Source organism: Methylobacterium bullatum, from assembly GCF_014845095.1.
In the GTDB taxonomy this organism is placed as follows: domain Bacteria; phylum Pseudomonadota; class Alphaproteobacteria; order Rhizobiales; family Beijerinckiaceae; genus Methylobacterium; species Methylobacterium bullatum.
Window position 1 is genome coordinate 1 of the sequence record NZ_NKUG01000044.1, and the last position, 48,137, is coordinate 48,137.

The following is a 48,137-nucleotide window of genomic DNA, read 5'->3' on the forward strand; positions in this document are numbered from 1 at the left end:
TGTTTCCATCAACCTAAGCCCCCTATTATACAACCCCCCTTTATTTGGCGGAAGCCTACGATGGTTTAAAGAGACAGGAGTGAATGGGGCGGGATCGGTTGGGTGGGGCTTTATTTGGCTGTGGCGGCTGGGGTTAGCTTTGTGGCTGTGGCGTTGATGGAGGAAACGGGAACGCAGACCATCTAGCGAGGCCTAAGGCTCTATTAAATAAAAATTTCGAACAGGCACAACTTGATTGAGCAATTTTGCTTTATTTATTAAAGCTAAAGTATCACATACAGCAGCTATGTATTATATTAAGTTTTTAATTTATATGCGCCTAGCATGTTAAGAGACCCCAGCTCGACCCTCATCAGCAACCCAAGCACTAACTTTTCGGAGAAAAGCCCAAACATCGTCGCCTTTCGGCGTCATATATTTATCATCTGCAGGGTTTGATCCCATGGCACGAAAAATATTGGCTAGCCACTTGGACTTGTCGCGTGCCACCCCTGTCGATCCGAGCCAGCTTTCGACTTCACCCGCCCTCACTGTGAACAGCCCGTATCGATCCATTGTATCAAGGAACTCGCTCGCAGCCTTCATCTCTTCTCCATCTAGTAAATTGATACCTCCAAGGCGCTTGTAGTTTCTTCCGTCGGCTTCAAGAAATTTTCTTACTTGTCGGCGCTCGGCCAGTTTGCCTTCATACAAACCGCTCGGCAAACCCGCGGCTTCCAAGTATTTCACGGCAACTTGGCCGTCCTCCTTGATCCAATCAATATCGAGTAGCATCGCGGTTGGTATGCCGATTTTACGCAGCGGACGCGCAAGTTCAGCGGCTGATTGTTTGCTATGGGCATTGAGAAATATTGCATGCTTAACAGCGCCATTACTATATCTTTCTAGTCTATTATTTATCTCGTCGTAAAATGCGCTATCACTCGCACCCTCTACAATTATCGCACTTTGATAGAACAACGCCGACAAAACGCCAACTGACCTAAAAAGTGGATCGTTCATCATTTCGCTTAACTTGCTAGCGGGCAATAGCCGTACATTTGATAACCCGCCGTGGTAAGTTAATCGCACAACATCGACTTCCTCTCCCGAGGCGAGACAGCCCATAAGAAAATCTGGACTATGAGTTGCGATAAATACTTGCTTATCTAACGAAATGTTAGCCGCAATCTCTCTTCCTAATGCGTATTGGAGACTTTTATGAAGGAACGCTTCGGGTTCATCGATAAATAATACTTCTGGATCACCGGCTAATATTTCAGCCATTATACCAATGAATGCCTTAGTGCCATCACTCGCTGCCGAGACAGGAAGCGCGCGACCATAAAAAGCAACTGATTCGTCATTCAACGATCGCTCGATATCTGTATTTAAGGGCGCATCAACAGAGAGAGCGTAACTGAACGTTGACATGCCAGTCGGGTCTACCAGCAGATGGTAATTAAAAGCGGAATAAATGATAGATGATAACTTTTGTCGGAGGCTGTTATTAACAAATAGGGAGCCTAACGTAGACGCTTGCTGATCTTGTAACCGTTCGGCGCTAGCAGGGTTAATCAGAGAGAGCCGATTTTGACCATCCAAATTTAATGCATATGGAGCTAGAAGTACTTGAGCAATGGGCTCGTAATTGCCTGTTTGAGTGTACGCGGCTATAGCATGCATAAAAGTTGCCTCGTGCACTTGGCGACGCACGTTCCCGCGGCCATATGTAACGAGTGGCGAATTGAGTTCCTCGCCAATCTTCTTTTTTAATCGCAGCGAAACACGCTTTTGCTCAATCTCTTCTTGACTAGTTGAAAGAGCTATATTCTCGAAAATAGAACCACTTCCATTGGCGCGGCCAGTCGCAATAAACTGATACAGCTCACGCAATGCCAGACTTTTGCCGCCATTATTTGGGCCTATAAATACAGTTATTTTACCAGGTTTGATTTCAAGTGAAGGCTTATTGGGGGATTCTCCGGCCTTAAATCGTAAATTATGAAGTCGCATTCCAACCTCAAGTTATATTTTAAAACGTTGTTTCGCCATTTATACTTATCTCGACAAACCGGCCGAGCTTCAAACATGCCTCCCGAGGGATAATTACTTCAGCAACTATGTCGATCTCACCCCCGCTCAATCGTCAACCGCTGCACCCCCTTACCCCCCAAAACCGGCCGCTTCGAACTCAAGATCCGGGAATTCACCCCAGTCCAGCCGATCTCACCCGAGATCCGCCCGTACTCGATCTTGGGGCAGCGGTTCATTACCACGGTGAGGCCCGCCGCCTCGGCGCGGGCGGCGGCTGCATCGTCGCGGACGCCGAGCTGCATCCAGACGATCTTAGGCAGCACCGGCAGGGCGAGGGCCTCGTCCACGAGGCCACCGGCCGCGTCGGAGTTCCGAAAAATTTCGACCATGTCGACCGGGCCGGGGAGGTCGGCGAGGCGGGCGGCGACGGGTTTTCCGAGCAGCATCTGCCCGGCGAGGCCGGGATTGACCGGGATCACGTCGTAGCCCCGCGAGAGCAGGTATTTCAGCACGATCCAGCTCGGCCGGGCCGGGTTCGCGGACGCGCCCACGAGGGCGATGGTCTTCGTCTCCGTGAGGAGCCGGCGGATCAGCGCATCGGGATAGCGGTCGTGGCGCGACGGATCATGGCGGACGGCGACGGTGTCGGTCATCGGGACTCTTGCGTGACGGGCTCATAGACTTGTCCGCCATCGCGCCCCGTGCTGCAAGGCGAGCCATGACGACTGCCATGAGCCTGCCTGAGACCATCGCCTTTCTGGAGCGGGACTTCCCGCAGATGAACCATGACGGGCCGGCCTTCCACCTCGAATCGGTGGGTCCGCTCTCCGCGCGGATGCGGCTCGACCATCACGAGCGCTTCCTGCGCCCCGGCGGCACCATCTCCGGCCCGGCCATGATGGCGCTGGCCGATTACGCCCTCTACGCGGCGATCCTCGCCAATATCGGCCCGGTGGGCCTGGCCGTGACGACGAACCTCTCCTTCAACTTCCTGCGCAAACCCGGCCCCACCGGGCTCGTCGCCGAGGCCACGCTCCTCAAGCTCGGCAAGCGCCTCGCTGTAGGCGAGGCCCGCCTCTTCGCCACCGGCTCGGACGACCTCGTCTGCCACGCCACGGGGACGTATTCGATCCCGCCGGAGCGGTGAGTACGTGACCCTCCCCCCTCTGTGGGGGAGGGTGGTCGCGGAGCGACCGGGAGAGGGGGCGACCTCTCCGGATAGGGCGCTCCCCTCACCCGACCCACTCCGTGGGCCACCCTCTCCCGCAGAGGGGAGAGGGGGAGTCGGTGCCACGCTCGGCAAGGCTTTGCGCCGCGCCCGCCCGCATCTCCTTGTCGTACTTCCCATATTTCTGCTCGTCATCGCCCTCGGCTTCGGCGCGGCGGCCTGGCGGGCGGCGCGCGACAACGCCGCGATCGCGGCGCTCGCCGCCGGCCGGGACGTCCCGGTCTCCCTCGACGCCCCGGCTCAGCTCCTGCTGGCGCGGGTTCAGCATCTCGCCCGTCGCGGCGTGACCGAGGAGATCGAGCCGCTGATCGAATCCCTCGACCGCCGGGGCGAGACCGAACTTTCCGCGCGCGCCCGTTATGCGCTCGGCAATGCCCGCCTGCGCCAGGCCTTCGACCATCTGGAACGGAGCAACCTCGATCCGGCCGGACCGCTCATCACCTTGGCCCGTCAGGATTATCGGCGCGCGCTCCAGGGCCGGCCGGACCTGTGGGACGCCAAGTTCAACCTCGACGTGGCCTCGCGCCTGCTCCGCGACTTCCCCGAATTCGACCGCAAGACCGGCGACGAGCTGAAGGCCGAACCGAAGAAGATCTGGACCGAGATCCCCGGCCAGCCGCGGGGCGAGCCGTGAGCGCGCCCGGCTTGGTCCGGCGAAACCTGCGCGACCGGCGGTTCCAGCTCCTGGCCGGCGCACTGGCTCTCGTAGCGCTGACTTTCGTCGCTCGCCCCCTGCCGCTGACCCGCAACGGCGTCGAGATCCTCGCGGTCCTCGACATCACCGGCAGCATGAACGTCCGCGACTACGTCGGGGCGGACGGCAAACCGGCAAGTCGTCTGGAGACGGCGAAGGCGGCCTTGCGCGAACTCGTCACCTCGCTGCCCTGCGGGTCGCGGGTGGCACTGGGCCTGTTCACCGAGCGCCGGCCGTTCCTCCTGTTCACCCCCATCGAAGTCTGCGCCGATTTCGCCCCCCTCGACGGGGCGCTGAGCGCCCTGGATTGGCGCATGGCCTGGGAAGGCGACAGCCGCATCTCCGCCGGGCTGTTCCGCTCGGTGGAGATGGCCGCCAGTCTCGGCACCGACCTCGTCTTCATCACCGATGGCCAGGAAGCGCCGCCCCTGCCGAGCACAGGTGGCCCCGCCTTCGACGGCAAGCCGGGCGCCGTGCGTGGCCTCATCGTCGGAGCGGGGGCCTACGCCCTGTCGCCGATCCCGCGCTACAACGATCGCGGCCGCGAGACCGGGTTCTACGGCTCGGGCGACGTCCAGCAGGAGAACCGGTTCGGACCGCCCCCCGCCGATGCCGAGAGCCGCGAGGGCTACAACCCGCGCAACGCCCCCTTCGGCGCCGCGGCGGCCTCCGGCACCGAGCATCTCTCCTCGGTGCGCGAGCCCTACCTCAAGACTCTCGCTCAGGCGACGGGCCTGACCTACGCCCATCTCGACGGCCCTGCCGGGCTCGGCCCCGCGCTGGTCCGCGCGGCGACCCCGCGCCCGCTCCCCGGCAGCCTCGACCTGCGCCCCGTCTTCGGCGGGATCGCTCTCGCGCTGATCCTCGCCGTCTTCGCCGCCCCTCTGTTCGGGGTCGGCCGTTTTGTCCTGGTAAAGAAGGTCTGATCGATGCGTTTTGCCCTGCCGTCCGCGTTCCTCGCCCCCCTGGCAGCCACCGCCTTCCTCGCAACCACGGCCCTCGCGCACGGCCCGACGCCGCAGAAGGTGGATCAGTCCATCGCCATCGCGGCAAAGCCCGATGCCGTCTGGGCCGTGGTCGGCGACTTCGCCGGCATCTCGAACTGGCATCCGGACGTGGCGAAAAGCGTCGGCACCGGCGGCAACGCCTCGGGCGGTCGTCGCACGCTGACCCTGAAGAACGGCGGCACCCTCGACGAAGGCTTGGACGAGTGGGACGCGGCCAAGCGCAGCTATTCCTACCGCCTCGGCGATGCCGACCTGAAGGCGCTGCCGGTCTCGTCCTACTCGGCCACGATCACCGTCACGCCGGAGGGCGAGGGCTCGAAGGTCGAGTGGCTCGGCCGCTTCTATCGCGGCGACACCGGCAACGAGCCACCGGAGGAGCTCAGCGACGCCGCCGGTAAGGATGCGATGAACCTCTATTTCAGCAACGGGCTCAAGGGTCTGAAGGCGCGCCTGGAGGGCAAGACGGCGCGATGACTCCTTTGCGCCCGATGCTCCTTGCCGGTCTCGCCCTGACGCTCTCCACCCCTCGGGTGGAGGCCGGGCCCGTCTATGTGGCGAGCCAGGGAGCCGGGACGCTGAGCCGCATCGAGGCCGGGGCAACCACGGTCGCGGCCACCATCGCGGTGGGGCAGGGGATCGCGCAGGTGGCGGCCGGAGCGAACGGCCGCCTCTACCTGAGTCAGCCGGACCACGCGGGGATCGACGTGGTCGACGGGCGAACCCGTGTGGTCCTGCAACGCCTGCCGTTTCCGGGACAGGCCTTCGGCATCGCCGCCTCGGCGGACGGGCTGAGCCTCTTCGTCGGCGACTGGGCCGGGGGACGGGTGGTCCGCCTCTCCGCATCGACGGGCGCCGTCGAGGGCGACTGCCCCGTGGGCAAGGACCCGGCCGGCCTCGTCCTCGACCGCAAGGGACGGCTTTACGTCGCCGACCGCGAGAGCCGGCAGGTCAGTGTCATCGACGCCGCGCGCATGGAGCGGGTGGCGACGGTGCCGGTGGGCGAGGGGCCGTTCGCCCTCGGGCTGAGCCCCGCCGAAGACAGGCTCTACGTGGCCAATGTCCGCAGCGGCGACCTCAGCGTCGTCGACACGGGCAGCCTGACGGTGACGGCCACGGTGAGGATCGGCAGGATGCCCTACGGCGTCGCGACTAGCGAGGACGGCAGCCTCGTCCTCGTCACCAACCAGCAGGCCGGCACCGTCGCGGTGCTCGACTCGGGCAGCCTCGGCCTCAAGGCGACGATCCCGGTCGGGCGCTACCCCGAAGGGATCGCGGTCGATGGGGCCTTCGCCTATGTGGCGAACTGGTTCTCGGATTCGGTCTCGGTCATCGACCTGAAATCGCTGACGGAAACCGCCCGCATCCCCGTGGCGGAAGGGCCACGCAGCCTCGCCGTCGGCTCGAACTCGGAGGCGGTGCGATGAAACGGATCAGCCACGCGATCCTGTGCCTCCCCCTCGCCCTGGCGGCCTGCGACAAGGGCGACGAGGCCGGCAGCGAGGCCGCGAGCACCGGCGATCAGGCCCTCGTCGCCACGAAATCCGACGCCGACGTTCCGACCTGGCTCTCGCATACGGACCCGACCGAGCCGGCCCGGTGGCTCGCGAGCCGCGAGATCGGCAGGCCCGCCGCGGAGGTGGGTTCGCAGACCGAGCATCTCCGCCACAGCCTCGCCCGTGCCAAGGAGGTCTTCATTGAGGATCCGCGCATGATGGCCAACCGCATCGTCCAGCTCGGCGAGATGCTGGCCGAGGCGGGAAAGCCCGAACCCTATGCCGATCTTCTCGACGGGCTGGAGGAGGTCGCCGCCGCGACCCATCGCAAGCAGCTCTTCGGCGAGATGTGCCAGCACTATTACAACACCCGCCAGCAGGGAGCCGACCGGGCCACCGCCCTCACGAGGCTGAAGGAGCGCTATTCGCTCCAGGGCGAGGGACGCGTCTCGCCGTGACCGCCGTTCTCGTGGTGGACGATCATCCCGTGGTCCTGCGCGGCTTCCGGCGCCTCATGGAGGATGCCGGCGTCGAGACCATCCACGAAGCCACCGATATCATGTCCGCCTACCGGATCTTCCACCGCCTGCGCCCGCCGATGGTGGTGGCCGACCTCAGCCTGCAGGGGGAGGGGCTGTCCGGCCTGTCGCTGATCCGGCGGATCCACACCCTCGCGCGGGAGACGCGCATCCTCGCCTTCAGCATGCACAACGACCCGGTGATCGTTTCGCGCGCCCTGGAGAGCGGCGCCATCGGCTACGTCTTCAAGGATGTTCGGACAGCGGAATTCCTCAAGGCCTTCGAAGCGGTACGCGCCGGGCGAAGCTACCTCGATCACGACCTCGCGGTAGAGATCGCAGTTCTGCAGGCCGGAGCCCGCCGCTCGCCCCTGGCGGATCTGAGCAACCGAGAGCGTGAGATCCTTTCCCTCCTCAGCCGTGGGACCTCGTATCAGAGCATCGCCGACACATTGTCGATCAAGTACCGCACTGTCCTCAACACCTGTTCCGCCATGCGTCAGAAGCTCGGCGTCCGGACCTTGGCCGATCTCATTCGCTTTGCCGTGGACCAGGAAAAACGGGTGCGCTGAACCGCGTTCTCGACACCCGACGCATCGACCATCCTTCGCCGTTTGCGAAGGATCGGTCGGCGACATCCGAATTGCGAACCACTCCAATTCGAGATCAATGTCCGCGCGGTGAGACGGGAGACCCATTCTGCCCGGCTCCAGCGGAGCATTCCCCGCAGATGCAGGCGGCGTCCATCCTCGCAGATGAACAGACGGTTCTCGTGACCGGGATGCTGCTCGTCGTTTGCATGGGCCTGTGGGCGACCGGCATCGTTGCAGAGGTGGTCACGGCGATGCTGTTCTTTGCCGCCGCGATGCTTCTGAAGCTCGCGCCTGCATCGACTGTCTTTTCCGGCTTCTCCTCGTCGGCCTTCTGGCTCGTACTGAGCGGGATGGTGGTCGGCCTCGCGATCACCCGGACCGGCCTCGGCACCCGCCTAGCGCGCAGCCTCGCCGGCCGGCTATCGGGCTCCTACACGGGCTTCATCGGCGCCGTCGTCACCCTGTCCTTTGCCCTTGCCTTCGTGATGCCCTCGAACCTCGGGCGCATTGCGCTGATGATCCCGGTGGTGTTGGCGCTCTGTGACGCGTTCGGCCTGGAGCCCGGCCGCCCCGGCCGGAGCGGGGCGGTTCTCGCGGTAGCCCTGGCGACGCCGCTCTTGTCCGCGGCGATCCTGCCCGCCAACGTCCCCAACCTCGTCATGGCTGGCACCGCAGAGACGCAATACGGCCTGCACCTCGCCTATCTGCCCTACCTTCTGCTCCACGCCCCCGTCCTCGCCGGCGTGAAGGGCATGATCCTCGTGGCGGCCATCGTGCGCTTGTTCCCGGACCAAATGAGCGCCGCCGCCGTGGATACGGACGAGCCCGCACCGGCATTCTCGCCGGAGGAGCGGCGACTCACGATCATTCTTGGTCTGACCTTGGCCTTCTGGGTGACGGACAGCCTCCACCATATCGCCCCGGCCTGGGTCGGGTTGACGGCGGCGGTGATCTGCCTCCTTCCCCGCATCGGCGTGTTGCCTGCGGAAGCCTTCGGCGCGGTGAACCTGCGGACCTGCTTCTATGTGGCCGCGCTCCTGGGACTGGTGGCGGTGGTCAACGAGACGGGTCTGGGCTCCAGGCTCGGCCATGCTCTGCTCGCGGTCGCGCCCCTGGAACCCGGAGCGCCGGCCCAGAATTTCGGCGTGCTGACGGCCATCGCGTCTCTCTTCGCAATCGTCGTCACGGCCAACGGCGCACCGGCCCTCTACACGGCCTTGGCCGGCGAGATGTCGCGCGCGAGCGGACTGGACCTCGCCAACGTGGTGATGATCCAGGTCGTGGGATACTCGACTCTGTTCCTGCCCTACCAAGCCCCACCCATCGTGATGGCAATGGATCTGGGGCGGGTACCGCTCCGGTCGGCGACGATCCTGACCCTCGTGGTCGGCCTCGCCTCACTCTTCGTCATCGCTCCGCTGGACTACCTCTGGTGGAACATTCTGGGCCGGTTTTCATGAGCGCGAGCCGAATGACGATCGGTTGAGTGTGTCACACCGCAATGCACATCGATACGGCTTGCGCATTGGCGCGTGGGCCGTACCCCTTTAGAGACGGTCCAATCTGAGCAGCATCCCTGCTGGCATTGGCTCTACAGCGCCGAGGACTTTCGCAGAATGGCACCTACTGTCAGACCCACGGTCGCTCCGCCGCTCTCGCCTCATCTCCAGATCTACCGCTGGACCTGGACCATGGCGATGTCGGTGTTCCACCGCATCACCGGCACCGCCCTCTATGGCGGCACCGCCCTGGTGGCGATCTGGCTCGTGGCGCTCGCCTCCGGTCCGGCGGCCTATGGCTGGGTAGCGTGGTTCTTCGGCTCAATCATCGGGAAGCTGGTCCTATTCGTCTACACCTGGATCCTGATGCATCACATGCTGGGTGGCCTGCGCCATTTCATCTGGGATTTCGGCTACGGCTTCGACCGCGAGCAGCGCATGGGCCTCGCCCGCGCCACTCTGATCGGCTCCGTGATCCTGACCGTCCTGATTTGGGCGCTCGCCCTCACTTTACGCTGAGGAGCGATCGCCATGACAGACAACCGTCAGAACACGAACGTGACCATGCGGACCCCGCGCGCCCGGGTGAAGGGCCTCGGTGCCTCCGGCCACGGGGCCGGTCACTTCTGGCAGCAGCGCCTCACCGCCGCCGCCAACGCCCCGCTGATGCTCGCCTTCGTGGTAATCGTCGCGATGATGGCCAACCGGCCATACCCGGAGGCGGTCGCGCTGATGTCGCACCCGCTCGTCGCGCTCGTCCTGATCCTCGCCGTGATCTCGGTCACGCTCCACATGAGGATCGGCATGCAGGTCATCATCGAGGATTACGTCCACGCCAAGGGACTGAAGCTCGCCAGCCTGTTCGCCAACAATGCCTACGCGGTCGTCGTCGCCGTTGCCTGCCTCTACGCAATCTTGCGCGTGAGCCTCGGCAAGCTCGTCTGACCCGCCCCAGAACCCGAAGGATCTGCCCATGGCCACCAACGGAACCAACGGCAACGGCGCGCCGGCCTATTCCATCATCGACCATACGTTCGACGTTGTGATCGTCGGCGCCGGCGGCGCCGGTCTGCGCGCCACCGTGGGCTGCTCGCAGGCCGGACTGCGTACGGCCTGCATCTCGAAGGTGTTCCCGACGCGCTCGCACACCGTGGCGGCGCAGGGCGGCATCTCGGCCTCCCTCGGCAATATGGGGCCCGATGATTGGCGCTGGCACATGTACGACACCGTGAAGGGGTCGGACTGGCTCGGCGACCAAGACGCTATCGAGTACCTCGTGCGCAACGCACCCGCAGCGGTGTACGAGCTCGAACACTGGGGCGTGCCGTTCTCGCGCACCGAGGAAGGCAAGATCTATCAGCGCCCCTTCGGCGGCATGACCACCGATTACGGCAAGGGCACCGCCCAGCGCACCTGCGCGGCGGCTGACCGCACCGGCCACGCCATGCTCCACACGCTCTATGGCCAAGCGGTGAAGAACCATACCAACTTCTTCATAGAATACTTCGCCCTCGACCTCATCATGGACGAGGAGGGCCGCTGTCTGGGCGTCATCGCCATCGATCAGGCCTCGGGTGAGATCCACCGTTTCCGCGCCCAGATGACGATCCTGGCCACCGGCGGCTACGGCCGCTCTTATTTCTCGGCGACCTCTGCCCATACCTGCACGGGCGACGGTAACGCCATGGTGCTGCGCGCCGGTCTGCCGCTGCAGGACATGGAATTCGTGCAGTTCCATCCCACCGGCATCTACGGCGCCGGCTGCCTCATCACCGAGGGCGCCCGCGGCGAGGGCGGCTACCTTACCAATTCCGAGGGCGAGCGCTTCATGGAGCGCTATGCTCCCAGCGCCAAGGATCTGGCCTCGCGCGACGTGGTCTCGCGCTCGATGACCATGGAGATCCGCGCCGGCCGCGGCGTTGGCAAGACGAGCGACCACATCTACCTGCACCTCGACCACCTCGATCCGGCGATTCTGCATCAGCGCCTGCCGGGCATCTCGGAATCGGCGAAGATCTTCGCGGGCGTCGACGTCACCAAGGAGCCGATCCCGGTCCTGCCGACGGTCCATTACAACATGGGCGGCATCCCCACGAACTATCATGGTGAGGTGCTGACCCTGAAGAACGGCAATCCCGATACGGTGGTGCCGGGTCTGATGGCTTTGGGCGAAGCGGCTTGCGTCTCCGTGCACGGCGCCAACCGCCTCGGCTCGAACTCGCTCATCGACCTCGTGGTGTTCGGCCGGGCCGCCGGCCTGCGCTGTGCCGAGATCGTCGAGCCCGGCGCCCGCCAGATGGACCTGCCGAAGGATTCCGCCGACAAGGCGCTCGCCCGCCTCGACCGCTTCCGTTACGCGAATGGCGGCACGCCGACGGCGGAACTGCGCGCCGAGATGCAGAAGACCATGCAGAACAACTGCGCGGTCTTCCGCACCGGCGAAGTGCTGGAAGAAGGCAAGGCTCTGATTCACAAGGTCTGGCAGGGAGAAGCCGATATCAAGATCACCGACCGCTCGCTGATCTGGAACACCGATCTGCTCGAGACCCTGGAATTCGACAACCTGATCGGTCAGGCCGTCGTCACCATGGAATCGGCGGCCAACCGCAAGGAAAGCCGCGGGGCGCACGCCCGCGAGGACTTCCCCGATCGCGACGACAAGGAGTGGATGAAGCACACCCTTTCGTGGCTCGACGACAAGTCCCAGCAGGTGAATATCGATTACCGCCCCGTTCATACGTATACAATGTCAAACGAAATTCAGTACATCGAGCCAAAGGCTCGTGTTTACTAGGGAAAAGACTGAAATTTCTCCCGACGATGGTACTCACGAGACGGATTTAGGCACCCCGAACCATGGCCCAATTCAACCTTCCCAAAAACTCCCAGATCACCGAAGGCAAGACTTGGCCACGGCCGACGGGGGGCAACAATCTTCAGGAATTCCGGATCTACCGCTGGAACCCGGATGACGGCGCAAATCCGAGGGTCGACGTCTATCAGGTCGACCGGGACGATTGCGGGCCGATGGTCCTCGACGCCCTCCTTTGGATCAAGGCCAAGGTCGATTCGACCCTGGTGTTCCGCCGCTCCTGCCGCGAAGGCATCTGCGGCTCTTGCGCCATGAACATCGAGGGCCAGAATGCGCTCGCCTGCACCATGGGTATCGACGAATGCCAGGAGCATGCGAAGGGCAAGAAGACCGGCGCGGTGCGGATCTACCCGCTGCCGCACATGCCGGTCCTCAAGGATCTCGTCCCCGACCTCACAAACTTCTTCGCCCAGCACGCCTCGGTCGAACCGTGGCTCCAGACCGAGACGCCTGCGCCCGAAGGCGAATGGAAGCAGACCCCGGAGGATCGGGCCCAGCTCGACGGCCTCTACGAGTGCATTCTGTGCGCCTGCTGCACGACGTCCTGCCCGAGCTACTGGTGGAACGGCGACCGCTTCCTCGGCCCCGCGGCCCTGTTGCAGGCCTACCGCTGGCTCATCGACAGCCGTGACGAGAATACCGGCGAACGCCTCGATGCCCTTCACGATCCGTTCCGGCTCTACCGCTGCCACACGATCATGAACTGCGCCAATGCCTGCCCGAAAAGCCTGAACCCGGCAAAGGCCATCGCCGAGATCAAGAAGATGATGGTGTCGCGCGAGGTCTGATGCGCGACCTCATGACAGCGGATCGATACCAAAGCCGAGATGCCCCGCATCTCGGCTTTGGCGTCTTTCGTCCCTATGGCCGATTACTTTGTGATCTTAACCGAGACCGGATCGCTGGACGGGAAGGTCTCTTCTAGCGCCTCGTCCAGTCGCTGGCTCATTTCGTCCTGATGATTTTCGGGATTCGTCTTGTCATTGCTGGGCGCCGGATCCACACGGCGCTTCTCGTCGGTGTCCGACGTGGATGTTGGCTTGGGGTCTGACATGGGTGCCTCCTCTGGCTCGCCTGACCGCCGCCAGGGGCGGCGGAATCACCTTGACCAACGCGAGGAGACGATGCCCGATCCCTTCCGTCGCCGCCGTCATAGCGGCTTGCCGCTCGGTCGGTGCCGTTTACCGGACGTGAGGCGATAGCCCCTAGCGTCGCTGTCGCGGCATGGGCATGACGGGCCCCGAGGCCGGCCGAGGTTCCGGGCAGGCCATGCATATCGTGATCCTCGCAGAGTTCGCCGTGGCGAGCGGCGGTGCCGAGAAGGTCGCGGTGGAATCCGCGCATGGCCTCGCCAGAGCGGGGATGGACGTCACCTTCATCCACGCGATCGAGGGACCGGCGGATCCGCTCCTCGATCATCCGAAAATTCGGCGGGTCTGCCTCGGTAACACCGACATCTGGAACCGCCCGGCCCTGGAGGCGGCACTGTCCGGCATCTGGAGCGGGAATTCCGCCGCTCGTCTGCGCGCTGTGCTCAGCGCCCTCCCGCAACCGGCGGATATCGTCCACCTGCATCAATGGACCCGTAGCCTGTCTCCGAGCGTGTTCCCCGTCCTGCTCGACAGCGGCATCCCGCTGGTGGTGACCCTGCACGATTACTTCCTGGCCTGCCCCAACGGCGTCTATTACCGCTTCGATCAGGATCGCCCTTGCACGCTGACGCCGCTCTCCGCCTCCTGCGTCGCGGCTCCTTGCGACCCGAAAAGCCGATTTCACAAGGCGATCCGGGTCGGGCGGAGCATTGCCCAGAACCGCGCCTTGCATGACCACCATCTCCACGTGATTCATGTCTGCGATGCCAGTATCCGCCGCATGGGTGGGCTTCTCGGCTCCCTGGCCGTCACCCATCATCGTATCGACAATCCCGTGCGCGTGGAGACGGGAGTGCGGGCCGATCCGGCGGCAGGGAAAGCCATCGCCTATGTGGGCCGCTTGACCCGCGAGAAAGGCGCAGATCTCGTCGCCGAGGCGGCGCGGGATGCCGGTATGCCGGCGCTCTTCATCGGCACCGGCCCGCTGGAGGCGGAATTGCGGGCGCAGCCACATGTGGAAATGCTCGGATGGCGATCACCGAACGAGGTATCGGCCATCCTCGTTCGGCGGGCGAGGGCACTGGCCGCGCCGTCTCGGTGGTTCGAGACCGGCCCTCTGACTGTCTACGAGGCCCTGGCTGTCGGGCTGCCGGTAGTCGCGTCGGATAGGTCCGGGGCCGCGGAGAAAGTGATCGACGGCGTCACCGGCTATGTGGTCGCGCCGGAGCGGGCAGCCCTCGCGACCGCGTTCCGGAATCTCGACGTGATCGAGGCGCAAACGCTCGGGCGCGCCGCTCACGCCCATTACTGGGACACTCCCATGTCCATCGACGCCCATGCGGATGCGCTCAGCGAACTTTATCGAAGGATCGCGCGAAACGTATCGCCCATACCGACCGACGTTTTCCGAAAACCAGGATAGCTGCCGTCGCCCAAGCCCCGCGCGGTGGTGCTTTGCGGCCGGACTCCGTCGCGCGGAATCATCCTGCTTGCCCGCATCCACAACACAGCCGCCGGCGTGCCATTACTACGCGCCTTTCGTTTGACGGCCCTCGCTGTGCTTGCCGAGACTGCACGTTCAAATCCTATCGTCTTCTCGTTTGATTGCGAACGAGGGCCCGGATTGCGCAGCTACAGACGGGCACTTGCTCGAAACCCGTCTTGACTCTTCCGAAAGCTACCGCTTCAACATTGACTGCAGCAAGGCGGCCATAAGCGGTCAATCAGTCAACGTCAGTAAAGGAATTGATAATATTGCTTATCGAGCGACCTCGGAGAGGCTACTCAGCCTTGACCTGCGTGCCAATGTAAATTGAACTTTGGCAACCGCGGTGGCTTCAATGTCCCGGTGGGGGAAGAGGCAAAGTAGTTGAAGAGGTCGAAATGACGAAATATCAGCGCCCTGCTATATACGTGGGGCAAATTTTCGTGGTTGAGTTGGCCGACAACATTGGCTTTGGCTATGGTTATGTGACGCTGACGCAACCAAGTTTTGGTCACCTCATAAACATATTCAGAACCATAGGCGACACGCGTGAATTGCCATCAGGTCTTCGTCGGGGAGGTTTAATCCTGACTGACCGTCTAGTCAGCGATAGCCCTTTCATGAAATCACGCAACAATCCTGTTCCTTGGGTTTTGCTCGACGTATCGTACCCTGAGCCCGACGCTCCCCAAAATACCCTGTTTCGCGTCGGAAATAAGATTTTTGATATGCAAACCGACCTAGAAATAAAGGACATTACAATCAATGCTGATAGTCTGCCGACCATTACTTTCCCTATGGACGACCGTCTCACATATGAATTAACCGCTCTGCTCTCTGGCAAGCAGTGGCGTCTGAACGAAGAAAAAGACGTCTACGAGATATTTTGACGCGTAAACAACGATCTCTTTGAGCCGCAACAGACTTTAGCAGTTTGTCTATCGCGAATAATTCCAAGGCAGAAGCTCGATAACCTGGGCCTGCTTATGGCCGTTGACGATGGCGGGGAGCGTAGCAGTCATATAGGCGAACGGATCGACGGAATTGAGCTTGCAGGTCTCGATGAGCGAGGCGATGATCGACCAGTTCTCCGCTCCGGCATCGTGTCCAGCGAATATATTGCGCCGCAACATATCGATGGTGCGGCGCGCCATTCCGTGTCGCTCCCGTTGATTCAGTGAGGAACGACATGAACGCGCCGACCTATGAGATACCGGCCGAATTGCGCGACTTCGCGGAAAAGAGCGTCGATCAGGCCCGCACCGCTGTGACCAACCTGCTCGGCACGGTGGTGAAATCCGCCGAACAGTTCCAGACCTCGTCGACGACGGCGCATGGGGCGATCCAATCCGTGATCGCCAAGGGCCTCGACCAGGTTCAGACCAATGCGAGCACGACCTTCGACTTCGCCCAGAAGCTGGTGCGCACCCGCGATCTGAAAGAGGCATTCGAGTTGCAGAGCGAGTTCCTGCGCAGCCAGATTTCGACGCTTCAATCTCAGGTCAAGGATCTCGGCGCTCTGGCTCAGTCCGCCGCCAAAAGCGGCTGATCCTAGCCCCTCCGCGCGGACTGGCCCGGTGCCGGTTCGCGCAAATGGCATGGACGCGGTAACGTGCCTGGAACACGGGCGCACGCCGAGGCCGGGCCATGCGCGGTCGATTGTGCACGAAGGGGACGCGAATCATGGCCACACGCCGACAAGCACGCTCGATCGGTCGCGGGGGAAGCAAAGCCGGACAATCGGCGCGACTTTCAAACGCTGAGACGGCTACCACGACCGCCGACGACTCGGTGCCGGTTTCGCAGACCCTGGCTGTGGACGATGGGACGGTCTCAGTATCCACGCTCGACGTCGCTGCCACCGAGCCTGAGGCCTTGCCCGTGAGCGAGACCTTGCGGGCGCCTGAGACCTTGATGGAGACCGTGTCACCGGATGCGCTGTTGACCGGACAGGGTGTGGCGGACGTCATTCACGCCGCTCCGGAAACCGCCCCCGCGGGCTACGCCCCGTCTCAGGACAGTCCACCTGCCACCGATGTGGTGACCGCAGCCACTGAGCAGGAGGCGACGAGCCACACTCCTACCGGCAACAGCCCGCAAGGCGAGAGCGAGGCGGCCGAGGATTCCCTTCTGCCCGCCGAGATCGAAAGCGCCATCGCCTCGGCCCAGGACCTCGCCTCGCCGCCGACGAACACCGTCGCCGTCACCGCCTCGGCGTTTACCGAGATCACGGCCGCCAACGACACGCTGACGACCTATGTCCGCAACGAGAGCATCGCCACGTTCGCGCATTGGCGAGCCCTGTCGACGGCGAAGAATCCCGCCGATGCCCTGCGCCTTCAAGTTACGGAGATGCAGCGGGCAGCCGATGCCTCGTTGAGCTGCATCGCGAGTCTCGCACGCCGGGCAGGGCGCATCGCCGCAACGCTCCGCCGTCCGTGACACCCCTCGCGCTGACGCCCCGGCGCGTCTAGATATCCCGGATTCTGCAGCGGCTCCGCCGCCTGCCATCCGGGAGATCGCGATGTTTCATCGGCCGCTGCTCGCCTGCCTCGTCACGGCGACCATCGCCGTCTCGCCTAGTGCCCAGGCGCAGATGATGAAGACACCGGAGGCGCATGCACCGGCCAAGGCCGTGCCGAGTTCGAAGGGCGAGGTCGATCTCTCCTTCGCGCCGGTGGTGAAGCGGGCGGCACCCTCGGTGGTGAACGTCTACGCCTCGCATGTGGAGCAGCGCGGCACATCCCGCAGCGCCATGGACGAATTCATGCGCCGGTTCTTCGGTGAGCAGGGCTCGGGCCGCGGCCAGGGCATGCCGGGCGAGCGGGCGCAGAAGTCGCTCGGCTCCGGCGTCATCGTCGATGAGTCCGGCCTCGTCATCACCAACAACCACGTCATCGACAACATGAACGAAGTTCGTATCTCGCTCTCAGATCGGCGGGAGTTCGAAGCGAGCATCGTCCTGCGCGATCCGCGCACCGATCTCGCCGTGATCAAGATCAAGAGCCCCGTCGGCGGGCTCGTACCGATGCCCATGGGCGATTCGGAAGCTCTCGAGGTCGGCGACTTCGTCATGGCCATCGGCAACCCGTTCGGGGTCGGCCAGACGGTGACGCAGGGCATCGTCTCGGCCCTGGCGCGCACCCAGGTCGGTTCATCCGACTATCAGTTCTTCATCCAGACCGATGCCGCGATCAATCCGGGAAATTCCGGCGGTGCACTCGTCGATCTCAAGGGTCGGCTCGTCGGCATCAACACGGCGATCTATTCGCAATCGGGGGGAAGTCACGGCATCGGCTTCGCCATTCCCACCAGCATGGTCCGCGCCGTGGTCGAGACGGCCAAGGGTGGTGCCACCACCGTGCGTCGCCCCTGGCTCGGGGCGCGGGTGCAGAACGTCACGCCCGACATCGCCGAGAGCATGGGCCTCGACCATCCGACCGGGGTCCTGGTTGCGAGCCTGCAGCCGAAGAGCCCGGCCGAAGAGGCCGGCCTGAAACGCGGCGACCTGATCCTCACGGTGGACGACAAGGTCGTCGACGATCCGGAAGCCTTCGGCTACCGCTTCGCCCTCAAAGGCATCAGCGGCACCGCTAAGTTCGGCATCCTACGCGGCACCACCCGCTCCACCGTCTCGGTCAAGCTCGCCTCGGCCCCCGAGACGCGGCCGCGCGACGCGGTGAAGGTGCGCACGCGCTCGCCCTTCTTCGGGGCCACCCTAGTCAATACCTCGCCGGCCGTGGCCGAGGAGTTGCAGAAGGACTTCGCCAGCGAAGGCGTCGCGGTCTCGTCCATCGACGAAGGGTCCATGGCAGCCCGCGCCGGCCTCCAGATCGGCGACGTGATCGTCGCCATCAATGGCGTCCCGGTGACCACCACCAAGGACCTCGAGCGCCTGACCCGGTCAAGCTCGGGCATGTGGGAGATCGCGATCAATCGGGGCGGCGCCGTGCTGACGTCGGTGTTTGGTGGGTAGAGTCTGACGTCGGTTCACGCGGCCGGCATCCGGGGCCACCCGTCCGGATACGCTTGCGGGAGAGCCAGGCGGCTCAGGTCCCGGCTTGGCTCATGCCGAACTCAGGGCGGACGGAGACGACAATAATGCTGTCGCATGGCCACGACTGACCTTCGACCAAACCCTGTTCATCCTGTTCTCATGGGGAGCCAAGAGGCCGCCCAGATGCATCATCCACGGGGCGGGCGGGACACTCTTCGACCACGGCAAGGAGCACCCGCTGCACCGGGGTAGATCCGCCGAAACGCGGGGACGGAGCCATTTGCGGATTGCGGGATGACGCAGGCCACGTCTTCTATGCGTCGATGTCCGATCTCTTCGCTTCCGCCGGCCTGCAGAACGACGCGCCGCGCCCGCTTGCCGACCGACTGCGCCCGCGCTCCCTCGCCGAGGTGGTAGGACAGGAGCACCTGACCGGGCCGGACGGCTCCCTGACCCGGCTCCTCAGCGGAAAATCCTTCGGCTCGCTCGTGTTCTGGGGGCCACCGGGCACCGGCAAGACCACGGTGGCGCGTCTCCTGGCCCACGAGACCGATCTCAAGTTCGAGCAGATCTCGGCGATCTTCTCCGGTATCGCCGACCTGAAGAAGGTCTTCGAAGCGGCGCGCCAGCGCAGGACGATGGGGCAGGGGACGCTGCTTTTCGTGGACGAGATCCACCGCTTCAACCGGGCGCAGCTCGACGCTTTCCTCCCCGTCATGGAAGATGGAACCGTGACGCTCGTCGGCGCCACCACCGAAAACCCGTCCTTCGAGCTCAATGCCGCGCTGCTCTCGCGCGCCCGCGTCCTGCTGTTCCGCTCCCTCGACGATGCGGCCATCGCCAAGCTCCTGGTTCGCGCCGAGGCGTTGACCGAACGGCCGCTGCCTCTCGACGAAGAAGCGCGCGGCGTCCTCGTCCGCATGGCAGATGGCGATGGGCGCGCCTGCCTGACCCTGGCGGAAGAGGTCTGGCGCTCGGCCAAGCGCGACGAGATCTTCGATGCCGCGACCCTGCAGGACATCGTCCAGCGCCGGGCGCCGATCTACGACAAGAGCCAGGAAGGCCACTACAACCTCATCAGTGCCCTGCATAAGACGGTGCGCGGTTCCGACCCCGATGCGGCGCTCTATTATCTCTGCCGCATGCTCGACGGCGGGGAGGACCGACTGTTCATCGCCCGTCGCCTCGTGCGCATGGCGGTGGAGGATATCGGGCTCGCCGACCCGCAGGCCCTGGTCGTTGCCACCGCCGCCAAGGATGCGTTCGACTTCCTCGGCTCGCCGGAGGGTGAGCTCGCACTGGCACAGGTCACCGTCTATCTCGCCTGCGCGCCGAAATCGAACGCGGTCTACAATGCCTACAAGGCCGCGACGCGGGTGGCCAAGGAGCACGGCTCGCTGCCGCCGCCCCGGACCATCCTCAACGGCTCGACCAAGCTCATGCGCAAGATCGGCTACGGCGAGGGCTACCGCTACGATCACGACGAGCCGGATGCGTTCTCGGGCCAGGATTACTGGCCCGAAGCGCTCGGCCGGCAGCGTTTCTACGAGCCCACCGACCGGGGCATGGAAACCCGCTACGGCGACCGCCTCGACCATTGGGACGCCTTGAGGAAGCAACGCCGCGCCGAGGAGCGCTGATCTCTTCGTCCGCTCCTAAATCCCGTGATAGGGCGGCGCTCAGTCATGCAGAAGGCCACCCACGACCATGCGCGCCTATCGTAGCCTCGCCACCCGCTTTGCCCGCATCGGCGCCGTCGAGGACGCCGCAGGCATCCTCGGTTGGGACGCCCAGACGCTGATGCCCAAGGGCGCGGCGGAAGGCCGGGCCGAGCAGCTCGCCCAGTTGCGGGTCATTGCCCACGAGATCCTCACCGCCGCCGAGACCGGTGACCTGATCGCACAGGCCTCGGACGACGAGGCCGGCCTTGGTGCCTGGGAGCGGGCCAACCTGCGTGAGATGCGCCGCGCCTATCTTCATGCCTCGGCCGTGCCGGGCGATCTCGTCGCCGTGAGTTCCAAGGCGTCGTCCCGCTCCGAGATGGTCTGGCGGGAAGCGCGGGCGACATCCGACTTCGCGATGCTGGCGCCTCATCTCGCCGAGACCCTGCGCCTGCAACGGGAGGTCGGGGAGGCGAAGGGCGCCGCTCTGGGCCTCGCGCCCTACGACGCGCTCCTAGACGGCTACGATCCCGGCATGCGCCGGGCGGTGATCGATCCGCTCTTCTCAAGGCTTCGCGCGATTCTCCCGGGCCTGATCGGGACGATTCGCGACCGACAGGCGATGATGCCGGCGCCGATGCCATTGCCGGGACCGTTCCCGGTGGAGGCGCAGAAGGCCCTGGGGTTGGCGCTGATGCGCGCTGCCGGGTTCGATTTCGAGCGCGGACGCCTCGATATCAGCCTGCACCCATTCTGCGGCGGGGCCACCGACGACGTGCGCATCACCACACGTTACGACGAGGCCGACGCCACCCGCGCTCTCATGGGCGTCCTACATGAGACGGGTCACGCCCTCTACGAGCAGGGCCGGCCGCCTGCGTGGCTGCACCAGCCCGTGGGGAATGCCCGAGGGATGAGCCTGCACGAGAGCCAGTCGCTTCTGATCGAGATGCAAGCCTGCCGCTCCGCCGAGTTCTGTGCCTATCTCGCGCCTCGTCTGCGCGATGTTTTCGCAGGCGAGGGGAGCGCCTGGGACGCGGAGAACCTGCACGGCCTCTACACGCGGGTGGAGCCGGGCCTGATTCGGGTCGATGCCGACGAGGTGACGTATCCGGCGCACATCCTTCTGCGCTACGACCTCGAAACGGCGATGATCTCCGGCGACCTCGCCATCACCGATCTGCCGGGCGCGTTCGACGAAGGCATGCGCGATTTGCTCGGTATCGTCGTGCCGAGCGACCGGCTCGGCTGCCTTCAGGATATCCACTGGCCCGGCGGCAGCTTCGGCTATTTCCCGACCTACACCCTCGGCGCTATGGCGGCGGCGCAGCTGTTCCGCGCCGCCCGCGAAAGTCTGCCCGGCATCCCCGCCGATCTGGCGCGAGGCGATTTCACCGCCTTGCGCGGGTGGCTGCGCGAGAACGTCCACCAGCGCGGCAGTTTCCTGGAGACGGACGAGCTGCTCGTGACCACCACCGGCAAGCCCCTGGGTGCCGAGGATTACATGCGCCACCTGCGCCACCGCTATCTCGGGGAAGGCTGAACGCTCGCATCGGCTGGTTGCGAATCGGTTGCGGCGTGGCGATCCTTCGCGGGGTCGGACGTCCCTCGGGGTTTGCCGCTGCAGCCAGGGCGCTATGCTCATGGCCGATTCAACCATCCGACCGGCCCGGCTCCGGGGAAAGGCGCGTTTACATGGTCGTCATCGTCGCAGTGATCGGGATCGTGGGTGCCGTGCTGTTCTGGATCATCCGCGCACATGGCACCGCGACGGCGCTGAGGGAGGTCAATCGCGACACGAAGGGACTTCAGCGCCGGGCAAAGTCGACCCTGGAGGAGATCATCGGCACGCCGCTGAAGCGAGTGCGGGACGTCAGGCTCGCTGCGGTGATCCTCATGATCCAGCTGGTGCGCACGGGCAGCCCCGTCACCGCCGCCGAGAAGACCAAGATTCTGGAATTCATGGATTCTCCGCTCCAGATCGATTCGATCTCAGCCACGTTCGAGCGAGCCTGGACCTATACCGAGGCCCGGCGGCCGTTCTCGCTGGTGGCCGACGAATTGCTGCCCCTGCTGCGGGACAACCTGACCGAGGCCGAGCGCCTGCACTTCATCGACATGCTCTCGCAAGTCGCCAGCGCCCATTCCGCCGCGAGCGAGCTGCAGCGCGAAGCGATCGTGCGGCTCAAGCGCCGGCTCACCGGTGGGAGCCCTGCGTTGAAGGCGAGCCGGGCCGGCGATTTCGGTCGTTGAGACCGGTGGACCCGGCGGAGCGCAGCCTGTAGGTCGGCGGCCCCCCCTTTCCAGCGGACAGACCGTCCGGAGATCCTACATGGCGGCCTGTGGCCTCGATTTCGGCACGTCCAACACCACGCTCGGCCTCGTCACCGAGCGAGGGCCGGCCCTGCTGCGGCTGGAGGGCGACCACGTCACGATTCCCAGCGCGATCTTTTTTCCACCGGGGGGGACGCCCCTCGTCGGCCGCGCAGCCATGGCGGAGTATGTCGAGGGCACGCCGGGCCGGCTGATGCGCAGCCTCAAATCGGTGCTGGGTTCCTCCCTGCTCGAGGAGACGACGCCGGTGGGGCGTGAGCGCATCCGCTTCCGCGACGTCATCGCCCGTTATCTCTCCGCCGTGAAGACGCGGGCCGAGGCGCAGGCCGGAACGGCCATCGACACAGTGGTCCACGGCCGCCCGGTCCATTTCGTCGATGGCGACCCGGAGGGCGACGCCCGTGCCGAGGATGCCCTGCGCGAGATCGCCCGGAGCATCGGCTTCCGCCACGTCTCGTTCCAATACGAGCCCATCGCGGCGGCGCTCGATTACGAGCAGCAGGTGACGGGGGAGGAGATCGCGCTCATCGCCGATATCGGCGGCGGCACGTCGGACTTCTCCATCGTGCGGCTCTCCCCCGAGCGCCATGCCAAGGTCGACCGGTCCGGCGACATCCTCGCCAATGACGGCGTGCGCATCGGCGGCACCGACTTCGACCGGCGTCTCAGCCTTGGCACGGTGATGCCGCTGTTTGGCCTCGGCAGCCCGATGAACCGGGGCGATCTCGACGTGCCGAGCGGCTATTTCCACGATCTCGCCACCTGGTCGAGCATCAATCGGCTCTACAACGCCAAGACTTTGCGCGAGATCGAGGAAGTCCGCCGCGACGCGCGCCGGCCGGACCTGATCGCTCGGCTCTACGCCGTCGTGGAGGCCGAGCGCGGGCATTCCCTCGCGATGGAGGTGGAGGGCGCCAAGATCGCAGCCTCGGATGCGGGCCAGGGCGGCGTGGCCCTCGGCTGGGTCGAGCCAGGCCTCGCCGCCACTCTCGACCATGCCGGCCTCGTGGCTCAGACGGAGGAGCTCTCGCGGCGCATCGCCGAAAGAATCGGTCGTTGCCTGAACCAGGCGGGATTGCCGGCGGAGGGCATCGACGCCCTGTTCCTCACCGGCGGGTCGACGGGTCTGCCGCATGTCCGCGCCGCTTTGGTGGCGGGCGTGCCGAACGCCCGCGTCGTCGACGGCGACACGTTCGGCTCCGTCGGGACGGGCCTCACGATTGAGGCGGGTCGCCGCGCGGCCTGACCTCCGGTTCATGCAGCGCCCCGTTCTCGAAGCGCTTTGCCGAGAGAGGCGAGGGTGTTACGAGCACTCGATGACCACCAGACCACCATCACGCGGCAATGCCGGACGCAAAGGTTCCGGCGCCGGCAAGGGCCGGCCGCCCGGCAGCGGCGGCAAGCCCTACCGTCCCGGCAAGCCCGGCGCGTTCCGCAGGCCCGACCGCGAAGGCACCGGCCCGCGCACGAGCGCCCTCGACGCCGCCCATCGCGCGGCGCAGTTGCGCGGCGAGGCCGACAAGCGCGCGCCCTGGCGGCCCGGCGATGCCCCTGAGACGCCGGACGACGACGAAGCCTCGGTTCCCCGCGCTCCTCGGACGCGGTCGCCCCGTAACGAGGTCGCGGCGAAAGCCTTCGACACGCCGCGTCCGCGCCGTACCGGCGCCAAGCCCCCGGAACCGGCGGTCGAGGGACCGACCCGGCGCGAGCAGCGCGCGGCCGCCTCCGCGACCCTCGCCTCCGGCGTGCAGACGCTGATCGTCGAGGAGGACGAGGCTGAGATGCGGATCGACCGCTTCCTGACCACGCGTTTTCCGCAACTGCCCTTCACCCGTGTCCAGAGCATCGTCCGCAAGGGCGAGCTGCGGGTTGACGGCAAGCGCGCCAAGCCGAACGACCGCCTCCTGCCGGGCATGAGCGTGCGCGTGCCGCCCCTCAAGCTCGACCCGGTGGCGGAACGGCCGCGCAGTGTCGCGCGTGACGCCACCGACGCCGACTTCCTGCGCTCGCTCATCCTCTACGAGGATGCGGATATGATGGTGCTGAACAAGCCCTTCGGCCTCGCGGTCCAGGGCGGCTCCGGCACCGTGCGCCACGTGGACGGGCTGCTGGAGGCCCTGACCGGGCCGGACGGGCAGAAGCCGCGCCTCGTCCACCGCCTCGACAAGGACACCGCCGGTTGCCTCATCGTCGCCAAGACACGCCTGGCGGCGGCGACCCTCGCCAAGAGCTTCCGATCGCGGTCCGCCCGCAAGGTCTACTGGGCGCTCACCGCCGGTGTCCCGCGCGTGCCTCAGGGCCGGATCTCGACCTACCTCGCCAAGGAGGAAGCTCCCGACGGCGACGCCCGGATGCGGGTAGCCCAGCACGGCGACGACGGCGCCGCCCACGCGCTCACCTATTACGCGATGGTCGACAATGCGGCGCAGAAGCTGTCCTGGCTTTCGTTGAAGCCCGTGACCGGGCGCACGCATCAGCTCCGCGCCCATGCCGCGCATATCGGCCATCCCATCGTCGGGGATCCGAAATATTTCAGCGTCGAGAACTGGGCCTTGCCGGGAGGTATCCAGAACCGCTTGCACCTGCTGGCACGCCGCATCGTCATCCCGCATCCGCGCACGCTGAAGCCGGTGGACGTGACGGCGCCGCTGCCGCCGCATATGGCGCAGAGCTGGAACCTGCTGGGCTTCGACGCCTCGCGCTACGATCCCATCATCGAGGCGCCGGAGGCGTGATCCGCTTTGGCCGCATCGGCGGGGAGGATCCGCGGATGCGCCTTGGCAATCGGGCGCCATGCCTTATCCTTGTGGTCGACCTCACCCGTCGTTGCAGCGAGAACCCATGCCGATGACGTTCGCGACCATGGCCAGCACCGCCCTGATCGGCCTGTTCGTGTGCTTCGGATCAGCGTCGCTGACGTCTGAGGCTGTCGCGCAGGCGACGGGTCCACAGCAGAATACGCCGAGTCCTGCGGCAAAAGCGGCTCCCGCTCCGGCGGCCCAGAATCAGGCACCGCCGCCTCCCTCCGTAGGCCGCCATGGATCGCAGGTGCGGGCGGGCGACCGCAGGCGACGGTCCTATGCCAGCTGTAATCGGTTGTCGCATGCGCGCGGCCTGCGCGGCGGCGTGCGACGTCGCTTCCTGATCCGCTGCAAGCTCGGCTACGAGCGCCAGAAGCCCGGACAGGTTCCGGCCCAGCAATCGCCGCAGGGGCGCCAGCCGTGATGCGGCCACGCGGGACGGTCCCGTGAAACTCGTCGTCTTCGACGTCGACGGGACTCTCGTCGACAGCCAGCACCTCATCGTCGCCGCGCAAGGCATGGCCTTCGCCGAACACGGGCTCGAAGCGCCCGCGCGTGCGGTGGCCCTCTCCGTCGTCGGGCTCTCCCTGCCGCAGGCCTTCCGGCGCCTCGTTGGCGAGGATGGGCCCGTGGAGGGCCTGTCCGAGAGCTACAAGCGCGCCTTCAACACCCTACGGCTCGATCCCGCCTATGAGGAACCGCTCTTCCCCGGCATGGCCGACCTGATCGAACGCCTGCGCGCCCGCGACGACCTTCGGCTCGGGGTCGCCACGGGAAAATCCCGACGCGGGGTCGACCGTCTGATCGAAAGTCATGGCTGGGGCAAGGTCTTCGCCACCATCCAGACCGCGGACGACGCACCATCGAAGCCCGACCCGGCGATGCTGCATCAGGCGATGGCCGAGGTTGGCGCATTGCCGGAGACCACGGTGATGATCGGAGACACCACCTACGACATGGACATGGCGGTCAGTGCCGGCGCGGCCGCCATCGGTGTCGCGTGGGGTTATCACCCGCCGGGTGCCTTGCTCGGAGCCGGGGCGGTGACCGTGGTGGAAACCGCCTCCGCGCTGGCGGATATGTTCTCGGGAAGTTTTCGCGAGTCCGGCGCGGGCACCAGCATCGGCGACCTCGCGTCCGACTAGACGCGGTACCGGAACAGCGATCTAACCCGGCTCAGCGCTCGCGGGCCGATGCGCGATGCGCTAGAACCCCGCCCCATGAGCAACGACGATCCCGCCGGCTGGCTCGGCGCCTCCGATGCCCCTCCCGTTCACGACCCACACCGTGCCGTGCGCGCGCAGACGCGTGTCGCCCTGCCGAAGCGGTTCTACGCGGAGGCCGATCTCACAGACGACGAAGGCGGGTTTCGCCTGACCCTCGATGGACGGTCCGCCAACACGCCGGCGCGCAACCCGCTGCGCCTGCCGACGCGGGCGCTGGCCGAGGCCGTGGCCGCCGAATGGGCAGCGCAGGTCGAGTTCATCGACCCGTCGACCATGCCGCTGACGCGCCTCGCCAACACCGCCATCGACGGCGTCGCCCCCCGCCGCGAGGCGGTGATCGACGACCTCTCGGCCTATGCCGGAACGGATCTCGTCGCCTACCGCGCCGCCGACCCGGAACGCCTCGTGGCCGATCAGGCTCGCGCCTGGGATCCGGTGATCGAATGGGCACACGAGGCCTTTGATGCGCGCCTCATCCTCAGCGAGGGGGTGATGCACGTCACCCAACCCGAGACGTCGGTGACCGCCTTGCGCGGCGCGATCGAAGCGGTCGAAGGGCCGTTCCGGCTGGCGGCTCTCCACACGATGACCACGCTCACGGGCTCGCTCCTCATCGCGCTGGCCACCCTGCACGGACGCCTGACCCCGCAGGAATCCTGGGCGGCGGCACATGTGGACGAGGCCTATCAGGCCAGTGTCTGGGGAAGCGACGCCGAGGCGGAAGCGCGCCATGTCCTGCGCAAGGCCGAATTCGAGTCTGCGGCGGAGTTGGCAAAGCTTGCCCGTTAAATCCATTTTCGCTGCCTGCCCTCCGTGCTAAGGCGCTTTTGACTCTGAACCGCCAAGCCGTGCCCAAACATGCGGTATGGCGCCAATTCCTCGCACCCATCTCAAGGCTCACCGCGCATGAAGGATATTCTCGAGAAGCTCGAAGAGCGGCGCGCTCAGGCTCGCCTCGGCGGCGGCGAAAACCGCGTCGTGGCCCAGCACAAGCGTGGCAAGCTGACGGCGCGCGAGCGCATCGAGCTCCTCCTCGACCATGGGTCGTTCGAGGAATTCGACATGTTCGTGCAGCACCGCTCCACAGATTTCGGGATGGAGAAGCAGAAGATCCCCGGTGACGGCGTGGTGACCGGCTGGGGCACCATCAACGGGCGCACCGTCTTCCTGTTCTCGAAGGACTTCACCGTCTTCGGCGGCTCGCTCTCGGAAACGCATGCCGCGAAGATCGTCAAGGTCCAGGACATGGCGCTGAAGATGCGGGCCCCAATCATCGGCATCTTCGATGCCGGTGGCGCCCGCATCCAGGAAGGCGTCGCGGCTTTGGGCGGCTACGGCGAGGTGTTCCGCCGCAACGTCGCCGCCTCCGGCGTCATTCCGCAGATCTCCGTCATCATGGGCCCCTGCGCGGGCGGCGACGTCTACTCGCCGGCCATGACCGACTTCATCTTCATGGTCCGCGACACGAGCTACATGTTCGTCACCGGCCCCGACGTGGTCAAGACAGTGACCAACGAAGTGGTCACGGCCGAGGAACTCGGCGGCGCCAAGGTCCACACCACCAAGTCCTCCATCGCCGACGGATCGTTCGAGAACGACGTGGAGGCGCTCCTCCAGGTCCGCCGCCTCGTCGACTTCCTGCCCGCCAACAACATCGACGGCGTGCCGGAGATCGAGAGCTTCGACGACCCCCTACGCCTCGACAAGTCCCTCGACACCCTGATCCCGGACAACCCGAACAAGCCCTACGACATGGGCGAGTTGATCCGGCGCGTGGCCGACGAGGGCGATTTCTTCGAGATCCAGGCAACCTATGCCCGCAACATCATGACGGGCTTCGGCCGCATCGAGGGCCGCACCGTCGGTTTCGTCGCCAACCAGCCGATGGTGCTGGCCGGCGTGCTCGATTCCGACGCCTCCCGCAAAGCGGCGCGCTTCGTGCGCTTCTGCGACGCGTTTTCGATCCCGATCGTGACCTTCGTCGACGTGCCGGGCTTCCTTCCGGGCACCGCCCAGGAATACGGCGGCCTCATCAAGCACGGCGCCAAGCTGCTCTTCGCTTACAGCCAGGCCACCGTGCCGCTGGTGACGATCATCACCCGCAAAGCCTTCGGCGGCGCCTACGACGTGATGGCCTCCAAGCACGTGGGTGCGGACATCAACTACGCGTGGCCGACCGCGCAGATCGCGGTGATGGGCGCCAAGGGCGCGGTCGAGATCATTTTCCGAAGCGAGATCGGCGATACCGACAAGATCGCGGCACGGACCAGCGAATACGAGGACCGTTTCCTCTCGCCCTTCGTCGCGGCCGAGCGCGGCTATATCGACGAGGTGATCATGCCCCACTCGACGCGTAAACGCATCGCCCGGGCGCTCGGCATGCTCCGCACTAAGGAGATGGAGCAGCCCTGGAAGAAGCACGACAACATCCCGCTCTAAGCGGTGGAAGGCTTCCCCCCGGGGAAGCCTGTTCCCAGCGGCCCACCGCGAAGCGGACGGTGGGCCGGGACGTGAGGTGCGGGAGCGGCGATGACGTCTTCGACCACCCCAATCTCCACCTCATCGTCAGGTGCCGCGGCAGCGCCGTCGAGAAAGGCTCCAGCCGGACCTGAGCGAACGAAAGAGCTCCTCAAGGCCCACATACGCGGGGCACCTCCGGATGAGGTGGTTCGATGGGATGGATGAGCGTGCTCAGCCGACCGTCCGTTCGAAGTTCCGGCTCCGTCCGGTCAGGATGATCCGACGGTCGTCCCGGAAGGCCGCCATACCTACCAAATGCTCGGCACCCTCACCCCTATCGCGATTGTTCCCGGACGCAGCCAGGATGATCCGACGCAGGAGGGGCACATCGATAGCTTGACGCCGATGGTTCGCGGCTTGCACCGCCAAGGGCCGGCTACCAGGTCGCTGGGTTGGGTTGGACCGGAACCTCCGCTCTGAGCATCCCCAACGCCCCATCATAGCAAGACAAACAGGACCTTTTCTTTCGAGGGCACTGTCGGCAGCGACGTGAACAAACCTGCAAATCCCTATCACCGATTGCCGTCACCTCGATACGGAAATAAACCGCTCCGACGATGATTGCCTTAAAAACTTACCGCCCCTCGTTTTTCAGTTGCAACCTCCAATTTGACCGTTACGCTCAATCTAGTGATCAAAATCCTTATTGGATAGATTCTATGATTCGCCATTCCAACTATTAAACTCACGGTAGGTGCAGGTTACAATGATGACGATTCCATCACTGTATTTCCTCCGCAACGGTATGACGACGATCCGGAAGCAGATATTTTTGTCCGATCCGTCGGAGTCGATGAGCGGCTCGTGATTCGCGATAGCGATGGAGACGGGACGACATTGTTCTACTTTTCTGAAGACCGCTTGTCGCACCATGCTACGGCGTTTTCGGGAGGCTACGATTTCAACTTTTCCGACCGCCTTGGAAAAACGACACTCGAGGGCGGAAATTTCGCCGACGTCCTGACCGGCGGATCCGGCTCGGACAGCCTTCTTGGCGGGCTCGGAGGCGACACGCTCAATGGTCGTCGCGGCAACGACGCGCTGGAAGGAGGCGCTGGCGCCGACATCCTGAACGGCAGCTTGGGAACCGACACGGCGAGCTACCAAAATTCCTCAGCGGGCGTCACCGTCAACCTGAACACGGGGGTCAATCGAGGTGGCGATGCCGAAGGCGACGTCTTGATCAGTATCTCCAGGATCAATGGCAGCACCCATGGAGACGATCTTACGGGCAGCGCCGCCGCCAATACCTTGATCGGCAATGGAGGGAGCGACTCTCTTTACGGCCTCGGGGGAAATGACCGCTTGGTCGTTGCCAATAGTCCCGTGATCGTCAACGGAGGCACGGGGAAAGACGCATTGATCGTCACAGGCGCAATCGAACTTACGGACAGCAACTTCAGGAATATCGAAAAAACTTACGTTCGGAACGGTGGTGATGCGTCGTTCGAGTTGGTGACCCATGGTCAAACCATCGTATCTCAAACGACTTCGGAGATTGGTACACTTATCAATGGTTCGCAGGGAAACGATCGGATCTCGTCCGGTGACGGCAGCGATATCATCATTGGTGGAACCGGTAACGACAAGCTTTTTTCAGGTTTAGGCGATAACATCTTTGGCTATGAAAATGCAAATTTTGGGCGAGACAATATATATAACTTTGAAGTGAATACTGATCGTCTGCTCATAACGTCCATCGCGAGAAGCTTCAGCGACGTTGAAATCAAGGCGATCAACGACGGTCAGGATACAGAGATCACGTTCGCCAGGATTGCAGACGCGTCGCAAAAAATAATTCTGCACGATGTCGTAGCATCGAGCCTGACGGAGGGAAGTTTTATCATCTAGTCGTTCCTGAACGGCAACTCACCCCAAGACATGAGCATGCGTGGGACAGACAGACGCGGCTCGTTGCCATGAGTGTACTTCGACCAGGCGTACACTCGGGCGACAGAGACATATTTTTATTCGAGACTCGAAGGCACTGGGCTCCGGAAGTGGTGTCGGGTCCGGGCCGACGATCGCGGCTCAGGCGCCACCCCGCTCGAAGATCAGGTTCAGCCGAGTGCGGGCGATCTGCCGATAACCTCGGGCCTCGAGCAGACCGACGAGGTCGATCTGCCATTGCGCCGTGCCATCCTCGATGACGAGCAGACGAGGGTGCAGGGAGACCGGTGCCTCGCGGAAAAACGGCTCCAGGATCAGATCCTCGGCACCCTCCACATCCAGCTTGATCGCGTCGATGCGGGTGATGCCCTCGCCCTGGGCGAGCCCAAGCAGGGTGACCGCCGGCACGCGGATCTGCGCGCCCTCGTTGGTGCCGACGATCTTCAGGCTCGATTCGCCACGGTTGCGCGGGTCAACGAACAGCGTCAGTTCGCCGGCCTTGTCGGCTACTGCGCAGGCCACCGCCTTCACTGTGCCGAACGGGTTCTGGGCGATGTTGTAGGTCAACCGGTCGAACACGTCGGGCTGCGGCTCGACGGCGAGGATGCGAGCACCCGGACCGGCGAAAGCAGCGACGAAGAGGGCGTAGGCGCCGATATTCGCACCGATATCGAGGAAGGTGCAGCCCGGCTTCAGGCGTGAGGCCAGCAGCGCCCGCTCGTCGGGATCGAAGAATTGCGGGGTAAACAGCACCTTCTTCTCGCAATTGTTGTTGTAGGGGTGCAGCCGCATGCGCGCGCCGAACCGCTCCACGTCGAGGGGCCGTCCATGCAGCATCGTGATGGCCAGCCGGCGCAGAAAGAAGCCGATGCGCCGCCCCGCCCAACTCTTGCCGGAGAGCGTCACGGTGCGGTCGGTGATACGCGCCACCAGCCCTCGGGGCGCGTAGGTGCCGAAAGGCTGGATGGCGGAAGATTGCGTGTCAGTCATTGTGGTGGGTGATGCCAGCCCGACAGGCGCACGGCAAGCATCGCCTGTCGTTCGACGCTGTCGGCTAGACCTGCACAAATCGGCGTCGTGCCTACAAACAACGCAGCCTCGAGATTATCCCCTGCGCAAGCGATCATCGGAGAGGCACCATCGGCAACCCTCGAGACCTCCGGAATCATAGGTGGAAACGGGACCGTCCTAGGGGAAAAAACGGGATGCTGCAGCGACATCTCAGAATCATTCGACATGGCACGCGCCGTGCGAATGCCCCGACGTGGGCAACGGCGCCCGCGAGAGACGCCTCCGAAATCGGGCGGCTCGTGCTCACTGTGGCGTGAGCGACCAATCTCTCCCCACCCCGCAATGGGGGCCACTCGCACCGAGTGCCGGGAGACATCAGATCGCCTGGAGCCTCTCCGCATGCAGTCCCAAAAAGCCACCCGAATCGATCTGTTCAGTCTGGCCACGCCGCAGATGCGCGCGTTCCATATCACATGGCTCGCCTTTTTCGTCTGCTTCTTCGCCTGGTTCGCGGTCGCGCCGCTGATGCCGGTGATCAAGGGCGAGTTCGAGCTCACCAACGATCAGGTCTACAACATCAACATCGCCGCGGTCGGCATCACCATCCTGGTGCGCCTGCTGATCGGGCCGATGTGCGATCGGTTCGGCCCCCGCCTGACCTATACCGGCCTTCTGATCCTCGGATCGGTCCCGGTGATCGGCATCGCCTTCGCCAACTCCTATGAGAGCTTCCTGTTCTTCCGCCTCGCCATCGGAGCCATCGGGGCGAGCTTCGTCATCACCCAGTTCCACACCTCGGTGATGTTCGCGCCGAACGTGGTGGGCACCGCCAATGCCACCGTGGGCGGCTGGGGCAATGCCGGCGGCGGCGTCACCCAGAGCGTGATGCCGCTGATCCTCGCGGCCCTCGTCAGCGTCGGCGTCGAGAAGACGATGGGCTGGCGTCTGTCGATGATCGTGCCGGGCGTGATGATGCTCGTCGTCGCCTTCCTCTACTTCCGGTTCACGCAGGACACGCCCGAAGGCAACATCATGGAGCTGCGCGCCCGCGGCATCGCGGTGGATTCCGGCAAGAAGGGCGGCTGGGCGGTCTTCAAGCAGGCGATGACGAATTACCGGGTGTGGATGCTCGCCATCACCTACGGCGCCTGTTTCGGCGTCGAGATCTTCATCCACGCGGTGGCGGCGACCTATTATGTCGAGCGCTTCAGCCTCGATCTGACCCAGGCCGGCATGGCGGCGGGCAGTTTCGGCTTGCTGGCCCTGTTCGCCCGCGCGCTCGGCGGCATCGCCTCGGACCGGGTCGCACGCTCGAAGGGCCTCGACGGCCGCACCTTGCTCCTGTTCGCCCTGATGGTCGGCGAAGGAATCGGCCTCCTCGCCTTCGCCTATGCCGGCTCGGTGGTACTGGCCGTCGTCGCCATGCTCGCCTTCGGCCTGTTCACCCACATGGCCTGCGGCGCCACCTACGCCCTCGTGCCGTTCATCGACCGCAAGGCGCTCGGCGGCGTTGCCGGTATCATCGGCGCCGGCGGCAATGTCGGCGCCGTGGCGGCGGGCTTCCTGCTCAAGGGTGTCGGCAACCTGCCCGGCGCTCTGTTCATCCTCGGCATCGCCGTGCTGATCTCGTCGCTCTGCGCAATCTCGGTGCGCTTCTCGCTCACGCACAAGGAGACTGAGCAGAAACTCTACGACGAGGCGGTCGCCCAGCGCGCCGTCACCAGCGGACAGCCCGCCTTCGCCTGAGCGACGATCCCACTGGGGGCTGCAGCGCAGGCTGCGGTCCCTTGGTCGTTTGATCCGGCAAGGGAGGAAACGTCTCCCTGCCCGGATACCTGGGCGTCAACGGAAGGTGATCCAGATTGCAGCAAAGGCCCCTGCGCGGCTCTCGGTGATCGATCCAAATTGGGTTCTGCTACGCTTCACCCGCTTCAAGGTGTGTGCGGAGGTAACTGACCGTCGATCCATCTGAAAGCCGTCACGCCAACGCGGCCTGGAGCTTCGAAAAGCAGCTCCGCCAATCCTCACGATAGGCATTCCGGACGTCTGCGCTGACGATGCGGCGATGGGTGAGCGTGATCTCCGTAGCCCGGTCGCCGACGGAGAGCAGATCGACATGGATCAGGGTCTCGCCGATGCGCAGGAGCGGGTTCGGTCCCTCATACGTCCAAGTCTGATGCAGAGAATGCCCCCGCCTGATCTCCTCGTAGTGCCCGGTCACGGAATGGGACGCTCCATCCGGATCGCGCCGCCGCAATAGAAACGCGCCGCCGACCCGCAGGTCGGTCTCCGCGAGTTCCATGACGGAGGCGCCGGGCGCGAGCCAGCGCATGATGAGCAGAGGATCGGTCCAGGCACGGAAAACGTCCGGATGCGGGGCGCGCACGACGTGTTTGAGGACGACAACGGGTACGATCTGAATCATGGGCCGTTCGTATCCTCGCAAATCGACCGGGACGACCCGACCGGAGCGGTGCCGCTGTGACGATCACACCGTTCATCGCGCCGGAGACGCCGAGCAGCAAGGGGAGTTAAGCCGGCCGAACCCGCGCGAAACGAGGAAAAAGCTTTCCTGTCACCGCTTCGGATATTCGCACCTTGCCTCCGTTCCGTTCAGGGGCGAATTTGACGGCCCATGGAGGCCGTCCATCGACCGACGGAGCCTTCCATAAAAGGTATAGACAAGCCCGATGCAGACCTTCGATTCCGACGGGACCACCATCGCCTATATCGACGTGCCGGCGAAGGGCGGCAGCGGCGATCCGATCGTGCTGATCCACGGATTTGCCTCCAACCATTCCGTGAACTGGGTCAATACGCTTTGGGTGAAGACCCTGTCCGAGGCGGGGCGCCGGGTCGTCGCCCTCGACAATCGCGGGCATGGCGAGAGCGAGAAGCTCTACGATCCGGAGGCTTACGGCTCCGACATCATGGCGCAGGACGCGCGGCGGCTGCTCGACCATCTCGGCATCGCCCGCGCCGATATCATGGGCTATTCCATGGGCGCGCGGATCGCGGCCTACCTCGCCCTCGATGAGCCGGCGCGGGTACGTTCGGTGCTTCTCGGCGGTCTCGGATTGCATCTGGTGGAGGGCAAAGGACTGCCGAACGGGATCGCCGAGGCCCTGGAAGCGCCCCCCGGCGAGAAGGCGCCCAACCTCACCGCCGCCGCTTTCCGCACCTTCGCCGAGCAGACGAAGAGCGATCTCAGAGCGCTGGCCGCCTGCATGCGCGGCTCGCGCCAAACACTGTCGCGGGAAGAGGTCTCGCAGATCGAGGCGCCGACCCTTGTCACGGTGGGCACGCTCGACACGGTTGCCGGCTCGGCCCCGGCGCTGGCTGCCCTCATGCCCAATGCCAGGAGCCTGGAACTTCCCAACCGCGATCACAGCACGGCGGTGGGCGACAAGCAGCACCGGCAGGGCGTCCTGGCCTTCCTCGATGGGCGACCCTGAGGAGGATCAGCTTTTCAGCCGATAGCCGGTCCGAAAGATCCAGGTCACACTGCCGAGGCAGAGGGCGAGGAAAATCAGGGTCATCGCGAGGCTGATCTCGACCCGCACGTCGGAGGTGCCGAAGAAACTCCAGCGGAAGCCGCTGATGAGGTAGACGACCGGGTTGACGAGGCTGACCGCGCGCCAGAACGGCGGCAGCATCTCGATGGAATAGAAGCTGCCGCCGAGGAAGGTGAGGGGCGTCACCACCAGAAGCGGCACGAGCTGGAGCTTCTCGAATCCGTCCGCCCAGAGGCCGATGAGGAAGCCGAACAGGCTGAACGTCACCGCCGTGAGGAGCAGGAACGCCGCCATCCAGAGCGGATGCTCGATCCGCAAGGGAACGAACAGGGCAGCGGTGGCGAGGATGATCAGGCCGATCAGGATGGATTTCGACGCGGCCGCGCCGACATAGCCGAGCACGATCTCGAAGGGAGAGACCGGCGCCGACAGGATCTCGTAGATCGTGCCGGCAAAGCGCGGAAAGTAGATGCCGAAGGAGGCGTTGGCGATGCTCTGCGTCAGGAGCGAGAGCATGATCAGCCCCGGCACGATGAAGGCGCCATAGGCGATGCCATCCACCGAGGCCATACGCGACCCGATCGCTGCGCCGAAGACCACGAAGTAGAGCGATGTGGCGATGACCGGCGCGACGATGCTCTGCAACCCCGTGCGCCAGAACCGGGCCATCTCGAAGCGGTAGATCGCACCAACCGCCGGCCAGTTCATCGACAACGGATTCATGCCTGCTCCCTCACGAGATCGACGAAGATGTCCTCCAGCGAACTCTGGCTGGTGGAGAGATCGCGGAAGGGGATGCCAGCGGCGGCGAGGTCGGTGAGGAGCGTGGTGATCCCGGTGCGCTCACTCTTGGTGTCGTAGGTGTAGACGAGTTCCTGGCCATCCACCGACAGGGTCAGACCGTGCGGAGCCAGCTCGTCCGGCAGGGCGGGAAGGGGGTTCTGCAATTGCAGGGTCAGTTGCTTCTTGCCGAGCTTGCGCATCAGCTCGGCCTTCTCTTCCACCAGGATGATCTCGCCCTTCCGGATCACGCCGACGCGGTCGGCCATCTCTTCGGCCTCGTCGATGTAATGGGTGGTGAGGATGATGGTGACGCCCTGATCTCGGAGCTTGCGCACCAACCGCCACATGTCCTGGCGCAGTTCCACGTCGACACCGGCCGTCGGCTCGTCGAGGAACAGGATGCGAGGTTCGTGACTGAGCGCCTTGGCGATGAGTACGCGCCGCTTCATACCCCCGGACAGGGTCATGATGCGGCTGTCCTTCTTGTCCCACAGTGACAGGTCGCGCAGGACCCGCTCGATATTGGCAGGGTCGGGTCTCATGCCGAACAGGCCCCGACTGAAGCTCGTCGTGTCCCACACCGTCTCGAATGCGTCGGTGGTGAGCTCCTGCGGTACGAGACCGATGGCCCTGCGCGCCTCGCGGTAATCCGCCCCGATCTCGTGGCCATCCACCGTGACGGTACCGGAGCTCGCGCGGACGAGTCCGCAGACGACGCTGATCAGCGTCGTCTTCCCGGCGCCGTTAGGACCGAGAAGGGCGAAGATCTCACCCTTTTTGATGTCGAGGTGAATATTCTTGAGGGCATGGAGGCCGGAGGCGTAGACCTTCGACAGGCCGGATATGGAGATGATCGGCGGCATCTGATCTCCATGGATTATTTTTGTGGGGATGGGCGTGCGCGCCGCCTTACCACGATAGGGGGTGCGGCCCGCGAGTGTGATGCGGCACGTCAGGCAACAAAAAAGCCGCCCGGTGGGCGGCTTTCACGAAACGATCGTTCTTAAAAACGTCAGGCCCGGAGACGGCCCTTGACCTCATCGAGACTGGAACGGACCAGCGACAGGGCGGCGTCGCCCTGCATGCGCTCGCGGAGCACCACCTCGGACACTTTCACGGCTGCGTCGGCTGCGGCGGCGCGGACCTGGGCGGTGGCCTGGACCTCGGCCTGGGCGATCTTGGTCTCGGCCGACTTGGTGCGGCGAGCGATGAACTCGTTCAGACGGGCATGGCCCTCGTCGGCGATGCGCTGGGCCTCTTCGCGGGCTCCGGCGACAATCGCTTCGGCTTCGGACTCAGCCTGGCTGCGGCGCTTCTTGTAGTCGGCCAGCACCGTGGCGGCCTCCTCGCGCAAGCGGCGGGCTTCGTCGAGTTCGGACCGAACGCGGCGGCCGCGGGTGTCGAGGGCCTTGGTAACCTGTGCGAAGCCGCCGACCTTCCACACGACGCCCATGAACAGGACGAAGGCGACGGCGACCCAGAACTCGGCATCCAACAACATTCTCGTCGTCCTATTTCGTTGGCGTCCGGCCGGTCAGGGCCGGACCGGTCACGTCTGCTGCTGGCGCACTCAGTGCGGGATGGCGACGCGGTTCAGTGCGGTATCGAGACTGGCCTGGTCGGGAGCCGTCCCGGTGAGGCGCTCGACGATGGCGGAGGCCGTTTCGCCGGCGATGGAGCGAACGCTGCCCATGGCTTCGGCGGTGCGGGTACGAATCGTAGCTTCGGAGGCCGCGATCCTGTCGTTGAGCTCGGCCTCGAGCGTCTTGCGACGAATTTCAGCCTCGGAGCTCAGGGCAGCGCGGGTCTCGGCGGCGATGGTGCGGGCCTTCGCCTGGGCATCGGCCAGCGACTTCTCGTAGGCGGCGCCGGCTGCCTCGGCCTCGGACTTCATGCGCTGGGCCTCGTCGAGATCGGACGAGAGGCGCGTGGCGCGGTCGTGCAGGATCGCCTGGATGCGGGGCAGGGCCACCTTGTCCATCAGGTAGTAGAGCAGGCCGAAGGCCAGCGCGAGCCAGATCAGCTGCGAGAGAAAGGTATGGCTCTCGAAGGGCGGAAAGCCGCCGCCATGTTCGGACGCGGGCGATGCCATGATGCCTTCATGGGTTGCGGTCGGATGGGCCGGCTGAGCCATGACGTCCTTCGCTCAAAGTAAGTTCGTGAATGAGGACCGGGCGCGCGTCCAGAAGAATGGGGCGCCCGGTCCGGGTCTGCTGTCGGATCGACGAACGTCGTCGGTCTCAGACGGCGAACAGGAGGAGCAGCGCGACGAGCAGCGAGAAGATGCCGAGCGCTTCCGTCAGCGCGAAGCCGAGGAGCAGGTTGCCGCGCTGGCCGTCGGCGGCCGACGGGTTGCGAAGGGCACCGGCGTAGAACTGGCCGAAGAGATTGCCGAGGCCGATGGCGGCGCCCGCCATTCCGAGGCAGGCGAGGCCGGCGCCGATGTACTTAGCGGCTAAGGGATCCATCAAATTGCTCCTGGTGTCGGTTCGTTCGTTGCGTGGAGAGAAATCCGGCCGCAACCGCGGACCGGGGACGGAAGGGGATACCGCCGGGGCCTAGTGGCCGGGGTGGAGGGCGTCGCTCAGGTAGATCGAGGCGAGCGTCGCGAAGACGTAGGCCTGCAGACCGGCGACGAGGAACTCGAGGGCCGTCACCGCGACGCTGAGAGCCAGCGGCAGCGGCGAGATCGCACCCCAGGCGCCCGCGGCGAGGAGCGCCGGAACGAAGCCCGCGAAGATCTTGAGGGCGATGTGGCCGGCGAGCACGTTGGCGAAGAGACGCACCGCGAGGCTGATCGGCCGCGAGACGAAGGAGACGATCTCGATGGCGACGATCATCGGCATCAGCCAGCCCGGCACGCCGGAGGGCACGAACACCTTCAGGAACTTCGTGCCGTGGGCCATGAAGCCATAGACGATGACGGTGGTGATCACGAGGAGCGCCAGCGCGAAAGTCACGATGATGTGGCTTGTCACGGCGAACGCATAGGGGATCATGCCGAACATGTTCAGGACGAGGACGAACATGAACAGGGAGAAGATCAGCGGCATGAACCGCTCGGACCCGTGCCCGGCCGACTGACGGAGGGTCGAGCCGATGAACTCGTAGAACACCTCGGCCACGGACTGCATCCGGCCCGGCACCACCGAGCGCTGCGCCGTCGCCACGATCGTGATCAGCGCGATGATCCCGACAGCGGCGAACATGTACAGCGCCGACTGGGTGAACGCGATTTCCTGATTGCCGATATGACCGAAGGATACGAGCGGCTTGAGCTCGAACTGGTGGATCGGATCCATCTTTACGGCCATTGCCGCTACCGTCCTTCTGTCCACGAGCGGGCGAGATGCCCGCTTTGCCTCAGGACCGCTCGAAAGCGGCAAAATTCGCCGATCAGGACCGTTCCCGATCCTGGTTCTTGTCGACCGCGCCTTTCGCGGCCGGCCTCGAGAGCGAGCCCGAGACACGCATGACGTTATAGACGCCGGTTGCGAAGCCCAGCATGATCAGAACGATCAGACCCCAGGGCTTCGTCCCCAGAAACTGATCGCACAACCAGCCGAGAATGCCTCCGGCGAGGACACCGGCGATGAACTCCGTGGAGAGTCGCATCGCCAGACCCAAGGATGACGCCCCGTTGGAGGCACCGGCACCCGGCGAGGGGCGGGAAGGAGCGGCGGGCCGCTTCTCCTCGATCCGCCTCTCGAGATGCTTCAGTCTCGCCGAGAGATCCTCGTCCGGCTTCTGCCGTCCATCTCCATTCCCATCCCCTGCGTCGTTGCCGCTCACGGCGAAAACTCACATTGGCGAGAGTGGAGGGAACCGGCCTGAAAACCCCGTCAAGCGCGGCGCACCATAGTTTCGCCTATCTTGAGTGTCAAGGCGCGCCGAATAGGCTCTAAGTTGATGTAAAATATAGATAAACATGCCCTTGCGGCGATCCTGCAGGATGCGGCCGGTGCATGAAGGGCAAGCGGCGGCCAAGCTTGGGTCTCAGGCGCCCAGAATCGGCTTGATGACCTTCTCCATCCCGTCGATCGTCATCTCACCCTTGAAGCGCTCGCCGTTGATGAAGAAGGTCGGCGTCGAGTCGACCTTGAAGGTGTCGAGCCCCTTCTGCTTCACCGCGTTCACGGCGGCGTAGAGCTTCTGATCCTTGAGACAGGTCTCGAATTTCTCCTTCGAGAATCCGGCCTGCCGCAACATCTGCTCCAGGGCATCCACCGGCGATTGCGGCTTCTGCACGTAGGCCCAGCCCTGCTGCTGGTCGAAGAGCAGGTCGGTGATGGGATAGTATTTCGCGTCGCCATCGCAGCGGGCCAGCATGAAGGCTGCGGTCGCCAGCGGATCGAGGGGAAATTCGCGCAAGGTAAAGCGCACCTTGCCGGTGTCGATGTAGCGCTCCTTCAAAGCCGGCCAGGTGTTCTTGTGGAACGCGGCGCAGTGGGAGCAGGTCATCGAAGCATATTCGATGATCGTCACCTTGGCGTCCTTCGGACCCAGCCAGACGTCGCCGAGGGGGCCCGGCTCCATGAGGGAAGCGAGGTTCGCATCCTGGGCGAAGGCGTCGAGGGTCAGCCGGGGCAGGAGCGCGGCTGCGCCGATCGCCATGCCGGTGAGTTTCAAGGTGTCGCGACGGGTGATCATGATGTCGACGGGCTCCGCTCGCAGATCCGATCCATGCGGCTTGCGGTAGAGACCCGCGGACAATCTGACAAGACGCGACAGGCGGCTCCGCTTCCATGCGCCGCGACAAGCGCGGGGCCGAATGCGGGATTCAGCCCGATCGCGGCGGTGCGGAGGCGACGATCGCCACGCCGAGCCTGTCGAGCGCATCGCGCAGCGCATCGTCGTCGATGGAGGAGACCGCCAACGCGACTTCGCCACGCCTCACCGGATCGAGGGGCGGCACGACCCGCTTGCGAACGGCTTGATGAACGCGCCCCTGCTTGAGGACCAGCTTGCCGATGCAGGCCCAGCCATAATGGGCGTTGATGCGCTGGATCACTACGGGAGCCAGATGCTGCAATTCCAGGGCGAAGACGCCCTCCACCCGCACCACCAGCGTGCCTGGATCCGGCCGACCCTGCTCCTCGCGGCGGGCGCGGCGGGGCCATTCGAGCTTCGAGGGCTGGCAGAAACGGGCCAAGCGCTCGCCGACGATATCGGGCCAGGCCGCGAGGATATCGGTGGAGGCGAATCCCTGCGCGGCGAAAGCCGGTCCGATGCAGGTCTCGATCAGCTCGGCGAGGGGTTTGATGCGGGCCATGAGCTCCGAGGGATTTCGATGCGGGCGGACGCCACATGATAGCGTGAACGGCGCCGGCTTTCGAATGCTTTGATCGTTCGCGGCCACCCTGTATGGACGGGCGCCCAACACGCCGGATCTCATGTCGCGGGATTTCATGTCACCGGACTTCACGGCAGCGACGGGGGCATCCGCCCGAGGCCCGCGAGCCGCCGACCTCCTCGCCTGGTACGACAGGCATCGCCGTGTGCTGCCGTGGCGTGCCCTGCCGGGCGAGACGCCCGACCCCTATCGGGTCTGGCTGTCCGAGGTGATGCTGCAGCAGACCACGATCGCAGCGGTCAAACCGTACTTCCTGCGCTTTCTCGAACGCTTCCCCTCCGTGGAGGCCCTCGCGGCGGCGCCGGAGGAGAGCGTCATGTCGGCTTGGGCCGGCCTCGGCTATTACTCCCGCGCCCGCAACCTCCATGCCTGCGCCAAGGCGGTCACGGAGGCCGGCGCCTTCCCCGACACGCTCGACGGCTTGCGCAAGCTGCCCGGCATCGGCGCCTATACGGCCGGCGCCATCGCGGCCATCGCCTTCGACAGGCAGGAAGCGGCAGTGGACGGCAATGTCGAGCGGGTGTTGACCCGGCTCTTCGCAATCGAGACGCCGATCCCCGCCGCGCGTCCCGAGATCCGACGGCTGACGCAGAGCCTCGTGCCGGCACAGCGGCCCGGTGACTTCGCCCAGAGCCTGATGGATCTCGGTTCGACCATCTGCACGCCGAAGCGACCGGCCTGCGCCCTCTGCCCCTGGATGGCCCCCTGCGAGGCCCGCGCCCTAGGCCTGCAGGAAACGTTTCCACGCAAGATCAAGAAAACCAAGGGCGTCGAGCGCTATGGCGCCGCCTTCGTGGCGATCCGTAGCGGCGACGAGGCCGTATTGCTGCGGACCCGCCCCCCCGAGGGGCTGCTGGGTGCCATGGCGGAGCCTCCGACCAGCGCATGGGAGAGCGGTTACGACGTCGCCCAAGCCCTGCTCGACGCTCCGTTGGACGCGCGATGGAAGCGGCTGCCGGGCGTAGTGCGCCACGTCTTCACGCATTTCCCGTTGGCACTGACCGTCTTCGTCGCCCGCGTCGGCCTCGCTACGAAGGCACCGGCCGGCATGCGCTTCACGCCCAGGCGCGACCTCGAGGAGGAACCGTTGCCCGGCGTCATGAAGAAGGTGCTGGCCCACGCGTTCGATCCGAAGCCCGAGGCCGTGAAACGCGGACGGCCGAAGGCCATGCGGGCGGTCCAGGACACGCCGCTCTTCGCAGAAGTCGAGGCTCGGCCGCCGGAGCCACGCCCGAGCTTTCGCCCAGTGCCCAAGCCGGTGCCGCGTGCGGTGGCAAAGCCGCCGATCGAGGACGGGGAGGGGTTTTTCGGGGAGCCGGAGGAAGCGCCCCCGCCTGCAGCGCCGCGCAAGCGCGGCAGGCCGAAAACGCGTCCTTGACGGGAAGAGCGCGCCCCCCGCGGGGGAGGGCGGCCCGCGTCCAAACCTGTCACCATCAAAAAGCTAGGCGGCCGACCCCATCGCGGCTCGCATCCTGCCCCGGAACACGTCGATCAGAACGAGCTTGCCGTCGCGCTTGGCGTGCCAGAAATCCCAACCGTTGCAGGAGGGGAAGCCCTGGACGAGGGCGCCGATCTTGTGGATCGAGCCCATGGCCGGCCCGACCATCAGCGTCCCGTCGGGACGCACCACTGCTTCGTGGCGACCGCGCGCATCGGTAAGGATCTCACCCGCGCGGATATGGCCGGCCTCGATCACGCTGAGGAAGGCGACACGGGGCTCGGCGCGCTTGGTCGGTGCGACGAGGAGGGCGGCCTTGGACAGGGGCTCCACGGCGTCGATCCGGGCGCGGGCCGCCTCGGCATAGACCGTCTCCCGCTCGATGCCGATGAAGCGCCGGCCGAGCCGCTTGGCGACGGCCCCGGTGGTGCCCGTGCCGAAGAACGGGTCGAGGACCACATCGCCGGCATTCGTCGCCGAGAGCAGGGTCCGAGCGAGCAGGGCTTCGGGCTTCTGGGTCGGGTGGACCTTCTGGCCGTCGGCGCCTTTCAGACGCTCGTCGCCGGTGCAGAGCGGGATGAACCAGTCCGAACGCATCTGGACGTCGTCGTTACCGCCCTTCAGCGCCTCGTAATGGAAGGTGTAGCCCTTCGATTCCGCCGAGCGGGACGCCCAGATCAGGGTTTCGTGGGCATTGGTGAAGCGCTTGCCGCGGAAGTTCGGCATCGGGTTGGCTTTCCGCCAGACGATGTCGTTGAGGATCCAGAACCCGAGGTCCTGAAGCACCGAGCCGACGCGAAAGATGTTGTGGTAGGAGCCGATGACCCAGAGGGTGGCGTTCGGCTTCATCACCCGGCGGGCGGCGGTGAGCCAGGCACGGGTGAACTCGTCATAGGCAGCGAAGCTCGAGAACTGGTCCCAGGCGTCGTCGACGGCGTCGACCCGGCTCTGGTCGGGCCGCAACAGCGAGCCGTCCCCGAGTTGGAGATTGTAGGGCGGGTCGGCAAAGACGCAGTCGACGCTTGCCGCCGGAAGGGCGTTCATGGCGGCGATGCAATCCCCGACGAGGATTTCGTCGAGAGGGAGACGCTGGGCGGCGGGTACGAGACCCATCCGCGGCGCCGACACGAGTCGCCCGGTACGCGAGACACTTTTCCGGGCGACGGTGTCGGCAACCGCGGTACGCAGGGAAGCCATGGCAAACACCGGTTACGCGACTGACCGGCAGACCATGGGGCCGTTAACGTAAAGGGCGGGTTGCCGGGGTGCAGACAATGCGTCTCGATTTGGGGCTGCAGATTTTGCCTACCCGCTCCGATATTGACGAATTTCCATCTCTTGCTTGATCGATTTAACTATTCGTTCACCCTGAAATAACGGCCTAACGTAGATCAAGCAGCCAATTGCGAGTTCGACTTGGAGGTTCTTCCGAGCCCGTCGCGGATGCCTTCAGCCCGCACGTGCCCCATCGGCAGCGCGTCCGGAATCGTCGGGGTCACGGGCGACGCGCGTCTCCCATGCACGGCGCGCCGGGTTACGGCGATGTCTCGCCATCGATGTGGCGGGGGCCGTGACGGCGTTGGAGAACGGGACCAAACCTGTCGACGACCGCCTCCCTCCGCTCTCAATATAGGATTTCAGCGCACGTCTGATTTGCAAGTTCTTTAGATTTTATTCACACATTCTGAGGCCGTCGGAGGCTAATGAAGGCAGGTCCCGCCACATTCTACTGATCTCATTTCAGCCTTCATTGGCTCTATGTTCCGCGGCCTCTGCAACAGCAAAGGGAATGCGGATGAATATGAAGCCTGTTCGTTGGACCGCTGCCGCTATTGGAACCGCCATGTCTCTCGCCGCGCTCAGTGCACCGGCCGCAGCCCAATCCGGCGCGGCCTCCTGGTACGGCAGCGGCCGCAAGACGGCGAATGGCGAGCGCTTCAATCCGAATGGGATGACCGCCGCCCATCGCAGCCTGCCGTTCGGAACCCGTGTCCGTGTCGAGAACAAGCGCAACGGCCGCTCGGTGGTGGTGCGCATCAACGATCGCGGACCTTTCGTGCGCGGCCGGATCATCGATCTCGCCAAGGGCTCTGCCCGAGCGCTCGGCATGGGCGGCACGACCTACGTCTCGCTCAAGGTCGTGAACTGATGCGGAACCCGTGAGATCATGGGCATGCCAGAGGATGGCGGTGCCGGGTCGCGACGACGTGCGGCATGCCTCATCTTCCTGACGCCGCATGGTGATTCCGCGCGAGGCGAGTTTCACTGCCGCGCTTGATCAACTAAGGGGCCGGTCGCCGTTGCATGGATGGCAATCGGCCCCATCTTGACGGCTGGATGCGTGTTTGAGGATGATTCCCCCATGGCAAAGCCCCTGATCGTCGAGATTCCCCACGAGATCGGTCCCGTCGAGGCGAAACGGCGGATCTCGAACGGGCTGGACAAGGCGAAGGCGGCCTGCGCCAAGGCCGGAATCAATGTCGAGCACATGACCTGGACGGACGACCGCCTGAACTTCGCCATGTCGGCCATGGGCCAGAAGGTGGACGGCGAGGTCGACGTCCTCCCTGAGACGGTCCGTATCGAAGTGCGCCTGCCGATGCTGCTGGCCCTGTTCGCCGAGCGGATGAAGAAGATCATCGGCAAGGAAGGCAACCAGCTCCTGATCAAGAAGGGCTGAGGAGCGCCATCGGGGGAACGGCAACGGGCACTCGCCCGTTTCCAGCCCTCTCCCGAAACTTCGCGAGCAGGTGGCGTCGCCCATGTCGAATCCAGGCCCGATAGATCCCGCGCCCATCCCGGAAGCTCCGGTTCCCGATACTCCCTACGAGGCCCCTCAGACGCCGCCGCCGGCTCCCGGGCCGGATATCCCCGCGTCGACGCCGGCCGAAGCGCCCACCGAGAGCCCGACAGAGATCCCCGTGATCGACCCGAGCCCCGCTCCCGTCTCGCCCGATCCGTCGCCAACCGGCCCGGCCAACCCGACGATGTAGCCTCACAGGCAAAACCGCATTTGTTCGGGAGCGGCTGCGCTGCCATAAGCCCGCATCATGGCTGCTCCCCCGCTTCTCACCCTCCAGAACGTCGCGCTCACTTTCGGCGGCACTCCGCTGATCGAACAGGCGGATCTCGCGATCTCTCCCGGCGAACGGACTTGCCTCGTCGGCCGCAACGGTTCGGGCAAGTCGACGCTCATGAAGATCGCCTGCGGGCTCATCGAGCCCGACAAGGGCGTGCGCTTCGTCCAGCCCGGCACCACCATCCGCTACCTCGCGCAGGAACCGGATTTCTCGGGCTTTTCCACCACCCTGGACTTCGTCGAGCACGGCCTCACCCATGGCGACGACGCTTATCGCGCCCGCTACCTACTGGAGAGTCTGGGCCTGACCGGCGCCGAGAACCCGGCGAGCCTGTCGGGCGGGGAGGGGCGGCGCGTGGCCCTGGCTCAGGCACTGGCACCCGAGCCCGACATCCTGCTGCTCGACGAGCCCACCAACCATCTCGACCTGCCGGCCATCGAATGGTTGGAGGCGGAATTGAAGTCCGTGCGCGGCGCGCTCGTTCTCATCAGCCACGACAGGCGCTTCCTCTCGGCCCTCTCGAAGACCACCGTCTGGCTCGATCGCGGTATCACGAGGCGGATCGAGCAGGGCTTTTCCACCTTCGAGGCGTGGCGCGACGCGTTCTTCGAGGAGGAGGAGCGCGACCGGCACAAGCTCGATCGCAAGATCGCCGACGAGGAGCATTGGCTGCGCTACGGCGTCACGGCGCGCCGCAAGCGCAACGTGCGGCGGCTCGGCAACCTCCATGCCCTGCGCAAGGACCGGCGGGAGGACCGCCGCCCCGTCGGCACCGCGACGATGACCTCCACCGAAGCGGAGAGTTCGGGCGCCCTGGTGATCGAAGCCAAGAATGCCGCCAAGGCCTATGGTGAGCGCCGCATCGTCGACGATCTCTCGATCCGGGTGATGCGTGGCGACCGGCTCGGCATCGTCGGCGCCAACGGCGCCGGCAAGACCACCCTCATCAACCTGCTCACGGGACAATCGGCGCCGGATTCCGGCAGCATCGCCCTGGGCACGAACCTCAAGATGATGCTCCTCGACCAGGCCCGCGCGGTGCTGGACCCGTCGATGACGGTCACCGAGGTGCTCACCGGCGGCAGCGGCGACAGCGTGGTCGTCGGCGGCGTGAGCCGCCATGTGATCGGCTATCTCAAGGACTTCCTGTTCGCCCCGGAACAGGCCCGAACCCCGGTGAGGGTGCTCTCCGGGGGCGAGCGCAACCGTCTTCTCATCGCCCGAGCCCTGGCCCAGCCCGCCAACCTCCTCGTCCTCGACGAGCCCACCAATGACCTCGACCTCGAGACCCTCGACCTCCTGCAGGAGATGCTGTCGGATTATTCCGGCACGCTGATCCTGGTGAGCCACGACCGTGACTTCCTCGACCGCGTCGTCGGCAGCGTCCTCGTCAGCGAGGGGGAGGGGCGCTGGGTCGAGTATGCCGGAGGTTATACCGACATGGTGACGCAGCGCGGCCAGGGCGTCGAGGCGCGCAAGAGCGCCACGGCGCCTCGCCCCGACGGCAAGGTGAAGCCGGGCCGCCTCGCCAGCACCTCCGCGGCCCCGGCGCCCAAGACGAAGATGGGGTTCAAGGACCAGCACGAGTTGAAGACCCTGCCGGAGCGAATCGCGAAGCTGCAGACCGAGATCGCCAAGCACCGCGCCGTCCTCGCCGATCCGCAACTCTACAGCCGCAATCCGGCCCTTTTCCAGAAAACCTCCGCGACCCTCGCGGCGGCGGAGGCGGACCTCTCGGCGGCCGAGGACCGCTGGCTGGAGCTGGAGATGCAGCGGGAAGGGTGAGGCGGGTCGCCCTTCGCACCGGACGCCCGGCAGAGCGTGTCGGCTCGGGCTCCCCACTCGGTGACGCGCCCCCCTCGACCGGGGGAAGACGGAGCGTTCACGAGACCTTCGCCCCCCATGGGACGCCGGAGAACGCCGAGGCTTCCCGATCACGGTCCCATGGCCGAGACCGTTCTCCCCGACATGAAATTTCTTGACAAAATTCCTATTTTCCTGCTTCTTTTACACATCTGACGCTGCCGCCGA

Annotated in this window: 48 protein-coding genes and 1 pseudogene; 33 read left to right on the plus strand and 16 right to left on the minus strand. The window is 65.0% G+C overall.

The window, feature by feature from the left end:
• Positions 1-327: 327 nt before the first annotated feature.
• Both MBTS_RS06350 and MBTS_RS06355 read right to left on the minus strand, forming a co-directional pair.
• Positions 328-1,995, minus strand: a complete 1,668-nt coding sequence (locus MBTS_RS06350; RefSeq protein ID WP_192215272.1) for an ATP-dependent nuclease — start codon at positions 1,993-1,995, stop codon at positions 328-330.
• A 116-nt stretch (positions 1,996-2,111) separates the two neighbouring features.
• Positions 2,112-2,669: a CoA-binding protein gene (locus MBTS_RS06355; protein WP_192215273.1), complete on the minus strand. Its 558-nt coding sequence runs from the start codon at positions 2,667-2,669 to the stop codon at positions 2,112-2,114.
• A 77-nt stretch (positions 2,670-2,746) separates the two neighbouring features.
• Between MBTS_RS06355 and MBTS_RS06360 the strand changes: the two genes are divergently transcribed.
• From MBTS_RS06360 to MBTS_RS06415, 12 genes are all read left to right on the plus strand, one after another.
• Positions 2,747-3,163, plus strand: coding sequence for a PaaI family thioesterase (locus MBTS_RS06360; RefSeq protein WP_339163837.1), 417 nt, complete (start codon positions 2,747-2,749; stop codon positions 3,161-3,163).
• A gap of 160 nt (positions 3,164-3,323) precedes the next feature.
• Complete coding sequence (locus tag MBTS_RS06365) at positions 3,324-3,878, plus strand: MxaK protein (protein ID WP_192215284.1); 555 nt, start codon at positions 3,324-3,326, stop codon at positions 3,876-3,878.
• Positions 3,875-4,864: a vWA domain-containing protein gene (locus MBTS_RS06370; RefSeq protein ID WP_056146263.1), complete on the plus strand. Its 990-nt coding sequence runs from the start codon at positions 3,875-3,877 to the stop codon at positions 4,862-4,864. Before MBTS_RS06365 ends, MBTS_RS06370 begins: the two co-directional genes overlap by 4 nt.
• 3 nt (positions 4,865-4,867) lie before the next feature.
• Entirely contained in the window at positions 4,868-5,419 is a 552-nt protein-coding gene (locus MBTS_RS06375; protein WP_056146265.1) for an SRPBCC family protein, read from the plus strand.
• Positions 5,416-6,369 carry a YncE family protein gene (locus MBTS_RS06380; protein WP_192215275.1) on the plus strand — a complete coding sequence of 318 codons (954 nt, stop codon included), beginning with the start codon at positions 5,416-5,418 and terminating at the stop codon, positions 6,367-6,369. Before MBTS_RS06375 ends, MBTS_RS06380 begins: the two co-directional genes overlap by 4 nt.
• Positions 6,366-6,896, plus strand: a complete 531-nt coding sequence (locus MBTS_RS06385) for a hypothetical protein (protein WP_018044523.1) — start codon at positions 6,366-6,368, stop codon at positions 6,894-6,896. The genes MBTS_RS06380 and MBTS_RS06385 overlap by 4 nt, the downstream gene beginning before the upstream one ends.
• Positions 6,893-7,528 (plus strand): response regulator transcription factor, encoded by a 636-nt coding sequence (locus MBTS_RS06390; RefSeq protein ID WP_056146272.1) that lies wholly within the window; start codon positions 6,893-6,895, stop codon positions 7,526-7,528. Before MBTS_RS06385 ends, MBTS_RS06390 begins: the two co-directional genes overlap by 4 nt.
• Positions 7,529-7,686: 158 nt before the next feature.
• The gene (locus tag MBTS_RS06395) at positions 7,687-9,009 is read left to right on the plus strand and encodes an SLC13 family permease (protein ID WP_192215276.1); all 1,323 of its coding nucleotides are present in this window, start codon (positions 7,687-7,689) and stop codon (positions 9,007-9,009) included.
• A 156-nt stretch (positions 9,010-9,165) separates the two neighbouring features.
• The gene (gene sdhC / locus MBTS_RS06400; protein WP_192215277.1) at positions 9,166-9,567 is read left to right on the plus strand and encodes a succinate dehydrogenase, cytochrome b556 subunit; all 402 of its coding nucleotides are present in this window, start codon (positions 9,166-9,168) and stop codon (positions 9,565-9,567) included.
• A 12-nt stretch (positions 9,568-9,579) separates the two neighbouring features.
• Positions 9,580-9,993, plus strand: a complete 414-nt coding sequence (gene sdhD, locus MBTS_RS06405) for a succinate dehydrogenase, hydrophobic membrane anchor protein (protein ID WP_192215278.1) — start codon at positions 9,580-9,582, stop codon at positions 9,991-9,993.
• A 28-nt stretch (positions 9,994-10,021) separates the two neighbouring features.
• Positions 10,022-11,842: a succinate dehydrogenase flavoprotein subunit gene (gene sdhA, locus MBTS_RS06410; RefSeq protein WP_056162432.1), complete on the plus strand. Its 1,821-nt coding sequence runs from the start codon at positions 10,022-10,024 to the stop codon at positions 11,840-11,842.
• 62 nt (positions 11,843-11,904) lie between these two features.
• Positions 11,905-12,708 carry a succinate dehydrogenase iron-sulfur subunit gene (locus MBTS_RS06415; RefSeq protein WP_018044517.1) on the plus strand — a complete coding sequence of 268 codons (804 nt, stop codon included), beginning with the start codon at positions 11,905-11,907 and terminating at the stop codon, positions 12,706-12,708.
• An 83-nt stretch (positions 12,709-12,791) separates the two neighbouring features.
• Here the strand turns inward: MBTS_RS06415 and MBTS_RS06420 are convergent, their stop codons facing one another.
• Positions 12,792-12,974 (minus strand): hypothetical protein, encoded by a 183-nt coding sequence (locus tag MBTS_RS06420; protein WP_018044516.1) that lies wholly within the window; start codon positions 12,972-12,974, stop codon positions 12,792-12,794.
• A 215-nt stretch (positions 12,975-13,189) separates the two neighbouring features.
• Here MBTS_RS06420 and MBTS_RS06425 point away from each other — a divergent pair, with 215 nt between their 5' ends.
• Both MBTS_RS06425 and MBTS_RS06430 read left to right on the plus strand, forming a co-directional pair.
• Positions 13,190-14,434, plus strand: coding sequence for a glycosyltransferase (locus tag MBTS_RS06425; protein ID WP_238253792.1), 1,245 nt, complete (start codon positions 13,190-13,192; stop codon positions 14,432-14,434).
• A gap of 461 nt (positions 14,435-14,895) precedes the next feature.
• Positions 14,896-15,387, plus strand: coding sequence for a hypothetical protein (locus MBTS_RS06430; protein WP_192215280.1), 492 nt, complete (start codon positions 14,896-14,898; stop codon positions 15,385-15,387).
• Positions 15,388-15,435: 48 nt separating this feature from the next.
• Here MBTS_RS06430 and MBTS_RS06435 read toward each other — a convergent pair.
• A pseudogene (locus MBTS_RS06435) lies at positions 15,436-15,642 on the minus strand (transposase domain-containing protein); the annotation flags it as partial.
• A 44-nt stretch (positions 15,643-15,686) separates the two neighbouring features.
• On the opposite strand from MBTS_RS06435, the gene MBTS_RS06440 reads away from it, so the two are divergent.
• The 13 genes from MBTS_RS06440 (at position 15,687) to MBTS_RS06500 (ending at position 30,887) form a co-directional block, all read left to right on the plus strand.
• Positions 15,687-16,046, plus strand: coding sequence for a phasin (locus MBTS_RS06440; RefSeq protein WP_056146297.1), 360 nt, complete (start codon positions 15,687-15,689; stop codon positions 16,044-16,046).
• A gap of 242 nt (positions 16,047-16,288) precedes the next feature.
• On the plus strand, positions 16,289-16,939 hold the full coding sequence (locus MBTS_RS06445) for a hypothetical protein (RefSeq protein WP_147832736.1): 651 nt from the start codon (positions 16,289-16,291) through the stop codon (positions 16,937-16,939).
• A gap of 82 nt (positions 16,940-17,021) precedes the next feature.
• Positions 17,022-18,473, plus strand: a complete 1,452-nt coding sequence (locus tag MBTS_RS06450; protein ID WP_147832735.1) for a DegQ family serine endoprotease — start codon at positions 17,022-17,024, stop codon at positions 18,471-18,473.
• Between the two features lie 344 nt (positions 18,474-18,817).
• A complete protein-coding gene (locus MBTS_RS06455; protein WP_147832746.1) occupies positions 18,818-20,134 on the plus strand; it encodes a replication-associated recombination protein A in 1,317 nt (438 codons plus the stop codon).
• 67 nt (positions 20,135-20,201) lie between these two features.
• Positions 20,202-21,698: a carboxypeptidase M32 gene (locus MBTS_RS06460; RefSeq protein WP_147832734.1), complete on the plus strand. Its 1,497-nt coding sequence runs from the start codon at positions 20,202-20,204 to the stop codon at positions 21,696-21,698.
• 152 nt (positions 21,699-21,850) lie between these two features.
• Positions 21,851-22,408 carry a tellurite resistance TerB family protein gene (locus tag MBTS_RS06465; RefSeq protein WP_018044508.1) on the plus strand — a complete coding sequence of 186 codons (558 nt, stop codon included), beginning with the start codon at positions 21,851-21,853 and terminating at the stop codon, positions 22,406-22,408.
• Positions 22,409-22,487: 79 nt separating this feature from the next.
• Positions 22,488-23,735 carry an Hsp70 family protein gene (locus tag MBTS_RS06470; RefSeq protein WP_147832733.1) on the plus strand — a complete coding sequence of 416 codons (1,248 nt, stop codon included), beginning with the start codon at positions 22,488-22,490 and terminating at the stop codon, positions 23,733-23,735.
• A 70-nt stretch (positions 23,736-23,805) separates the two neighbouring features.
• Positions 23,806-25,224, plus strand: a complete 1,419-nt coding sequence (locus tag MBTS_RS06475; RefSeq protein ID WP_192215281.1) for an RluA family pseudouridine synthase — start codon at positions 23,806-23,808, stop codon at positions 25,222-25,224.
• A 106-nt stretch (positions 25,225-25,330) separates the two neighbouring features.
• Positions 25,331-25,714: a hypothetical protein gene (locus MBTS_RS06480; RefSeq protein ID WP_147832530.1), complete on the plus strand. Its 384-nt coding sequence runs from the start codon at positions 25,331-25,333 to the stop codon at positions 25,712-25,714.
• A 22-nt stretch (positions 25,715-25,736) separates the two neighbouring features.
• A complete protein-coding gene (locus tag MBTS_RS06485; protein WP_147832529.1) occupies positions 25,737-26,435 on the plus strand; it encodes an HAD-IA family hydrolase in 699 nt (232 codons plus the stop codon).
• Positions 26,436-26,510: 75 nt separating this feature from the next.
• Complete coding sequence (locus tag MBTS_RS06490) at positions 26,511-27,305, plus strand: ATP12 family chaperone protein (protein ID WP_147832528.1); 795 nt, start codon at positions 26,511-26,513, stop codon at positions 27,303-27,305.
• Positions 27,306-27,422: 117 nt separating this feature from the next.
• On the plus strand, positions 27,423-28,955 hold the full coding sequence (locus MBTS_RS06495; RefSeq protein ID WP_018044502.1) for an acyl-CoA carboxylase subunit beta: 1,533 nt from the start codon (positions 27,423-27,425) through the stop codon (positions 28,953-28,955).
• Positions 28,956-29,840: 885 nt separating this feature from the next.
• Positions 29,841-30,887, plus strand: a complete 1,047-nt coding sequence (locus tag MBTS_RS06500; RefSeq protein ID WP_192215282.1) for a calcium-binding protein — start codon at positions 29,841-29,843, stop codon at positions 30,885-30,887.
• Between the two features lie 180 nt (positions 30,888-31,067).
• Here the strand turns inward: MBTS_RS06500 and MBTS_RS06505 are convergent, their stop codons facing one another.
• Entirely contained in the window at positions 31,068-31,916 is an 849-nt protein-coding gene (locus MBTS_RS06505) for an FkbM family methyltransferase (protein WP_192215283.1), read from the minus strand.
• A 420-nt stretch (positions 31,917-32,336) separates the two neighbouring features.
• Here MBTS_RS06505 and MBTS_RS06510 point away from each other — a divergent pair, with 420 nt between their 5' ends.
• Complete coding sequence (locus tag MBTS_RS06510; protein WP_056146336.1) at positions 32,337-33,683, plus strand: MFS transporter; 1,347 nt, start codon at positions 32,337-32,339, stop codon at positions 33,681-33,683.
• A 232-nt stretch (positions 33,684-33,915) separates the two neighbouring features.
• Here the strand turns inward: MBTS_RS06510 and MBTS_RS06515 are convergent, their stop codons facing one another.
• On the minus strand, positions 33,916-34,362 hold the full coding sequence (locus MBTS_RS06515; RefSeq protein ID WP_147832525.1) for an SRPBCC family protein: 447 nt from the start codon (positions 34,360-34,362) through the stop codon (positions 33,916-33,918).
• Positions 34,363-34,627: 265 nt separating this feature from the next.
• Here MBTS_RS06515 and MBTS_RS06520 point away from each other — a divergent pair, with 265 nt between their 5' ends.
• On the plus strand, positions 34,628-35,392 hold the full coding sequence (locus MBTS_RS06520; protein WP_056146344.1) for an alpha/beta fold hydrolase: 765 nt from the start codon (positions 34,628-34,630) through the stop codon (positions 35,390-35,392).
• Positions 35,393-35,398: 6 nt separating this feature from the next.
• Here the strand turns inward: MBTS_RS06520 and MBTS_RS06525 are convergent, their stop codons facing one another.
• The 9 genes from MBTS_RS06525 to MBTS_RS06565 all read right to left on the minus strand — a co-directional run bounded on the left by MBTS_RS06525 (position 35,399) and on the right by MBTS_RS06565 (position 41,507).
• On the minus strand, positions 35,399-36,160 hold the full coding sequence (locus tag MBTS_RS06525; RefSeq protein WP_147832532.1) for an ABC transporter permease: 762 nt from the start codon (positions 36,158-36,160) through the stop codon (positions 35,399-35,401).
• 11 nt (positions 36,161-36,171) lie between these two features.
• On the minus strand, positions 36,172-37,098 hold the full coding sequence (locus MBTS_RS06530) for an ABC transporter ATP-binding protein (protein WP_147832524.1): 927 nt from the start codon (positions 37,096-37,098) through the stop codon (positions 36,172-36,174).
• 149 nt (positions 37,099-37,247) lie between these two features.
• A complete protein-coding gene (locus MBTS_RS06535; protein WP_187273433.1) occupies positions 37,248-37,733 on the minus strand; it encodes a F0F1 ATP synthase subunit B family protein in 486 nt (161 codons plus the stop codon).
• 72 nt (positions 37,734-37,805) lie between these two features.
• Positions 37,806-38,369 carry a F0F1 ATP synthase subunit B family protein gene (locus tag MBTS_RS06540; protein ID WP_056146355.1) on the minus strand — a complete coding sequence of 188 codons (564 nt, stop codon included), beginning with the start codon at positions 38,367-38,369 and terminating at the stop codon, positions 37,806-37,808.
• A gap of 106 nt (positions 38,370-38,475) precedes the next feature.
• A complete protein-coding gene (locus tag MBTS_RS06545; RefSeq protein WP_018044493.1) occupies positions 38,476-38,703 on the minus strand; it encodes a F0F1 ATP synthase subunit C in 228 nt (75 codons plus the stop codon).
• A gap of 90 nt (positions 38,704-38,793) precedes the next feature.
• Positions 38,794-39,549, minus strand: a complete 756-nt coding sequence (locus MBTS_RS06550; RefSeq protein ID WP_018044492.1) for a F0F1 ATP synthase subunit A — start codon at positions 39,547-39,549, stop codon at positions 38,794-38,796.
• An 82-nt stretch (positions 39,550-39,631) separates the two neighbouring features.
• The gene (locus MBTS_RS23515; protein ID WP_210322694.1) at positions 39,632-39,862 is read right to left on the minus strand and encodes an AtpZ/AtpI family protein; all 231 of its coding nucleotides are present in this window, start codon (positions 39,860-39,862) and stop codon (positions 39,632-39,634) included.
• A gap of 369 nt (positions 39,863-40,231) precedes the next feature.
• A complete protein-coding gene (locus MBTS_RS06560; protein ID WP_026176049.1) occupies positions 40,232-40,885 on the minus strand; it encodes a DsbA family protein in 654 nt (217 codons plus the stop codon).
• A 130-nt stretch (positions 40,886-41,015) separates the two neighbouring features.
• On the minus strand, positions 41,016-41,507 hold the full coding sequence (locus MBTS_RS06565) for a DUF721 domain-containing protein (protein WP_056146364.1): 492 nt from the start codon (positions 41,505-41,507) through the stop codon (positions 41,016-41,018).
• A gap of 136 nt (positions 41,508-41,643) precedes the next feature.
• Here MBTS_RS06565 and mutY point away from each other — a divergent pair, with 136 nt between their 5' ends.
• Positions 41,644-42,966, plus strand: coding sequence for an A/G-specific adenine glycosylase (gene mutY, locus MBTS_RS06570; protein ID WP_238253824.1), 1,323 nt, complete (start codon positions 41,644-41,646; stop codon positions 42,964-42,966).
• Positions 42,967-43,029: 63 nt separating this feature from the next.
• Here the strand turns inward: mutY and MBTS_RS06575 are convergent, their stop codons facing one another.
• Positions 43,030-44,223 carry a site-specific DNA-methyltransferase gene (locus MBTS_RS06575; protein ID WP_274534496.1) on the minus strand — a complete coding sequence of 398 codons (1,194 nt, stop codon included), beginning with the start codon at positions 44,221-44,223 and terminating at the stop codon, positions 43,030-43,032.
• 646 nt (positions 44,224-44,869) lie between these two features.
• On the opposite strand from MBTS_RS06575, the gene MBTS_RS06580 reads away from it, so the two are divergent.
• The 3 genes from MBTS_RS06580 (at position 44,870) to MBTS_RS06590 (ending at position 47,891) form a co-directional block, all read left to right on the plus strand.
• Entirely contained in the window at positions 44,870-45,175 is a 306-nt protein-coding gene (locus tag MBTS_RS06580; RefSeq protein WP_018044485.1) for a septal ring lytic transglycosylase RlpA family protein, read from the plus strand.
• A 213-nt stretch (positions 45,176-45,388) separates the two neighbouring features.
• On the plus strand, positions 45,389-45,706 hold the full coding sequence (locus tag MBTS_RS06585) for a polyhydroxyalkanoic acid system family protein (protein WP_018044484.1): 318 nt from the start codon (positions 45,389-45,391) through the stop codon (positions 45,704-45,706).
• Between the two features lie 370 nt (positions 45,707-46,076).
• Positions 46,077-47,891, plus strand: coding sequence for an ABC-F family ATP-binding cassette domain-containing protein (locus MBTS_RS06590; protein WP_147832521.1), 1,815 nt, complete (start codon positions 46,077-46,079; stop codon positions 47,889-47,891).
• Positions 47,892-48,137 lie beyond the last annotated feature (246 nt).

Coding starts and splice junctions, on each gene's coding strand:
- MBTS_RS06440 (WP_056146297.1), top strand. CDS start 15,687: ATGAACGCGCCGACCTATGAGATACCGGCCGAATTGCGCGACTTCGCG.
- MBTS_RS06375 (WP_056146265.1), top strand. CDS start 4,868: ATGCGTTTTGCCCTGCCGTCCGCGTTCCTCGCCCCCCTGGCAGCCACC.
- MBTS_RS06470 (WP_147832733.1), top strand. CDS start 22,488: ATGGCGGCCTGTGGCCTCGATTTCGGCACGTCCAACACCACGCTCGGC.
- MBTS_RS06450 (WP_147832735.1), top strand. CDS start 17,022: ATGTTTCATCGGCCGCTGCTCGCCTGCCTCGTCACGGCGACCATCGCC.
- MBTS_RS06480 (WP_147832530.1), top strand. CDS start 25,331: ATGCCGATGACGTTCGCGACCATGGCCAGCACCGCCCTGATCGGCCTG.
- MBTS_RS06385 (WP_018044523.1), top strand. CDS start 6,366: ATGAAACGGATCAGCCACGCGATCCTGTGCCTCCCCCTCGCCCTGGCG.
- MBTS_RS06560 (WP_026176049.1), bottom strand. CDS start 40,885: ATGATCACCCGTCGCGACACCTTGAAACTCACCGGCATGGCGATCGGC.
- MBTS_RS06550 (WP_018044492.1), bottom strand. CDS start 39,549: ATGGCCGTAAAGATGGATCCGATCCACCAGTTCGAGCTCAAGCCGCTC.
- MBTS_RS06465 (WP_018044508.1), top strand. CDS start 21,851: ATGGTCGTCATCGTCGCAGTGATCGGGATCGTGGGTGCCGTGCTGTTC.
- sdhD (WP_192215278.1), top strand. CDS start 9,580: ATGACAGACAACCGTCAGAACACGAACGTGACCATGCGGACCCCGCGC.
- MBTS_RS06380 (WP_192215275.1), top strand. CDS start 5,416: ATGACTCCTTTGCGCCCGATGCTCCTTGCCGGTCTCGCCCTGACGCTC.
- MBTS_RS06475 (WP_192215281.1), top strand. CDS start 23,806: ATGACCACCAGACCACCATCACGCGGCAATGCCGGACGCAAAGGTTCC.
- MBTS_RS06520 (WP_056146344.1), top strand. CDS start 34,628: ATGCAGACCTTCGATTCCGACGGGACCACCATCGCCTATATCGACGTG.
- MBTS_RS06525 (WP_147832532.1), bottom strand. CDS start 36,160: ATGAACTGGCCGGCGGTTGGTGCGATCTACCGCTTCGAGATGGCCCGG.
- mutY (WP_238253824.1), top strand. CDS start 41,644: ATGTCACCGGACTTCACGGCAGCGACGGGGGCATCCGCCCGAGGCCCG.
- MBTS_RS06415 (WP_018044517.1), top strand. CDS start 11,905: ATGGCCCAATTCAACCTTCCCAAAAACTCCCAGATCACCGAAGGCAAG.
- MBTS_RS06575 (WP_274534496.1), bottom strand. CDS start 44,223: ATGGCTTCCCTGCGTACCGCGGTTGCCGACACCGTCGCCCGGAAAAGT.
- MBTS_RS06545 (WP_018044493.1), bottom strand. CDS start 38,703: ATGGATCCCTTAGCCGCTAAGTACATCGGCGCCGGCCTCGCCTGCCTC.
- MBTS_RS06530 (WP_147832524.1), bottom strand. CDS start 37,098: ATGCCGCCGATCATCTCCATATCCGGCCTGTCGAAGGTCTACGCCTCC.
- MBTS_RS06510 (WP_056146336.1), top strand. CDS start 32,337: ATGCAGTCCCAAAAAGCCACCCGAATCGATCTGTTCAGTCTGGCCACG.
- MBTS_RS06515 (WP_147832525.1), bottom strand. CDS start 34,362: ATGATTCAGATCGTACCCGTTGTCGTCCTCAAACACGTCGTGCGCGCC.
- MBTS_RS06350 (WP_192215272.1), bottom strand. CDS start 1,995: ATGCGACTTCATAATTTACGATTTAAGGCCGGAGAATCCCCCAATAAG.
- MBTS_RS06360 (WP_339163837.1), top strand. CDS start 2,747: ATGAGCCTGCCTGAGACCATCGCCTTTCTGGAGCGGGACTTCCCGCAG.
- MBTS_RS06540 (WP_056146355.1), bottom strand. CDS start 38,369: ATGGCTCAGCCGGCCCATCCGACCGCAACCCATGAAGGCATCATGGCA.
- sdhA (WP_056162432.1), top strand. CDS start 10,022: ATGGCCACCAACGGAACCAACGGCAACGGCGCGCCGGCCTATTCCATC.
- MBTS_RS06420 (WP_018044516.1), bottom strand. CDS start 12,974: ATGTCAGACCCCAAGCCAACATCCACGTCGGACACCGACGAGAAGCGC.
- MBTS_RS06495 (WP_018044502.1), top strand. CDS start 27,423: ATGAAGGATATTCTCGAGAAGCTCGAAGAGCGGCGCGCTCAGGCTCGC.
- MBTS_RS06455 (WP_147832746.1), top strand. CDS start 18,818: ATGTCCGATCTCTTCGCTTCCGCCGGCCTGCAGAACGACGCGCCGCGC.
- MBTS_RS06585 (WP_018044484.1), top strand. CDS start 45,389: ATGGCAAAGCCCCTGATCGTCGAGATTCCCCACGAGATCGGTCCCGTC.
- MBTS_RS06460 (WP_147832734.1), top strand. CDS start 20,202: ATGCGCGCCTATCGTAGCCTCGCCACCCGCTTTGCCCGCATCGGCGCC.
- MBTS_RS06590 (WP_147832521.1), top strand. CDS start 46,077: ATGGCTGCTCCCCCGCTTCTCACCCTCCAGAACGTCGCGCTCACTTTC.
- MBTS_RS06395 (WP_192215276.1), top strand. CDS start 7,687: ATGCAGGCGGCGTCCATCCTCGCAGATGAACAGACGGTTCTCGTGACC.
- sdhC (WP_192215277.1), top strand. CDS start 9,166: ATGGCACCTACTGTCAGACCCACGGTCGCTCCGCCGCTCTCGCCTCAT.
- MBTS_RS06505 (WP_192215283.1), bottom strand. CDS start 31,916: ATGACTGACACGCAATCTTCCGCCATCCAGCCTTTCGGCACCTACGCG.
- MBTS_RS06355 (WP_192215273.1), bottom strand. CDS start 2,669: ATGACCGACACCGTCGCCGTCCGCCATGATCCGTCGCGCCACGACCGC.
- MBTS_RS06430 (WP_192215280.1), top strand. CDS start 14,896: ATGACGAAATATCAGCGCCCTGCTATATACGTGGGGCAAATTTTCGTG.
- MBTS_RS06425 (WP_238253792.1), top strand. CDS start 13,190: ATGCATATCGTGATCCTCGCAGAGTTCGCCGTGGCGAGCGGCGGTGCC.
- MBTS_RS06490 (WP_147832528.1), top strand. CDS start 26,511: ATGAGCAACGACGATCCCGCCGGCTGGCTCGGCGCCTCCGATGCCCCT.
- MBTS_RS06580 (WP_018044485.1), top strand. CDS start 44,870: ATGTCTCTCGCCGCGCTCAGTGCACCGGCCGCAGCCCAATCCGGCGCG.
- MBTS_RS06565 (WP_056146364.1), bottom strand. CDS start 41,507: ATGGCCCGCATCAAACCCCTCGCCGAGCTGATCGAGACCTGCATCGGA.